The sequence below is a fragment of the Hymenobacter frigidus genome, from assembly GCF_014640435.1.
GTDB lineage: Bacteria > Bacteroidota > Bacteroidia > Cytophagales > Hymenobacteraceae > Hymenobacter > Hymenobacter frigidus.
In genome coordinates this window covers 1-57671 of the sequence record NZ_BMGY01000012.1, presented here as the reverse complement: position 1 = coordinate 57671, position 57671 = coordinate 1, and the positions used below count along the sequence as shown (strand labels likewise).

The window sequence follows — 57671 nt, the reverse complement described above, 5'->3', positions numbered from 1 at the left end:
TCGACCCGGCCGACGCCAAGGACTTCGACGACGCCCTGAGCATCGAGAAGCTGCAAAACGGTCATTGGGAAATCGGGGTGCACATCGCCGACGTGACCCACTACGTGCGCCCCGGCACCGAGCTGGAGCGCGAAGGCAAGCACCGCGCCACCTCGGTGTATTTGGTCGACCGCGTGATTCCGATGCTGCCCGAGCGCCTCAGCAACGGCCTGTGCTCGCTGCGCCCGCACGAGGACAAGCTGACCTTCTCGGCCGTGTTCGAGCTGGACGACGACGGCAAGCTGTACGAGTCGTGGTTCGGCAAAACCATCATTCACTCCGACCGCCGCTTCAGCTACGAAGAGGCCCAGGAGCGCATCGAAAGCAAGGCCGGCGACCACGCCGAGGAGATTAACGTGATGAACGACATGGCGCACAAAATTTGCGCCCAGCGGTTCAAGCAAGGGGCCATCACCTTCGAAACCCAGGAGGTGAAGTTCCGCCTCGATGCGGCCGGCAAGCCGCTCGGCGTGTACGTGAAGGAGCGCAAGGATGCCCACAAGATGATTGAGGAGTTCATGCTGCTGGCCAATCGCAAGGTGGCCGAGTTCGTGTTCAACCTCAAAAAGACCAAGCCGCGCTTCACCATGGTGTACCGCACCCACGATGCGCCCGAGCCCGAACGCCTCCAGACCTTCGCCCTCTTCGCCCAAAAATTCGGCTACAAGCTCAAGCTCGAAAATCCGAAGAAAATCAGCACCGAGCTCAACAACCTCAGCTCCGAGGTGATGGGCAAGCCCGAGCAGAACGTGCTCCAGGGCCTGGCCATTCGCACCATGTCGAAGGCCATCTATACCACCGAGCCGCTGGGCCACTTCGGCCTGGCCTTCGAGCACTATTCGCACTTCACCTCGCCCATCCGCCGCTACCCGGATATGATGGCCCACCGCTTGCTGGAGCACTACCTGCTCGGCGGCAAGAACGTGCCCGTCGACCCCGTGGAAGACGAGTGCAAGCACTCCTCGGCCCGCGAGAAGCTGGCGGCCAACGCCGAGCGCGCCAGCATCAAGTTCAAGCAGGTCGAGTTCATGGCCAACGAAATCGGCAATACCTTCAAGGGCGTGGTTTCGGGCCTCACCGAGCGCGGCATGTACATCGAAATTGAGGAGAACAAGTGCGAGGGCATGGTTCGCATCAGCGACATTCCCGGCGACTTCTACGAGCTTGATAAGGATAACTACCGCATTGTGGGCCGCAACAACAAGCGCATCATTCAGTTCGGCGACGAGATGATGGTGGTCGTGAAATCGGCCAACCTGCTCGACCGCACCATTGACTTCGAGCTAGTGGACGACCGGCCCGATTTTGTGAAAAAGCGCGAAGCCGAGGAGCGCAAGCAGCGCGGCAGCGAGCCCCGCGGCTACCGCGAGCACAGCGGCGGCGGCAAGGGTGGGAGCAAGGGTGGCTTCAAAGGCAATCGGCGGTAAGTCCGGCGAACCCGGCTGTCGGAACCTCACCCCTGGCCCCTCTCCAAAAGAGAGGGGAGCCTGACGTTTACAAAAGCCCTGACTCAATCTGGAGTCGGGGCCTTTTTGTTGATGCCAATAGTCCCCAGTTCATCATTCAAACGCCTCTCGGCTCTCCTCTCTTTTGGAGAGGGGCCGGGGGTGAGGTTACCGGCGCTTGCCGTTCTTTGCACCACCTATGACCCCAGTAGACTTCCCCGCTCAAATCACCACCGCCCTCGCGCAGCTCAGCTACGGCGAGCAGCCCGACACCCTCTACGCCCCCATCCGCTACATCATGGGCCTGGGCGGTAAGCGCATCCGGCCGCTGCTCACGCTGCTCGGTGCCCACCTTTTCACTGATGAGCTAAGCGGCATCATCAAGCCCGCGCTGGCCACCGAAGTCTTTCACAACTTCACCCTGCTCCACGACGACCTGATGGACCAGGCTCCGCTGCGCCGCGGCCAGGCCACGGTGCACGAAAAATGGAACCCCAACGTAGCCATCCTCAGCGGCGACGTGATGCTGGTGCGGGCCTACGAGCTGTTCCTGGACGTGGAGCCGGCGCTGCTCCCCGTCGTGCTGCGTCGCTTCGGCCAAACGGCCGCCGAGGTGTGCGAGGGCCAGCAGTGGGACATGAATTTTGAAACCGAACCCCAGGTCAGCATCGCCCAATACCTGGATATGATTCGCCTGAAAACGGCCGTTCTCCTGGGCTTTTGCTTGGAGCTGGGGGCCCGCCTCGCCGGCGCATCGCAGGAAGATGCCGAGCACCTTCGCCAGTTCGGCACCGACATTGGCCTGGCCTTCCAGCTGCGCGATGACCTGCTCGATGTCTACGGCCATGCCGCCACCTTTGGCAAGCGTGTGGGCGGCGACATCATCTCCGATAAAAAGACCTTCCTCCTGCTCTCCGCCCAGGCCCAGGCCAGCGCCGCTCAGCAGGCCATCCTGGCCCGGCACATCGGCCAACCCGTGGCCAATGCTGATGCCAAAGTGCAAGCCGTGCGCGCCATCTACGACGAGCTTGAAATTCGCTCTCAAACGGAAGTTCTCATCAATACCTACTTCCAGGATGCCCTGCAGCACCTGGAGCGCGTAGCGGCCCCCGCTGCCCGCAAAGAACCCCTTCATCGCCTCGCGCTCCAGCTTATGGACCGCGAAAACTAAACCTCCGTGTTCAATCCCATTCTCATCATCGTCGGCCTCACGGTCCTCGTTTCCGCTTACGCCTGGTCCAATCACGAGCTGATGGAGTCCTGGATACTCCGCCCCTACAAAATGGCCCGCGACAACGGCCAATGGTACCGCTTCCTCACCTCCGGTTTCCTGCACGCCGACTGGGGCCACCTCCTCTTCAACATGATTGCCTTCTATTCCTTTGGAGGCCTCGTGCTGGGCGTGCTGGCCAATGGCACCGGGGCGCCCGGCCTCGATGGCTTTGGCGCGCTGGGGGGCCTCTGGCGCTTCCTGCTGCTCTACCTGGGTGGCATTGTGGTGTCCGACATTCCCACTTATTTTCGGCACCGTGACGACCGCGAATACGGTAGCCTGGGGGCCTCGGGCGGCGTGGCCTCCGTGCTGTTTGCCGGGGTGATTTTTTCCCCGCTCAACAAGATTTACATGATGTTCATCCCGGTCGGGATTCCAGGCTTCATCTTCGGCTTCCTCTACCTGGCCTATTCCTACTACCAGGGCCGCCGCCGGGGCGATAACATCAACCACGACGCCCACTTCTACGGCGCGTTGTATGGCGTAATCCTGGTTTTGGTGCTGATGCCTGCCTCTGGCCTCGAGTTTGTTCGGCAAATACAGTATTTTATCAAGTCAATAATATGATTATCAATAAGTTAAAATATTAAAATTCGACTCATTATATCCATTTGAATAGCGTTGCGTAAGGGTTTTCAGGTTCATCTTTCACTTTCTTCCCCCCTCATGAACACCCTTCGTCACTTTACTTCCCGCCTGCCTTTGACGGCACTCTTGCTGCCCCTGACGCTGCTTTTTTCAGCTTGTAGCGCATACAAGAACAACGGGAGCCTTTCCATATTTGGCGTCCTGTACATAATCCTGGCCATTGCCGCTATCATCAGCCTGCTCAAGCAGGACTGGAGTCTTACCAAAAAACTGATTTGGGGAGTAGTAATTTGGTTCTTCCCCTTTGGGGGCTCCATTATCTACTTCCTTTTCTCTGGTCGGAGATAATTGTTCGACCAATCATAAAAGCAAGAAGTCCCGGCCATACCATGGTCGGGACTTCTTGCTTTTAGAACACAGAGAAGCCTCGGTAGCTACCGTAGCTTAGTTCAACAGTCGCTTCTTTTCCAGCTGCGCTACATCGCGCAGCAAGTCGCCGCTGTTCATAATTTGCGTGAGCTGCCAATGGTCGCCCTGCCGGCGCATTTTCACTTCTATCACCATCGTCGTATCGTATTTAGGTTGCGATACCTCCAGGCCCATGAAGGCATTGTCACCTTCTTCCCGGGTGTACTTCACCCCTTTAAATGCGCTTTCCGGACTCATGATTTTGCTGGCCAGTCCCGTCAGCGAAATATTCATGAGGCGCTTGGGAGCTGCCGCCGCCGCGGCCTCCAACGAGCCGGTTTCTACGTAGCGCTGCACTTCCTGGTGGGCGGCCTTGGCCAAGGCAGGTTTTAGCAGGCGCATGGCCCCGCCCATTACCAAGCCACCGCCGGGCATGAGTGAGCTGAGCATCGCGCCCTGCTGGGCCACGTCATCCACCAAGTGGCTAGTCACGCTGTTCACGTCTACGTATTTCTCAAACGTGGCCATATCGTGCGTTTGCACAGCTGCAGCCGCTGCCATTAGCGCACCGCTAGGGCCTTGCTTCAGGTTTCGGTAGTAATAGTAGCCACCAACGCCGACGGCTATCAGTAGTACGAGTAAGAGCAGTTTTTTCATGAAAGCGAACGCAAAATTGATGAGCTACAAAAATACCCTAATCCACGACATTGGAAGGGCCGCCTACTCAGGGCTTGGCATTTTGAGTTGCTACTGCCGGCCACAGGCTGTGTGCTTTAGCACTCCTCTCTGCACTTTAATCAGACCCAACGCCATGTCTAAAGCCGTTTCTCACGCTGCCCCTACCGAAGTGCACGGCCACCGTGGCTGCCGCGGTCTGCTGCCCGAAAACACGCTCCCAGCCTTTCTTCATGCGCTTGCGCTAGGCGTCGACGTACTGGAGTTGGACGTTGTTATATCCGCCGATAAACAGGTTGTCGTTTCGCACGAGCCCTGGCTTAATCCGGCCATTTGCTTCGGGCCGCTGGGCGAGCGTATTCCAGCTGGCAAACCCGCCCAGTTCAACTTATACCAGATGCCTTACCGCCTCATTCGCGAGTGCGAGTGCGGCCTGCTTCGGCACCCTGATTTCCCCGAACAGCTCTCCCAGCCAGCCCACAAACCATTGCTCGCCGACGTCTTCGCGGCCGTTGAAACCGCCTGTCGGCAACTACGCCGCTCACCAGTCAGGTACTCGATTGAACTGAAAAGCAGCCCTGCTGGCGACGGTCTATACCACCCAATGCCTGCCGAATTCCTCGCATTGGTTTTGGAAGAAATAAAATCTGCCCGCTTAATAGCCCGCACACACTTGTTGTGTTTTGACGCGCGCATTCTTCTTCTGGCTCATCAGCAACACCCGGATTTGGCTACCTGCTTTCTGATAGAAGATAACCTGCCCTGGGTTCAGCACATCAGCCAGCTTGGTTTCATCCCCACCACGCTTGGTCCGGACTTTCGCACTGTAACACCAGCGGCGGTGCAGAAATTGCGTGCAGCGTATCCCAACCTCCGGCTTGTTCCCTGGACTGTGAACTCTGTGCAAGACATGCGCCACCTCCTTGCTCTCGGCGTTGACGGCATAACTACTGACTATCCCAACCGGCTCATAGGCCTATTGACTGAATAATAAAGGCATTTTGTGCTTGCCTGGTCCCGCCTAAGGCAGGGACAAATGGTAAATAATAAAATAGACGAAGTGTAACACGGAGATACAGCTTAACAGTGTAACGTAATCAATGTGTAATACGCGTATGTAATGTTACACCGCTTCATATTGTAATGCGTATAAATGTTGCATTATTTTGTATCCGCATTATCTGTACAAATTTGTTTATTAATTACAAATGTGACATATTTGCATCACCGTTACGTAATACATTCCCTATGCCACATCAAGGCGAAATCCTGCAGGAAGCAATCAAAAACAGCGGTATTTCCATTACGCGTATCGTAGAGGAGATGGGTATTACACGTCCGACTATTTATCGTAAATTCAAAGAAAATACACTTGATTACAACTTTGTAACACGAATTGGCGAAATTATCAACCACGATTTTTCAAACGATATTACACCCGTTCAACAATCCACTTTACCATTTGTAACAGCCCAGCCAAAAAACATTGTTACAAATCATGTTACGCACCGTGTAACATCAGTACAAAGTGTTGATTCCGACCCCGCAAAGCAGCTTTTGGTGCTTCAAACCAAGTACATTGCCCTTCTTGAAGCCTACAATGAACTTCTGCTGAAAGTGTATGGACCTAAGTGACAAAAATGTTCCACGTGAAACATTTTTGTTCAATATGACTGCTTCCGGTCAAGTAGGAGGGCTGCGACAAATAGAGCCGCATTCGCAATGATGGACTCAGAAAAGAGCTAGGAGGAACGGGGCCCGACGGGAATAGAAAGGCCAAACGTCTAGGCTAAGTCCGATAGAAATCGGTGTCGGGTTACAGACAGCTCTCTCTAGGCAACGGCCGAAAATGCCTTGCACGACACAGATGCAATCGCGCTATGCAGGCGACTGAAATATCGTAAAAAGGCAGGAGAAAGGGCGTGCTTGGGAATGGCTAGAGGAAGATGACTTCCTTCACAACCGTTTCGCCAACCTCGGCATTGATGAGTTCGGCTACCCGGGTTTTAGCCATGAGCAATTCATGCTTGAGCGGGGCCGAGCTAAGCCGCACAAACAGGCGGCCTTTGTTCACATACACCTCCTGGGTTTTCAGGGCTACCGCTTTGCCCATTACCCGCTCCCAGCTCGACACCACCGTTACCTCGTTGAGCTTGCCTTGTAACCGGTAAATCCGGACCAACGATTCCAGTCCCTCTTTTAGCGCAATGATATCGCCGGAGCGGGAGGGAGCAGATGGTTTTTTCACGGTGGCAGGAACGTCCGGGCTATGGAAAACCGGACTTATATCGAGGCTGTAAAGGTAGCTCTTGGCCTCTCTTAAACGGGTGCCACCATGCCATTCTCTACCCGGAACCGCAGGATAGGAATGGTAACCCGGGCCAGTGCCTGGTCGGTTCTTTCCAGGTTGGTATCGGTAAGAAAAACCTGGCCGAACGTCTCATCAGCTACCAGCTCCAGCAGGCGCGCAATGCGCTTGTCATCGAGGCGGTCGAAAATGTCATCGAGTAGGAGGAGGGGTTTTTGGTGTTGCTTGGCCGCCAGCATTTCAAACTGCGCCAACTTGAGCGCAATCGCAAATGACTTTTGTTGTCCCTGTGAGGCATGGCTCTTCACCGGCATGTCTTCCATGAGAAAAACAAAATCGTCGCGGTGCGAGCCGGTGGTGCTGCGCTGCAGCGCAAAGTCGCGGCGCTCGTTGGCGCGTAATAATTGGGCGAAGTCTGCGCCGAGTAGTTGGCTCTTGTACGTGAGCATTACGGCTTCGCGGCCATCGGCTAGCTGGCGGTAGTGGCGTTGGAAGATGGGAACGTATTCACTAAGAAAAGCCTCGCGCAACACGGTGAGCTGTTGGCCCAGCGGCGCCAGCTGTTCGTCGAGGGCCAGCAAATAGTCGCGGTCAAAGCCATGCGTAGAGCGGTCGGCTCCTTGTTTTAGCACGGCGTTGCGCTGGCGCAGCAGTGCATTGTAAGAGATGAGCAACTCGAGAAACTGATGGTCGAGCTGGGCCATCAAGCTGTCGAAATATTTCCGGCGGTCCTCGCTGCCTTGCCGAATGAGGTCGGTGTCGTAGGGGGAAATCAGGACGGCCGGGTAGCGGCCGATGTGGTCGGCCATGCGTTCATAGGGCTGCTTGTCGTGGGTGAGGGTCTTTTTTTGTCCCTGGCGCAGGCTGACCTGGATAGTCTCGTGCTCAGAGGCTGAATTTGTAGAAAAAATACCCTTAACTACAAAGAAATCAGCGCCTTGTTTAATAGAAAGGCTGTCTGAAGCACTAATGGCGCTTTTGGTCAGGGATAGATAATGAATGGCATCGAGCAGATTGGTTTTGCCACTGCCATTGTCGCCGATAAAGCAATTGAGGCCGGGCGATAAACGCAGAGCAGCCTCGTCGTAATTCTTAAAAAAAAGAAGCTGAAGGGAGTCAAGGGACATAAGGTTCGGTATTGCCAGCAGTTTTACGTAATTTCGCCCTCCCAACGCGAAATATTCCTTAACGTGCTATGGCGGATACGAAAGTAAAAGCTGCTCCTAAAAAATCGACGGCATCCAATGGCGCAGCAGCCAAAGGCCAAGGCAAAACCGTGACCACGGTCCGCCAGCCGGACCCTGTTATGCCTGGCACCGACAAGCCCACGGCGGCCGCGTCTGGCAAAGCCGCGCCCCAGCCCAAACGAGCAGCCGCTCCCGCGTTTCCCAAAGAGACGTATATGCAGTGGTATGAGCAAATGCAGCTCATGCGCAAGTTTGAGGATAAAGCTGGGCAGCTTTACGGGCAGCAAAAAATCAAAGGCTTCTGCCACCTCTACATCGGCCAGGAGGCTTGTGTGGCCGGGGCAGTATCAGCTCTGGAAATAGGCGATAAATACATCACCGCTTACCGCGACCACGCCCACCCGCTGGCCCTGGGCACGTCGCCCAATGCCGTGATGGCCGAGCTGTATGCCAAAGCCACCGGTTGCTCGAAAGGCAAAGGGGGCTCGATGCACATGTTTGATAAGTCGGTTGGGTTTGTGGGCGGCCACGGTATCGTGGGCGGGCAGATACCCATGGGTGCCGGCCTGGCCTTCGCCGAGAAATACAACAAGACGGGTAAGCTTTGCATCTGCTACATGGGCGACGGGGCCGTGCGCCAGGGTGCTCTGCACGAAGCCTTCAACATGGCCATGCTCTGGAAGCTGCCCGTCATCTTCGTGATTGAGAACAACGGCTACGCCATGGGCACGTCGGTGTCCCGGACGTCGAACGTGACCGAGCTCTACAAGCTGGGCCTGAGCTACGACATGCCCTCGGAGCCGGTGAACGGCATGCGCGTGGAGGACGTGCACGAAGCCGTGGCCCGTGCTGCCGAGCGCGCCCGCAAAGGCGACGGCCCCACGCTGCTCGAATTTAAGACCTACCGTTACAAGGGCCACTCGATGAGCGACCCGGCCAAGTACCGCACCAAAGAGGAGTTGGAGGACTACCGGCACCGCGACGCCATCGAAGGCGTGCGTCATACCATCCTCAGCAATAACATGGCCACCGAGGCCGACCTTGAAGCCATCGACGAGGCCATCAAAGCCAGAGTGGCCGAGTCGGTAGAATTTGCTGAAAATTCGCCTTTCCCTACGCCCGACGAGCTGTACAAGGACGTTTACGTGCAGGCCGACTACCCCTACATTCACGACTAATTAACCCGGCCGCTGGCCCTGCGGCCCGCTTGCGGGTCCTGTTGCTGAAATACCCACTGTAATGTCGAAGATTCCCTACTCTGGCAAAAGCCAGCAGGCCCGCCAGGGGCAAGTACCCCAGAACGTGCCCGCCGACCCGTTGGCCCCCGCCGAAAACCTGCCGGCCGAAAATCCGCTGCTGGAAGACCCGGACGCCCTGGCCGCTCGCCTGGCTGATTCGGAAGACTTCGTGCGCAATAACCGCAACGTGCTGCTGGGCATCTTGGCGGCAGTTGTTTTGGCCGTAGTAGGCGGCTTTGGGTATTACACCTGGCGCACTCAGCAGAACCAGCAAGCGCAGGCCAGCATGTTCCGCGCCGTGAACAACTGGGAAGCCGATTCGCTGAGCAAAGCCGTTAAAGGCGACGGCAAGGCTCCCGGCCTCACCACCGTGGCCAACGAGTATGGCAACACCAAAGCCGGCAACCTGGCCAACTTCTACGCCGGGGTAGCTTCGCTGAAACAAGGCAAATACAAAGAGGCCCTCGATTTTCTCGAGGACTTTAGCTCCGACGACTACCTGGTGCAAAGCCGTGCTTATTCGCTGATGGGCGATGCGCAGCTGGAATTGAACAAGCCCAAGGAAGCCGCCGACCTCTACGCTAAAGCCGCCGACCACAACGCCAACGAATACTTCTCGCCCGGCTACCTGCTGAAAGAAGCCACGGCTCGCGAGCTGGCCAGCGACAGTGAAGGCGCGCTGAAAGCCTACGGCCGCATCATTAGCGAGTATCCCACGGCCCAGGAGGTCGGCGAAGCCCGCCAGTACAAAGCCAAGCTGGAGAAATAAACAAACCCGAAGCTTCATTGTCATCCTGAGCACAGCGAAGGACCTTATCGCACCCGAACGGACTTCGTTCAACCGTGGTAAGGTCCTTCGCTATGCTCAGGATGGCAATTTTTATAACACATGGCAACTTCTCTCCAAAACCTGAGCGACTACGACGCTGCTACCTTCATCGATATCAGCGGTAAGCGTTTCGGGCTGGTAGTATCTGAGTGGAACCGCGAGATAACCGACATCCTTAGCGCCGGGGCTTTTGACACCCTGATAAAGCACGGAGCCAAGGCTGAAAACATCTACCGCAATAGCGTGCCGGGCAGCTTTGAGCTCACTCTTGGGGCGCAGTTTCTGGCGCAGCACGATGAGATGGATGCCGTGATTTGTCTGGGCGTAGTAATTCAGGGCGAAACCAAGCATGATGACTACATCTGCCATGCCGTGGCACAGGGCATCACGCAAGTAGGCCTGAAATTCAATAAGCCGGTCATCTTTGGGCTGGTAACTACCAATACGCTGGAGCAGGCCTGGGACCGGGCCGGTGGTAAGCACGGCAATAAGGGCGTGGAAGCCGCTGTGGCTGCTATCCAAATGCTAGGCTTTTAGCCCACCAAGGAAAAGCGCTTTCGAATCTGTAACTTTGCGTCTGCAAAACCATGCAGGCAACTACCTTAGCTTCGTCGCGCTGGCAGGAGCTTTCTTTGGCTTCCCCGTTATTTAGCAGCTTAGGCATTGCCCACCCGCAAGGCCGCTATTTTCCGCAGTTCTTTTTACTCATTTTATGAACGGAGACAACATTCGCTATTCCCGGGAGGACTTGAACGAGTTCGACCAGATTATCCAGGAAAAACTCACGGCGGCCCGCAAGGAGTTCACCTTCATTAAAGAGACGCTGAATCGGAGCAACGAATCGGGCACCGATACCACGGCCTCCTCGGCCAAGGTGCTGGAAGACGGTGCCGAAACGGCGGAGAAGGAAAGCATGAACCAGCTGGCCTCGCGCCAGATGAAGTTTATTCAGCAGCTCGAAAACGCCCAGGTTCGCATCAAAAACGGTACCTACGGCGTGTGCATCGGCACCGGCAAGCTCATTCCCAAGGAGCGCCTGCGGGCCGTGCCCCACACCCAGCATTCTATTGAAGCCAAAATGGCGCGGCGCGACTAAGCACCGCGGCTTTTTGGTAATCGGTATTGGGTAGTCGGTAGTCAGAATTTTATTGGGGTTGACGGCGTTCAATCTTTCTGACCACCGACTACCTAATACCGATTCTTTTTTTAACCTGTACCGTAGCGATACGGCACGCAATTTTTCTCCCCATGGGCAAGAAACACTTTTCAGAAGATAAAGCGGACCGTCGCGGCGGCCGCAGTGCAGGTGGCCCTGGGGGCTTTGGCGGCGGAGCTGCCGCTGGCCGTGGCGGCGAGCGCAGCAACGACCGGAACGACCGGGGTGGCAACGACCGTGAGCGGGGTGGTAATGACCGGGGCGGCTTCGGCAAAAGCCGGTCCGCTACCAACGGCGCATTTGGTCGTCCGGCTACGGGTGGCGCATTTGGCCGTCCGGCTACCAACGGCGCGTTTGGCGGTGGCGGCAAAAAATTTGGCGATGGCGAGAAGCGTCCCTATGGCAGTAGCTACGGCGGCGGTCAGCGCGAAGGCGGCAGCAGCTTTGGCAACAAAAGCTTTGGTGGCGGCAGCAAGAGCTTTGGCAGCGACCGGCCCTTCGAGCGCCGCGACGACCGTGCCCCCCGCCCGGGCGGCTTCGGTAAGGAGCAGCGCACCGGCACCAGCTACGGCCGCACCGCCGAGGCGCGCCCCGAGCGCGGCAGCTTTGGTGGCGACCGCGACCGCAGCGACCGCAGCGACCGCAGCGACCGCAGCGAGCAGCGTGGCCCTGCCACCGAGGCCCGTCCCATCCGCCCGTACCAGCCCAAGGAGAACTGGGGCGGCCAGCCCTACCGCCGCGATGGCGAAAAGGCCGTGCCCCGTGGCCAGCCTGGTGAGCGCAACCGCAAATTTTTGAAGAGCAACCCCAACGAGGACAGCGACAGCAGCGCGCCTCGTAGCGGCGGCAGCTTCGGCCGCAGCACGCCCCGCGAGCCCGAGAATTTTGAGCGCGGCGAAACCCGTAGCGAAGAGCGTGGCCCGAACCGACCCATCCGTTCGGCCCGTCCGTTTGATGCTAACCCGCCGCAGCAACGCGAGGAGCGCAGCGAGCGCCGTGATTCTAATATTGAGCGCGACAACGCCAGCAACGCTGATTTCCGCGCCGACCAGGCCGCGTTTGGCCGCAAGTTCACGCCCGGCGCTTTTGGTAGTCGTGACGGGGCTTCGGCCCCCGGCCGCAGCACCGGCGAGCGTCCCGGTGGCTACGAGAAACGCAGCACCGAGCGCTGGTCGCCCGCACCCGGCAGCTTTGCTGAGCGCCGGGAGGCCCTGAAAGCGCAGGAGCGCAGCGTACGCCGCTCGGGCACCGGCTACGGTAGCGCCGTAGACAAGCCCCGGCCCGCCCGCCCGGCCGTGCAGGAGAACCGCGCCGACAAGCCCCGCTTCGGCGAGCGTCCCGGCGAGGCTCCCGACTACAAAAACCTGAAGCACTACGAGCAGGACAAAACCCGGGGTAACAAGCGCCGCCGTGAGGAAGAAGAGGACTCCAGTACCGACGAGCTGCGCCTGAACCGCTACATCGCCAACGCGGGCATTTGCTCGCGCCGTGAAGCCGATACGCTGATTGCCGCCGGCGAAATCAAGGTGAACGGTGAAGTGGTGACGGAAATGGGCTACAAAGTGCAGCCCGAGGACACCGTGCAGTACGGCAAGACCAACCTCAGCCGCGAGAAGTCGGTGTACGTGCTGCTGAACAAGCCCAAGGACTTTATCACGACGACGGAGGACCCCGAAGGCCGCCGCACGGTGATGGACCTGGTGGCCAGCGCCTCGAAGGAGCGGATTTTCCCGGTGGGCCGGCTCGACCGCAACACCACGGGCCTGCTGCTATTCACGAATGATGGCGAAGTAGCCCAGAAGCTCTCGCACCCCTCGCACAAGAACAAGAAAATCTACCAGGTTGAGCTGAGCCAGCCGCTGTCCGACGAAGACCTGCGCAAGATTTCGGACGGCCTGGAGCTGGAGGACGGCAAAGCCATCGTGGATGACGTGGCCGTAGTGGCCGGTAACGCGCACTTTGTGGGCATCGAAATTCACATTGGCCGCAACCGCATCGTGCGTCGCATTTTCGAGCACCTCGGCTACGAGGTAGTGGCCCTGGACCGCGTGCAGTACGCGGGCCTCACCAAGAAGGACCTGCCCCGTGGCAAGTGGCGCTTCCTGAGTGAGCAGGAGGTTATTCGGATGAAATACTTCCTGTAAGCATTTCTGGTGACACCCAACAGAACGTCATGCTGAGCAAAGCCGAAGCATCTCGCGTGTGGTAGTAATCCTGATAATTGGGTTCACTTCTGCACGCGAGATGCTTCGGCTTCGCTCAGCATGACGTTCTTTTTTATTCAACTGTAACCCGCCTAATGCGTACCCTCGCCCTCGACATCGGTAACACGGCCGTGAAAGCCGGCTGTTTCGATGGGTCGCTGCTGCGCGAGACGGCGGCCGGCCTGACGGCTTACGAAGTGCGAAGCTTGGTGCGGCGCTGGCGGCCGGAACACGTCATCATCGCCTCCGTGGCCGAGGATGCGGCGTTGCAGGCCGATGAATTGCGGGAGATGGTGCCGGGTGAAATTCTGGTTTTCAAACCCGCTGGCACAGCTATTCCGCTGCGCAATGCCTACGGTACCCCGCAAACCCTGGGGGCCGACCGGCTGGCGGCGGCGGTGGGCGCTGCCAGTCTGCGGCCCGGCCGCGCCACGCTGATAGTAGACGCCGGCACGGCACTGAAATTTGACCTCATCACGGCCGATGGTACCTACCACGGCGGGAGTATCGCGCCGGGGCTGGCCATGCGGCTGCGGGCGTTGCACACGTTTACGGGGCGGCTGCCGTTGCTGGAGTTGCCGCCCGCCGATGCAACGATTCCGCTCGTGGGCGACTCCACTACGGGAAGCCTGCTGAGCGGCGTAGTGAACGGGGCCGTAGCGGAAATTACGGGTCTTATTGCTCAGTATCAGCAGGCTTACCCGGAGTTGGGCGTGCTGCTCAGCGGGGGCGATGCCGCGTTTCTGGCGACCCGGCTCCCGGCTCGTATCTTTGTTGTTCCCGAGCTGGTGCTGCTCGGCCTTAATCGGATTTTAGTTTATCATGTTGACAAATAAAGAGATGGAGCGCCTGCGTACGGCCTTGGTACTGGCGGGCATGGCAGTGCTGACGGCTGGTGGCGCGCAGGCCCAGGGCCTGGGCAACTCGCCGTACTCCCGCGTTGGGCTGGGCGAATACAACGCCAACACCGGCGGCGTGCGCCAGATGGGCATGGGCGGCGTGGGACTGGCTGCTCCCAACGCCGTCAATGTGAATGAGTTGAATCCGGCGCTGTTGTTCTATACCTCGCGCACCACGTTTGAGGCCGGCTACAATGGGCAGTACAAAACCGTGAAGAATGCCAACGGTGCCAACCGTAGCGGCAGCGGGACGCTCGGCTACTTCGCCTTTTCGGTGCCCCTGAACCCCAAGTGGGGCGCGGGCGTGGGGCTGAAGCAGGTGAGCACCGTGGACTACGAATCAAACATTATCGACGAGGTGGCGGGAACGCCGGTGCCGGGCCAAGCGCGGTCGTTGAAGCAGAACAGAGGCTCGGGCGGGATTTCAGAGGCGTATTTGGCGCAGGGCTATCGCATCACCAAGAATTTTACGCTGGGTTTCACGGCCTCCTACGTGTTTGGCGTGATTGACGAAACGACGGGTACGGCCGTGCAGGAGGGCAATAGCACCGCGCGCCTGATTAACTCCGTGGACCGGTTGCATACCCGCTACTCAGATTTTGCTTTCCGCACCGGGGCGCACTATCGCCAGAAATTGGGCAAAGAGTTGAATCTGAACCTCGGCGGCGTATACAGCTTCGCGCACAACCTCAACGGCCAGCGCGAAGAAACGCAGGAACAATCTTACGCCGACAACGGCACCTTGGTCAGCCCCATTTCGACGCTGAGCGACGGCCGCGGCAGCAGCTATGTGCCTGCGCTGGCACAAGTCGGTATCAGCGTCGACAACGACAAGAACTGGAGTGTCAGCCTTGATGCGGCTCAGCAGCAGTGGTCGAAGTTTCGGAATTTTGGTGAGCAGCGCCTGGCGCTCAACAACACGGTGCGTGTTGGTCTTGGGGCCGAGATTTCGCCCGACCCGGGCTCCGTGGAGCACTATTTTCAGCGGGTGAGCTACCGGGCCGGGGTAGCCGTGGCGCAGCTGCCGTACCAGCCCGGTGGCAAAACGCTGTATGACCGGTCGGTGAGCTGGGGCTTTGGCTTCCCGCTGCCCACGGCTACGCCGCTCGAATCCACCTCGTTCAGCCTCGGCTTCACGTATGGTGTGCGCGGCAACTCCGATATTATCAACGCCGCCACGAACAGCAGCAACGTGCAGGAAACCTACATTCGGGGCCAGCTCGGGGTGACGCTGAACAACCGCTGGTTTATCAAGCGGCGCTTGCAGTAAGCCTGCACCACAAACCAACAAGGCAGTGAACGGACTCAGGCAGTGGGGGAGCGGCGGGGCCATCCTGATGGGATTGGCTCTGGGAGGCTGCGATAAAAAAGCGGCCACCGGCCCCAGGCTCGTCTACACCGGCCCGCTGATGGAGACCACCAACGTGCGAACACTGTTCAGCGACTCGGCCAAGCTCAAGCTGCAGCTCACCGCGCCGCTGGAGCAGACGTTCGAGAATGGCGACGTCATCTACCCCAAAGGGATGGTGGTGACATTTTACTCGACAGATGGCAAAAAGACGGTTGTCAATACGCTGGAGGCCAGGTACGGCAAATCGGACAAGGCCAAAAGCCTCTACATCATGCGCGGCGACGTACGGGTGATGAACGTGCCGCAGCAGCAGCGCATGAATACTGAAGAGCTATTCTTCGATAAAACCAAGCAGCTGATTTACACCGATTCGGCGATGTTCGTGAAAATAACCACGCCCACCGAATACCTCACTGGCTATGGCCTGACGGCCAACCAGGACTTCTCGCGCTACCGCATCACCAAGCCCGAGGGCATCTTCGCGGCGCCGCAGGCCGCGCCAGTGCAGTAGGGTGGGCCGGTGGCGCGAAACGGCGTTTGCCGAAGCACTACGATAATTAGACGATTTTTAATCCCGCAATATGACATTCGATAAATCCCTGTTGCGCACCGTGCTATTCGCCGTGGGCGTAGCAGCGCTGGTTATTGGCATTTACCAGACGATTCTGTTCAACGACCTGAGCCGTAACTACTGGATTTTCATGGTGTCGATGACGTGCTGGATGCCGCTGCTCTACTGGCGCCAGCAGGAGCGGCTGGAGGCCAAAATTGCCGAGCAAAAGGCCAAGCTGGCCGAGCAGGCCCGCGCCAAAACTCCGGCCAAATCGACCAAAAAACGTCGTTAGAACGGAATTGCGCCGGTTGGTTGGTTTTGAGCGGCGGCGCATTGAAACGCAGGAGAGCTGGCCGCGTCCCGGCCGCCGCGGGCCAACTGGCGACTTAAAATCTGGCAAAACTTTGATTGCCGGTCAAATTCTGGTTATTTTGCGCCTCTTTTGACTAACACAGACTTCGATTCTTTTGACAAGTAAATGGCTTTAATTAACACGATTCGGGAAAAATCAGGCGTGGCGGTCGGCCTCGTGGCCGTTGGCATGCTGCTCTTTATTGTGGGCGGCGACCTGGTGGGCGGCAACAACAAGCTTTTTGGGGGCAACAACCAGACGGTGGGCGAAGTGGCCGGCCAGAAAGTGGAATTGGCCGACTACAACAATGCCCTGGAGCAAGCCAAGCAGGCCTTTGTGGCCCAGCAGCAGCGCCAGCCCGACGAGCAGGCCCTCGGCTACCTCCGCGACCAGGCCTGGAACCAGACCATCTACCGCTTGGCTTTCCAGCCGGAGTGGGAAAAGCTGGGCCTGACCGTATCGGACGATGAATTGGTGGATATGGTGCAGGGCGACAACGTCAGCCCCGGCATCAAGCAGGCTTTCACCGACCCGAAAACCGGCCAGTTTGACAAAGCCCGTCTCATCGAGTACCTCAAAAACCTCGACAAGCTGCCTCCCGAAAACCAAGCCGCCTGGCGCAATTTCGAAGCCAACCTGCCCGCCGAGCGCCTCGCCAATAAGTACAACGCCCTGCTGAAAAACTCGGTGTACGTGACTTCGGCCGAAGCCAAGCGCTTCGACTCGTTTCAGAATACCAAGGAGACGGTGAAATACTTGTTTGTGCCTTACAGCAGCATCTCCGACTCGGCCGTGAAAGTGACCGATGCCCAGCTGCAGGCTTACCTCGACAAAAACCAGGGCAAGTACAAGGTGGAAGACGGCCGCTCGGTGGAGTACATCAGCATTCCGGTGGTGGCCTCGAAAGAGGACAGCAGCACCGTGAAAACGTCGATGGCGGAGCTGGCTACCACGTTTGCCTCGGCCCCGGTCGATTCGCTGTTCGTGTCGGCTAACTCGGAGCAGCCTTATAACAAAGCCCTGCGCAGCCCCGCCGACCTGCCCGAGCAGCTCCGCAATCAGCTGCCCCTGGCCGCTGGCAAAATCTACGGCCCTTACGCTGAAAACGGCACCTACTCGCTGTATAAAGTGACGAGTACCGGTGTTGGCAAGCAGGCGGCGGCCCGCGCCAGCCACATTCTCATCAAGGCCGAAGGCACCACGCCCGAAGCCAAAGCCGTGGCGAAAGCCAAGGCGCAGGACATCCTGAACAAAATCAAAGCCGGGGCTGATTTCGGCGCGATGGCCCGCCAGTTTGGCACCGATGGCACCAAGGACCAGGGCGGCGACCTTGGTTGGTTTGGCCAGGGCCGCATGGTACCCGAGTTTGAGAAAGCCATTTTCGGCGCTACGGCCACGGGCTTGCTGCCTAATTTGGTAGAAACCTCGTTCGGCTACCATGTTATCAAGGTAACGGCCGTGCCCACCAAGCAAACCTATCAGGTGGCGGAAGTGAAAAAGACCATTACCCCCAGCGATGCGACCCGTGAAGTGGCTTACGCCAAGGCGCAGGAGCTGAAAGGCGAAGCCACCGACCTGGAGAGCTTCCGCAAGCTGACGACCAAAGACAAGACGCTGGTGAAGCAGGAGGCCAAAAACCTGGACCGCAGTGCCCGCACCGTGAACAACCTGCAGAACGCCCGCGAGCTGGTGCGTTGGGCCTTTGGCTTCAGCCAAACCGGTACCGATACCAAAGTAGGCGACGTTTCGGAGGTGTACGAAATGGGCGACCAGTACGTGATTGCCGCCCTCACCGACGAGCGCGCCAAAGGCACGGCCACCGTGGCCAACCTCCGCCCCGAGCTGTCGGCGCTGGTGCGCAACGAGGAGAAGGCCAAGCAGATTATGGCCAAGCTGCCCAAAACCGGCACGCTGGAAGAAATGGCCGCCAAATACGGCCCCACCGCTCAGGTAGCCACAGCCGAAGGCGTGGTGCTGGGCCAGGGCAGCATTCCGAACGTGGGCTTCGAGCCCGTAGCCGTCGGCAGAGCCTTCGCGCTGAAGCCCGGCCAGAAGTCGGCCGCCATCCAGGGTGAGCAGGGCGTGCTGGTGGTGGAGCCTGTGAGCACTACCCCTGCTCCCGCCGCCGCCGACCTGAAGGCCGTTCGCCAGCAGCTGGCCCAGCAACGTGCCCAGCAGCAGGATGGCAAAATTTACGAAGCCATCAAGGCCCACGCCAACGTGAAAGACAACCGCACGAAGTTCTTCTAAGCCGCCAGCAGGCAGCTTGAAAAGGGCCGTACCTTCGGGGGCGGCCCTTTTTCTATTTTGGGGTCTGTTGGATTGGGTATACAAAAGCAGCGGCCGACCGGGGCGTTGCGTTGAACGAACCGTCTGAATCCCGGCGTTGATGCCCTGGGCGGAATCTTGGTTATTGACTATTAAGTATTGTTTATGCGTCCGCATTCTCTGTTTGTCGCCGCCGCGCTTTTGCTGGCTACTCCGGCGCTCGCCCAGCAGCCGGGCAAATGGGCTCCCGTAAACTCGACCACGCTGGCGCAGGACTACGCCCGCCGCGGCGAGCACGAAAAAGTGGTGTTTCTGTTTGAGCGGCTGCCGGCCGCCGAGCAGGCCAGCACAGCGGTTTTTTCGGTCTATATCGCCTCATTGCAGGCCCTGAAACGCTACAAGGAGGCCGAGAAAGTAGCCAAGCGGGCCGCCAAGCTGCGTCCGGAGGAAGCTACCATTGGGGTGGCGCTGGGGGGCGTGTACGCGGAAGCCGGCGACCTGCCCGCCGCCGAGAAGCAGTGGCAGAAAGTATTGAGCCTGCTCACGTCCGCCCAGGTGCTGCCGGTAGCCGCCGAATTCAGCCGGCGCGAGCTGCTGCCGTGGGCCGAGCGCACCTACCTACGTGGCCGGGCCCTGGCCAAAAACGACACCGAGTACGCCCCGCAGCTCATTCAGCTGTATACTCAAACTCAGAACCAGCTCCAGGTATTAGCCGAAACCCTGCGCCTCGTGGCCCAGGATGAGCAGCAGCTGCCCTACGTGCGCAACATGCTGCAAAATGCGTTGCGCGAAGAAAAGGATTTCGATGCGCTGGAAAAGCAAGTGCTCATCGCCACGCAGCAGCACCCCGAGCAGGCCGCATTTAGCGAGCTGTTGCTGTGGCTGCAGGTGCAGCGCCGTGACTTTGCCGGGGCTCTGATACAGGCCCGGGCGCTGGACCGCCGCGGCCGGGGCGAAGGCCGCCGGGTGATGGAGCTGGCCGCGATTGCGCAATTCAACAAAGACTACGAAAGTGCCATCGACGGCTTTGCCTACGTGGCCAAAGAGTACCGCAACGGCCCTTACGGCAACGCCGCCCGCCAACGCCTGCTGCAGGCCCGCGAAGCCCAGGTGCGCGAAACTTACCCCGTGGACCTGACCAAAGTGCGGGCCCTGGTGACCGAATACGGCCAGCTGCTGGCCGAGCTGGGTCGCACGCCCGACACCGCCCCGGTGCTGCGCAACTTGGCCAACCTGCACGCTTTCCAGCTCAATGACCGCGCCAAGGCCATGACCCTGCTGCAGGAAGTAATCGACATGCCCCGTGCCAACGAGGAAGTGGTGGACGAAGCCAAGGTGACCCTGGGCGACTTGTACTTGCTGAAAGCTGAGCCTTGGGAGGCTACGCTGCTTTATTCGCAGGTTGAGAAATCGCACAAAGACTCGCCTCTGGGCTACGAAGCCAAGCTGCGCAATGCCCGCCTGAGCTATTACGCCGGCGACTTTAAGCTGGCCCAAAGCCACCTCGATATCCTGAAGGAAGCCACCACCCGCGAAATTGCCAACGACGCCATGCAGCTTTCGCTGCTCATCCAGGACAACACGGTGGAGGACACCCTGGGCCTCGGCCTGAAGGCCTACGCCGCCGTGGAGCAGCTGGTGTTCCAGAATAAGCTCACGGAGGCCATCACGGGCCTGGATGGGCTGCTGGAGAAATTTCCCGGCCACCCGCTGGCTGATGACACGTACTATCTCAAGGCGCAGCTGCAGCGCCGCACCGGCAATTTTGCCGGAGCCGCTGCCACGCTCGAGCGCATCACCAACGACCCCAAGGCCGACGTGCTGAGCGACGACGCGCTGTTTCTGCTGGCCCGAATTCAGGAAGAAGACGTGAAAGACAAGCTAAAAGCGCAGGAGCTTTACAACCAGGTAATCGTGAAATACCCCGGCAGCATCTACGTGGCCGAGGCCCGCAAGCGTTTTCGCAAGCTGCGCGGCGACGGGGTGCAGTAGCCGCCTGTCATCCTGAGCGGCGCGAAGGACCTTATCACGCCTATGTACAAGACGGCGCGAGCAGGATTAATCGTGACGTAAACGCAGTATTCTCGCATCGGGCTGGTTGACTTGGTACAGCGCGGGCATGGTAAGGTCCTTCGCTACGCTCAGGATGACAAAGCGGCGTGTTATCCCGCACAGCTACCCGAAGAACACAAACATTAGGGCCAGTACCACGATGAACACGCCGTACATGAGTGCATCAGTGCCAATGTACTGGCGGTATTTACGATAAAATTCCTGGAATTTATTCATGGCGGGGAAGGGCAGGGGAGCTGGCTCTAAAGGTAAGCCGGCCGGGGTGGGGCGGGGTTTGGTCGTACTTTTGACGTCATTTCTACGACGTATCAGATGCCCATATCCGCTAGTAAGCGCTGGAATTATATCCCCGAACCCGACTCTGCCCGGGTCGATAGTCTGGCCCAAGCCCTCTTCATTGCCCCCGAAATAGCGGCCCTGCTGGTGCAGCGCGGTATTGCCACGCCCGAAGCCGCCGCCGCCTTCTTCCACCCCGACCTGCGCCAGCTGCCCGCTCCGCTGCTGATGCGCGACATGGCCCGCGCCGTGGCCCGCCTCGCCCACGCCCTGGAAGCCGGTGAAAAGGTGATGGTACTGGGCGACTACGACGTGGACGGCATCACGTCGGTAGCCACGGTGATGAGCTACCTCACCCCGCTGTTTGGGGCCGAGCGGCTGCGCGACTACATCCCCGACCGCTACACCGAAGGCTACGGCATTTCACAGAAAGCCATTGACTTCGCGGCCGATAATAGCTTCTCGCTCATCATCGCGCTCGACTGCGGCATCAAAGCCGTGGAGCAAATAGCGTATGCCAGCAGCCGGGGCGTCGACTTTATTATCTGCGACCACCACCTGCCCGGCGACGAGCTACCGGCCGCCGTGGCCGTGCTCGACCCCAAGCGGGCCGATTGTGAGTACCCCTACAAAGAGCTATCGGGCTGCGGCGTGGGCTTCAAGCTGATGCAGGCTCTGGGCGAACACCTCGGCCTGGACGCGGCTCCGCTCCACGATTTGCTCGATTTGGTGACCGTCAGCATTGCCGCCGATATCGTGCCCATCACCGGCGAAAACCGCATTCTGGCTTCCTATGGCCTGCGCCGCTTCAACGAAGACGCCGAGTTGCTGCGCCCCGGCCTGGCCGCCCTGCGCGAGCTGGCTACTCTGCGCGAAGGCGCTCTGGGTATCAGCAGCCTGATATTTGGCTTTGCGCCGCGCATCAATGCGGCTGGCCGCATGGGCGATGCCCGCCGTGCCGTGGCCATGCTCCTGGCCCCCGACCAGCAGGAGGCCCGCTACACCGCCGAGGTGGTGGACCAGATGAACCAGCAGCGCCGCGGCTCCGACCAGCACACCACCCAGGAGGCGCTCGACATGATTGCCGGCAGCCCTACTTTGCAAAATGCCCGCGCCACCGTGCTCTACAAGGCCGACTGGCACCAGGGCGTGCTCGGTATCGTGGCCTCGCGCTGCCTCGACCAATACTACCGGCCCACCGTCATCCTCACGCAGCGCGACGGCAAGGCCACCGGTTCGGCCCGCTCCGTGGCCGGGTTCGACGTGCACGGGGCGCTGGAGGCCTGTTCTGCGCTGCTCGACCAGTTTGGGGGCCACCGCGCCGCCGCCGGCCTCACCCTGAAGGTGGAAAACGTGCCCGCCTTCCAGCGCCTTTTTGAGGAAGTGGTGGCCGATACCTTAACTACCGAGCACCTGGTGCGGCCCGTGGAAGTGGCGGCTGTGTTGCCCCTGTCCCGCATCAATGAGGACTTTTTCGGTGAGCTGCGCCGCATGGAGCCCTTCGGCCCCGGCAACCCTAACCCGGTATTTGCTTCGCGCCGGCTGGTGGCCGTGCCCCACAGCGCCCGCGTGGTGGGCACGGGCCACCTCAAGCTACGCCTCGCCTCCGCCGATGCCCAGGGCCCGGCCGTGGACGCCATCGGCTTCGGCCTGGCCGACTACCTGCCCGAGATTGAGCAGGGCCAGCCCTTCAGCGCCTGCTACACCGTAGAGCTGAACGAGTACCGCGGTCAGCGCAGCGTGCAGCTGCGCCTGTTGGACGTGCGCTGGGAATAAGTGAAGGGTTGATTTTTAAGGGTTTATTTTTTTGGTGAAGATGAGAATTGCTTTGTTCTTTTCTACTAAAAAACAACCCTTAAAAATCAGCCCTTCATTGCTTTCCACACCCACCACATCAGCGGAAGTTGCAGGGGTAGCCGGCCCCAGGCTATCCAGCCTGGAATGCCTAACTGCTCATGAATGAGGGCCATGTATAAATTAGCCGGAAACACCGCGACCAGTAGCGCCAGTAGGCCCCAGCCAGCAATGCGCCGGGTGCGAGCCGGCAACAGGCCCAGCCCGCCCAGAATTTCAAAAATGCCGCTCACGTATATCAGTGCCAGCGGCTGCGGCAACCATGGTGGCATGATGGCCAGGTAGGTAGCCGGGTGCACAAAGTGCCAGATACCAGCCAGCACGAACAGCAAGGCCAGCGCGTAGCGGCTGAGTAGGGTCATAATATGGGGAATAAACGGGGCAGTGGGTTGCCAGTGGGTAAGCCAGCCTGCCGGCTCTGCTGCTGGTCGCGCAAAGAAAAGCCCCAGCCAATTCATGGCCGAGGCTCTTCATCAACGCAAAACGGAGTACGCCTTATTTGAGCACCTTCAACTGCTGGATACCGCTGGCACTGTTCAGGCGCAGCACGTACACGCCAGCAGGCAGGTTCTCGGTATCAAACTCAATTTGCTGAGCGCTGGAACGTAGCGTGAGCGGCAGGCGGCGTACCTCGCGGCCCAGGGCATCGAGCAGTTGCAACGTAGCAGCACCGGCCGGCGCGGCGGCCACGGCTACCCGCAGCTGCCCGGCGAATGGCACAGGGGCCGCCGTGAAGGCATCGACCTGACGGCCCGCCGTGGCGGCCGATACCACCCGCTCGGCTACGCCCACGTTGGTCAGGTATAGGTTGTTGCCGTAGTCGTTCAGGTTCACGAAGCGCAACAATACCGATTGTACCTGGCCCGTAGGCGCGCCCGCCGTGCGGAAGGAGCGCAAGTCCACGGTTTCCTGTCGCCACTGGGTGGCGCTGGTGGGCACAAATGCGCTGGTATTGGGGGTGGCCACCGTGGCCAGAGCGGCCCCGCGCTTCAGGTAGCCGGTGGGTACGAACGTAGTGCCGCAGTCGGTGGAAATATCCACCCGCAGGCCGTCGTTACTGGCCGGGCCGTAGGGTTGGTAGGCGATGGCGAAGGTCAGCTCGGGGCTAGTGGTGCCGGCCAGGTTCAGGGGCGGGGTGAGAAGGTAGTCTTCCGCTCCGCGCAGGCGGTCGTTGTAGTTGTTGACCATCGGCAGGCGGCGGTTCCCGTTATCGGGGCCCACGGCCAGGGCCGTGCTCAGCGCCCAGGTATAGTTCGAGCTTGGGTTAATGACGCGCCAGCCAGCCGGCGGGAAAGCTGCTGGTACGGTCTGGAAGGTTTCAGTGAAGGCAACCGGCAAGCCGTTGGTCACGGTAATCAGGTTGGTGCGGGTAGCCGTGGTGCCGGGGCCGTAGCTGTTGGTGGCCGTGAGGGCCACCGTGTAGGTGCCGGGGTTGGCAAACTGCACCCGGGGATTTTGCGACGTGGCCGAGGTACCATTCACAAACGTCACCCCCGCGCTCGGGCTGATAACCCAGGCCCAGCTGGTGGGGACCGATTGACTACTGTCGCTCAGCAGTACCGTGCTGCTGGGACACACCAGCGCCGCACTGGGCTCGAACAACGTGAGCGGCGGGCCGGGGCAGTCGCGCGAGCCGGCGGGCTGGTAAATGGCGCGGGTGCGGCGCGAGAGCAGGCCGTTGGCCCCCCGGGCCCGCACCGCAAACCAATAATCGGAGCCCGACCCCAGTGGCAGCATGGCGAACGGCGTGGTCACCGTCGTGAGCGAGTCCATGTACTGCGCGCCCAGCTTGTAGACCGTGTAGGCCGTGGCCCCGGTCGAGGCCGTCCAGCTCAGCCGGCTTTCGGTGGCGCACCGATACTCTGAGCGCAGGGCGGTGGGCAGGGGGGCGACGGTGAAGAACGCCGGCGACTGGCTCGTCACGGTGCCGCGCGTCACGCGCACCCGCACGCGGCCGGCAGCCAGGCCAGCGGGCACCACCCAGTCGGTATGGCGCACCGTGCCGGCCAGGTTGGTGGCAATGGGCAGGTACGTCGCGCCGTTGTCGGTGGTGTATTCCACGGTGTAGGGCAGCGAGCTGTCGGCGGCATCCCAACGGATGGTTTCGGTTTCGCCGGGCACCAAGCCTTCGCCGCCCAGCGGGTAAGTCAGTTCCACGCCTTCGTCGATGTAGCTATATATTACCCAAAAGCCTTGGCGGCCCTGGGGCACGGCCCGGCCGGTCACGGTGAAGCTGTAGCCACCCGTGGCGGTGGGGTTGTCGATGGTGATTTGCTCCACGTTGTTAATGGAATCGCGCCCGCGTCCGGCGGCCGTGTTGAGCTGGGCAGCGGTGGGGCGGTGGTCGAGTATCCAGGGCAGCAGCGTGGGCTGGGGTGGGGTAGCAGGGCCGGCGATAGCGCCCGTCAGGTCGAGGTTGTTCACCAGGGCGGGGCGGGCGTTCGCCGCGCCTTCGTAGTCCGTCCAGTGCAGCATCACGCGCAGCTGTTTCTTGCCCACGGCCGCTGGCACCGTGAAAGTGCGGCTTTGGCCCTGGGTGAGGCTGTCGCGGAAATACGTGCGGCCTTCCAGCACGCGCACGGCCCGCAGCCCGTTGATGCGGCCGTAGCCGTAACGGAAGTCGGGGCCGGGGTTGCCCAGGTCCTCGGCCGTGTTCATGAGCAACGCTTTGAGCAAAGCGGCGGGCGCTTCTGCCCCGGCATTGAGGCTGCGGTAGGCTCCCACCAGCTGCGCCGACACCCCCGACACGCCGGGGCAGGCCATGCTGGTCCCCGAAATGGTGGCGTAGAGGTTGCCGCCGTAGGTCGAGGTCACGTTGGTGCCCACGGCGCACACCTCGGGCTTGATGCGGCCGTCGTTGGCCGGGCCGCGGCTGCTGCTGCCGGCCAGCGCATCTTGGTACGTGACGTTGCCCACGGTCAGCACGTTCTTGGCCATTTTCTGGCCCCCGGTGATGTTGCCCCAGCCCGCGCCCGCGCCATAGCCAAAGTCGGAGGTGCCGGAGTTGCCCGCCGAAAATACGTGCATCAGGAACGGCAGCTGGCGCATCTGCTGGTCGAGGGCGCGAGCCAGGCTGGTGTAGCCGGCGTTGTTGCCGTCGCCGTAGCTCGAGCTGGTGATGCGTACCCGACGGGTGGCACTATTGTAGTTGGCCGGGGCCTGAGTGATGTTGTTGGGGTAATTCTGATAGAAATTGAACGCCCCCACGGCCTGGCCGCGGTGGCGCGGTTCCAGGTTGCCGGCCCCCATGATGGTGCCGGCCACGTGGTCGCCGTGGTCGCCCAGGCTGGCCCCGGCCGTGCTCACGTCCACTCGTCCCTGAAAGTCGATGTGCGGGCCGATGGCCCCGTCGTCGCCGTGGCCCACGGTCACGCCGCGGCCGTCGTAATGGCGGCCCGCGCCGTAATCGGCGGCCAGGGCATTGGCGCGGTGGTCGGTACGCGCCCGAAAGTTTTCGGGCACGCCGGGAGCCGGCGCGGCTTCCACGGTGCTCACCCAGGGCAGCCCGGTCAGGCTCGGTACGGCCGCCTCAGCCAGCACCACGTGCAGTTGATGCGCAAAATCGTCCTGCCCCACCACCCGAAACTCGGCGCTGGATAATGCCGCTACGGCTTGAGCCGGCGTGAGGGCCGGGTAGTAAGTCAGCACCACTTCCAGCCGGGCGTCGCCGCGGCGGGCGTGGGTTGGCACCGTGCCCTGGGCCAGGGCCCCGGCTAGTTTCCAGCGGCCGGGCATGGGCGCAACGCTGCGCAGGCCCAGGCCGGCCAGCTGGCTATGCGCCAGGGTGGCGGGCAAGCTGGCCGTGTAGGCATTCAGCGGCAGGTAATCGAACAAAACGACCCCGGCGCGGCGCAGCGCGGCTTTTTGGGCGTCGGTGGGCAAGTGGGTGAATTGCAGCAATCGGTAGACGCGGCCTTGCCAGGCGTCGGCGGGTGTGGTGGCGGGGGCGGCCAGCCACGCGGTGGCGTTGGCGGACGGCACCACGTCGCCCACCGCGAGGCGCAGGGCAAATGCTTCGGTGGCCGGGGCAATGGGCTGGGCCAGCGCGCCGAGTGCGGGCAAGCTCAGCGCCGCCGCCAGGGCAGTACGGTAAAGATATTTCATGCAGGCAGTGGAAAAAAGATTGAAAATCAGGCCTAAAAGATACGGCGGCGAAGTATAGTGTGCGTTATAAGGGCATGGTCTCCGGCTTGCAGCTACTCACGGCGCAGCTTGGCTCGGTGCCATTCCGGGCGTACTTTTGTTATCCTAAAAATAAAGTCCTGCTGCCTCACTCCAATCCCACCCCAGTTCATGCAAACCGCCACTTCCACTAATATTTACGACCTCACCGAAGAGCAGCTGGCCGTGCGCGACGCGGCCCGCGAGTTTGCCCAGGAGCTTTGGGCCGGCGTCATCGAGCGCGACGAGCACCAGAAATTCCCGACCGAGCAAATCAAGAAGATGGGCGAGCTGGGTTTCATGGGCATGATGGTGAGCCCCGAGTACGGCGGCAGCGGCCTCGACACCGTGAGCTACGTGCTGGCGATGGAGGAAATCAGCAAGGTCGACGCTTCGTGCTCGGTCATCATGAGCGTAAACAACTCGCTGGTGTGCTGGGGCCTGGAGCAGTACGGCACCGAAGAGCAGAAGCAGAAGTACCTGCCCCGGCTATGCTCCGGCGAAATCATCGGGGCCTTCGCCCTGAGCGAGCCCGAAGCCGGCTCCGATGCCACCAGCCAGCGCACCACCGCCGAGGACATGGGCGACTACTACCTGCTGAACGGCACCAAGAACTGGATTACCAACGGTACCACCGCCTCGGTCTACCTCGTCATTGCCCAAACCAACCCTGAGCTGAAGTCGCGCGGCATCAACGTGCTGATTGTGGACAAGGACATGCCCGGCTTCATCCAGGGCCCCAAGGAGAACAAGCTCGGTATCCGTGGCTCCGACACCTGCTCGCTGATGTTCACCGACGTGAAGGTGCCCAAGGAAAACCGCATCGGGGCCGATGGCTTCGGCTTCAAGTTCGCTATGCAGGTGCTGGCTGGTGGCCGCATCGGCATCGCGGCGCAGGCTTTGGGTATTGCCTCGGGCTCACTCGAGCTTAGCTTGAAGTACGCCAAGGAGCGCAAGGCCTTCGGCGTCGAGATTGCCAAGCACCAGGCCATTCAGTTTAAACTCGCCGACATGGCCACCAACGTGGATGCCGCTCGTTTGCTCTGCCTGCAAGCCGCCACCGACAAGGACAACCACGCCGACTACGCCAAGTCGGGGGCCATGGCCAAGCTATTCGCTTCGAAGGTGGCCATGGACTCGGCCGTAGAGGCTGTGCAGATTCACGGGGGCTATGGTTTTGTGAAAGAATACCACGTGGAGCGCTTCATGCGCGACGCCAAGATTACGCAGATTTACGAAGGCACATCGGAAATTCAGAAAATTGTGATTTCTCGGGAAATCCTCAAGTAAACTGCGAATTGCCTAAAATTCAGATTCATTGCACAAAACCCAGCCACTATTTGGCTGGGTTTTTAGTTTTTGTGAATTTCAAGGCGTTATATTGCACTGCGTTAGCCTCCCGGTTACTTTACACGCAGCCCCCAACGGCCCTTTAGGCCCCCTGAATTATGGAAGATTACAATAAAGTCATCGAGTCGCTCGGTGTGCGCTACATCAAGGCGAAAAACCTGGTGTTGCACCAGCCCTTTACCGTTCGCAATTCCTACGACGTTGGTAATAATCTCATTCTGCTGCACAAGGGCCACCTCACTTTCGGCGAGGAGGAAATGCTGGTGGAAGAAGGCGAAATGCTGTTCATCCCCGGCGGTCGGCCCACCCGCGTGAGCTACGGCGAGGACCAGAAAAACCGGGTTATCACCAACGACGACCTGATTACGAACAAAGACAAGTTTTTCCACTCCAACGATAACCTCGACCTTATCGGCGATGCCGAAGAAAGCCACAGCTTCGTGAGCTTCGAAGCCAAGGTGTTCGATTCGGTAAACTTCTTCGCCTCGCTCGACGTGCCGGCGTTTCTCATCAGCGGGCAGCCCAAGCTGGCCAACCTGGTAATTAAGGTGGTGGAAGAAAGCATTCAGGACCTGCCAGGTCGGGAGCGCCTCATCAGCATCTACACCGAGAACATTGTGGTGGAAATAGTGCGCTACGTGCTGCGAAACAACATGTTTGTGGAGCAGCTGGCCACCAACAGCACCTACTTCAAAGACCCGCGCCTGATTGACCTGTTCAACTACATCAAGGAGAACCTGGGCGGCGACCTCAGCAACAAGGTGCTGAGCGGCGTGGCCAACGTGAGCGAGGACTACGTGGGCCAGTATTTCAAGATGCTGACCAACATCAACCCGCAGGACTACATCGAATACCAGCGCATGGAGCGCGCCGTATTCCTGCTGCGCACCACCAAAAAGAGCATCCGCGACATCGGCAAAGAGGTGGGCTACAAAGACACCGCTTATTTCTGCCGTCGCTTCAAGATGATGTTCGGCATTCCGGCCGGCAAGATGCGCCGCCGCGAGTCGGCCATGAACATCTAAGTATGAATCGATTATCAGGTAGCTGATAACAACAAAAAAGCCTCCGCCTCAATTTGAAGCGGGGGCTTTCTGTTGCGATTTGCGCGGCTATTCTATGCTGCGCAAGTCGTCGTGCCTGGAACTCTGCTGGCCGTGGTCGGCATGAGCAGATTCGCCAAAGCCCGAGCCGCTGTCGGTTTTTTCGGTGCTGCCGTAGCGGTTGCCACTACCGTAGGGCGAGCCGCTGTCGGAGCTACGGGCGGTAGCTGAATGGCTGGTGGAGGCATCAGGAGCTTGGTAGCCGGCGGGGCGGCGGCCGTAGTTGCCGTTGTTGCCGCGGGGGTTGCCGTAGTTGTAAGCGCTGTCGCTGCTGCCCGACGACTTGCCTTTGCGCGTAGCCAGCCAGCCGAGGCCCACCGCCAGCAGCGTACCGCCTACGACTTTCTGGGTGGTGGTGAGGTCGCTTACTTTGGCTACGGCCCGGTTGCCGAAGTCTTTCAGGCCCTGGGGCAACTGGTTCACATTGTTGAGCAAGCCGGAATTTTCAATCCATTTTTTGCCGCTTTGCACAGCGGCATCGAGGACGGTGCCTTCCGAAGCGTTGGCTTGCTGGCCTTCGCCCTGGCGCTCGGTGCCGGTGTTGGCCGTGTTTTGGTGTTGCGAGGTGGGGTTTGCCGAAGGCGAAGAAGCCTGGGCATTGGGAATCGTCGATTTGCGGGGGTTACCGGTGGCGTTTGGCGTGGTAGCCGGATTCTGGGTGGTGCGGCCGGCGTTGGTCGAATTAGGCGTTCCGGACTGGTCTTGTTGGTTATCCATAGTGAGGGTGGCGAAAAGAAAGTGAAAGAAAAAGACAAGCGCCCGTGCGGCGGGCAGCCGGAGTTTTATTCGTGATTGGCCAGCAGGAAGTTGCCAATTCGCGCCTTTATTTTCGTTCGGCCAGTTGCTTGGCCTCGGCACCCACGGTCCGCAGGCGCTGCTGTAGCATCTCCTTACGCACTGGGCGGCTGTGCGTGGCGGGGCAGGGGGCGCAGCACGTGGTTGGGGTCAGCGAGGACCACGCGGCGGGCTTCTTCCCGGGCCTCTACCTCATACCTATTCTGGTAATAGCCCACGCGCGCCGACTCCAGCAGGTATTTCCAGAGGAAGGGCAGAAGGCCGTGCTCCTTGTACTGGCGCAGGTGCACCAGCTCGTGGGCCACCCATTCGGCATCGGCCAGAAACTGCTCGCGGGTGGCCCCGCTCAGGTGCACGGTTTGGCCCACCACCATGGCTACGCGCTGGCTGCCCAGCACCAGCCGGGCAATGCGGGCCAGGGGGGAACGGGTCCAGGTTTGGGGATTTTGCATAAGGGTAAGATACGGCGGTTTTTCAAACGCGTAAGTACGAATGAAGTACCAACACGGTTTTGATTTTTAAGTTGATAATTAGCGCATTAAATTGTCTTAAATAAAGAATATTTGCCCTTTTTTTAGTGAAAGTACCGGACTTACCAAAAGTTTGCCCTAGATTTACCCAGCGACCCATTCTAAAACCAATAGGAATTACCGGGTACAGTCTGCTTTTATTACCTCCTCACTCGGCTCGAATCAGCCTTGCCTATCGCCTAAGAAATCTACTGCCCGGCGCTTCCTGCCCACCCCCAGGAATCCGGTTTTTGCCCCCACCCTTACGACGGACAATGAAACACAGCCTCCTGTATTGCCTCGCCGCTGCTTCGCTAGCTCTCTCCTTCTTCTTTGAACGCCCCGCCGATGCTTCGGCTACGGTTCGTGCTGCTGCAGCACCGGCCGTGGCCGAAGCATCGTTGTTTCCGGCGATGACGATGAGCGAGCCCTTAGCTACGCCGCCCACCAAAACCACTACCGGCGAGCCCACCGCTGCTGAGCTGACCGCCTCGCGCGACTCGCTCACCTACCACTATTACGCGCAAACCCTGGGTCTGCGTCTGGCCTTCAACGAAAACAAGGACTTGCTGCGCACCGTGACCGATTGGATTGGGGCTCCCTATTCCTACGGCAACAACTCGCGCAAGGGCACCGACTGCTCGGGTTTCGTGACCCGCGTGTTCCGTGAGGTGTACGGCATCACGCTGCAGCGCTCGTCGCGTTCCATGTTCACCACCACCAAGCACATTGCCAAGGCCGAAATGCAAACCGGCGACCTGGTGTTCTTCCGGCGCGGCCGGGGCCCGATTTACCACGTCGGCATTTACCTGAAGGACGGCAAGTTTGCCCACTCGGCCTGCAACGGCGGCGTCATGGTGAGCTCGCTCAACCAGCCCTATTACCACCGCAATTTCTACGCTGCCGGCCGCGTGCGCGCCGCTGCGGCTGCCGACGCTACTGAAGAAACCGTAGCCGTAGCCGAATGAGCGAGCCTGCTGATGGCGCGAATTCAAGGCTAGGCGCCCGACCCCAACCGGTCGGGCGCTTTTTTTATTGCCTGCTCGGCCCGTGCTTCATTAGGTATTCACCGAATAAAATGGATACTTGCATTAAACTTGAGGAAGGCCCGGTAGTCTAGGTTAAACAGCTGGCTGCTAGCAAACAGCTGAGCTGATTTTTTGGGCGCTTAGCATTGTTAGGTTTCGTTTTTCGTGCTACTTGTGCTTGCTTATGAACCGTAGACTTTTCCTCCAGCGAAACGCCGCTGTGCTGAGCGGCCCCACTGCCGTCGTGGCCGAAGAACCCGTGGCCGCTACTGCCCAGCAGGACCCGCCCGAAACCGTAAGCCGCTACGCCAACAAGGTGCTGCCCACCGGCCTCTCGCGGGCCACGAGTACGCTTGCGCCCTACACCGGCCCGTGGGGCTATGCCCAGGCAGCCCACTTGCTGCGCCGCTCCTTGTTTGGCCCCACGCGCCCCGAGATTATGGCGGCGGCCGGCTCCAACCTCACGGCGGTGCTCAATGGGCTGCTGGCGGCCCCAGCCGTGCCCGCGCCGCCCGTGAATGTGTCGGCTACTGACACCAGCGTGGCCATTGGCCAGACCTGGGCGGGGCAGGTGTTCGACCAGAACTTCGAGGGCGTGCGCCGGACGTCATTGCGCAGCTGGTGGATGGGGCAGCTGCTGGGCCAGGGCACCTCGCTGGCCGAGAAAATGACGTTGTTCTGGCACAACCATTTTGTGGTGGAGCTGGGCGACATCAACGATGCCCGGATGGGCTACGAGTACTGCCGCCTGTTGCGCCAGCACGCCCTTGGCAACGTGAGGCAGATGGCCAAAGACGTGACCGTGACGCCCGCCATGCTGCGCTACCTCAACGGCAACCAGAGCACCGCCGGCGCCCCCAACGAGAACTACGGCCGCGAGCTGCTAGAGCTGTTCACGGTGGGCAAGGGCCCGCTCATTGGCCCGGGCAACTACACCAACTACACCGAGGCCGACGTGCAGGCCGCCGCCCGCGTGCTCAGCGGCTGGCGCGACCTGGGTACGCCGCCGGTGAGCAGCTACTTCACCGCCAGCCGGCACGACAACACGGCCAAGGTTTTTTCGTCGGCTTTTGGTAGTGTCAGCCTTGCGGGCAACGGGGCTACTGAGTACCAGGACCTGGTAAACCTGGTTTTTCAGCAGGCCGAGACGGCGCGCTTTTTGGTGCGCAAGCTCTACCGCTGGTTTGTATACTATGTAATTGATGCGCAGGTAGAAACCGACATCATCCGGCCCCTGGCCACCCTGCTGGTGCAAAATGGTTTCGAGGTGGCCCCGGTGTTGCGGGCACTGCTCAGCTCCGAGCATTTCTTCGATGTGCTGAACATGGGCTGCCTCATCAAAAGCCCACTCGACTTCACGGTGGGCCTGTGCCGGCAGATGCAGGTGGTGTTTCCGCCGGCCAGCACCGTAACGGTGCAGTACCAGATGTGGGAATACCTCAACACGCTGGCCTTTGTGCAGCAGCAAACGCTGGGCGACCCGCCCAACGTAGCTGGCTGGGCCGCTTACTACCAGACCCCGCAGTTTCACGAGCTCTGGATAAATGCCGTGACGCTGCCGCGCCGCAACCAGGCTACCGACCTGTTTATCAGCACGGGCTACACGCGGAGCGGGGTAAAAATCGTGATTGACGTGCTGGCGCTGGCGCAGTCGTTTCCGGCCGCTACGGCCTCGGACTGCAACCTGCTCATTGATGAGTTTGTGCGGCTGATGGTGCCCATTGCTCTCACCACCAATCAGCTGACATTCTTGAAAACAGCCCTGCTGCCCGGCCTGCCCGATTTTGAGTGGACCGTGGAGTGGCAGCAGTACTTAGCCACGCCCACCAACACCGCTAAGAAAGCGGCCGTGACCACCAAGCTGCAAGCCATGCTGCGCGCCCTGATGGGGCTGGCCGAGTACCACTTGAGTTGAGTGGGAAATGAATGTTTGTCATTGCGAGCCGAGCGAAGCAAACGCAGTTCAGCGTAGCTAATCCGTTCTGTTCTCAGCGGCCAGCCTTTTGGAGTGACAAGCCTTTTTCATAGAGGCAGGAGGGTTTCAATTCATTACATCTTAAAAGTGTCTGAGAATTAGAGGACGGATTACTTCGCCCTTCGTCCTCGCAATGACAGTTCCAGCCTAATCATGAAACGTCGCGAATTTCTACAAACTACGGCTGCGGCCACGGCCGGCACTGCGCTGCTAAGCGGCTTACCCATTGGGGCCTACGGGTACTCGCCCGCGCTGGCAGCTCTCACCAACGCCACCACGCAGTCGGATAAGGTGCTGGTCATCATTCAGCTGCAGGGCGGCAACGATGGCCTGAACATGATTATCCCGCTGGACCAATACCCGGCCCTGATGGCGGCGCGGCCCACCCTGGCGCTGGCTCAGAACCAAGTACTGCCGCTCACCACGGCCACGGGTATTCACCCGGCCATGGCGTCGCTACGCAACATGTACCAGAACGGCAAGCTCGGCGTGGTGCAAAGCGTGGGCTACCCCAGCCCCAACTTCTCGCACTTCCGGGCCACCGATATCTGGACTTCGGGCTCCGACTCCAACGTGACCCTGACTACGGGCTGGGCCGGCCGCTACCTCAACGGCGAATTTCCGGGTTTCCCAACCGGATTTCCCAACGCGCAGAATCCCGACCCACTGGCCATCAGTATCGGCTCGGTGGTGAGCAACTGCGTGCAGGGCCCCAGCGTGAACATGGGCATGGCCATTGCCAGCACGTCGTCGTTCTACCAGCTGCTCAGCGGTGGCGTAGATGCGGCCCCCAACACGCCGGCCGGCCACGAGCTCACGTTTATCCGGCAGGTGGTGAGCCAGACGCAGGTATACACCACTGCTATTCAGGCGGCGGCCGGCCGGGCCCAAAACCGCTCGCCGCTGTACCCCGCCGCGGGTCAAAATTCGCTGGCCGACCAACTCAAAATAGTAGCCCAGCTGGTGGCTGGTGGCCTCAGCACCCGCGTGTACGTGTGTACGCTGGGCGGCTTCGACACCCACACGCTGCAGGTTCCCACCACGGGCAGCACCACCACCGGCACCCACGCCACGCTGCTGGGCAAGATTGCCGAGGCCGTGAACGCCTTTCAGGATGACCTGCAGCGGCACGCCATTCAGGACCGGGTGGTGGGCATGACGTTCTCGGAGTTTGGGCGGCGCATCAAGGCCAATGCGGGCTTCGGCACCGACCACGGCGCGGCGGCTCCGCTGCTGGTGTTTGGCTCCAAAGTGAACCCCATCGTGCACGGCCCCAACCCCACGCTGCCCGCTAATGCCGGTGTGAACGACAACGTGGCCATGCAGGTCGACTTTCGGAGCGTGTACACCAGCATTTTGCAGGACTGGTTCCAAGTGACGCCCGCTACGCTCACGCAGCTCTTCGGGCGCAGCTTTCCCTACGTGCCGGTACTGCGGCCCGGCGCGTTGCTGGCCGCCGCCAATGCCGCCGAAGTGGCCGAATTTACGGTGTACCCCAACCCGGCCCCGCGCGAAAGCCGCACCACCGTAGCCTACGACAGCGCCGGGGGCCACGTTCAAATCGTGCTGCTCGACACCCTGGGCCGCGAAGTGCGCCGCGCCGTTGACCGTGTGCTGCCCCGTGGCCCCCAGCAGCTGCCCGTGGACCTGAGTGGCCTGGCTGCCGGCGCTTACTACTGCCAGGTGCGGGAAGCCCAGCGCAGTGGCTCGCGCATTGTAGTAATTGAATAAATGGCTTGATTATCAATTAATAATGGGTAATATACCCGGCTGGCTACGGCTGAGCTAATGGGGGCGCCTGCTGGTTATTTTGTTGGAGAAATAGAAAAGATGCAGCCTGGCAGCCTGCTTTTGCGTACAGGACTTCCGAGGCTCCGCCTTGCATTTTTACACCTTCCCCCTTCAATTCCGCCTTTTTTATGGAAGCGCAAATCGAAAAAATCGAACAAATCCTTCCCGAAGACCTTGCCCGTGCTTTTGAAAGTGCCTACCATGTGTTTCAGGGTAAAACCGAGCACGTGGATGACTTGCTGAAACACGGCAGCGTATTGCTGCGCAAAGCCGCTCACAAGTTCACGCCGACGCAAATGATTATCGGGATTGCGGCAGTGGCAGCAGTTGCTGTAGTGCTCATCAACCGCGCCACCGACGACAACTAAAGAGTCTGCCAAGGGCTTGGTCGCTTCGCCACACTTCTTTCAATACCATATAAAAAAGCACGGCCTCTCGCTGAGAGAAGCCGTGCTTTTTTTACGTGCTCATCCCAAAGGGTTTTCAGCGAATAATGATTACTGCTGGCACGGCCGCCGCCACGGCCACGGGCTGGCCGTGGTGGCGGCCCGGTCCGAAGCACGCTAGGCGCGTGGTCATGGTCAGCACCGCTTTATCCACGGTGCTACCGATGGAACGGAGCACAACCGGGCACGTCACGCGCCCAGCGGGCTCTACTACGAAGCTGACCAGGCCTTCGCCATTAGTCGGCTCGCTTGGGGTTGGTAATGAGCTCTTGGAGTGCGGCCTGTACGGCGGTGGGGCCTTCGCGGCCGGGCAGTGTCGGCATCTGCTCCACGTAACTGAACACTTGAGCGGTACCGAGGGCGTATTGAACGTAGCGCTGGGCGTTGGCGAAATAGGCCGTGAGGAGCAACAGCAGCAACAGCATGGGCACCAGCCGCTGGCGGTACGGGCAGCGGCGGCTGGGGTGCCGGGGCAGAATGGGGCGGGGGGGCATCCCGCAAATTTATAGCTGGGCGCAATCGCGCCAAACGGGCGTCTGCCCGATAAAATCATCAGACCGATGATGTTGCTCTGACCAATAGTTGAGCTACCCCTTACGGAAAGGGCGGATTGATGGTCCCTCCTTCGCGGAGCTGTTCGGTGTTCTCTTCGGTAGAAGACGGCTTCCGCACGGTGGGCGCGTTCCTTCTTTGGGGCTCAGCTTTATTTTCTTCTTCATCCTCGGGCTCCTCTTGGTCTTCATCCTCGGGGTCAGGTGCTTGCGCGAGAAACCAGCGCTTGGAGTAGCTGCCCGAAGCACTGGTTGCCCAGCGTAGGGCTTTACTTCCATACTGAGCTGCCGTGCTGCCAGAGGAGAAGAGCTTTACCATACCCAAACCGTTGAATTGGGTCGCTACCCAGAGGGCAATGTGGTTGTTGATGCCGGCCGGAGGGAATCCGCAACAGCCGGGCATCTTTTCCTTCTTGGCCAGAATGGAACGATGCCTTTCCGCAGTGGCTGAAGCGGCCGCCAGGCCAACATAAGTGAGCAGAGGGTTAGGGCGTGGGTCCATAGATTTCCAAGGCTGTAAGTGGTCGACGGGCCCGCCGGTGGTCCCTCAATGGTTAACCACCGTCTCGTACCGACAATTTGCTTTCTACCGTGCTGGTGAGGTACAAACCCCGCGAGGCATAGAAGCTGTTTAGAAAGTCAATTTTTTTGAGCGTTTGTCATCCTGAGCGCAGCGAAGGACCTTATCCCGGCTACAACACGCTTGAACGAGACCCTTCAGTTGTGATAAGGTCCTTCGCTGCGCTCAGGATGACAGACTTCTTGACTTTCTAAACAGCTTCATAGAATAAATATACAAAATATAATATTATAAATATAATTTAGCTTTCGTTTTAATCGTTGAGGATGTGTGACCTGTGGTGAATATTGCCCCAGCCTGGAGTTGCTTTAAGCAGCCAAATAGAACCGGTACGGTTAAGCGCAAGTAACGGAAGGTTGATAGTAAATAAATAGAGCATTTCCCAAGTCGGTGCACATGTAGTGCGAAGCGGTGCTTCGCGTCGCCACGCCGTTAGAGCCATCCGAACGGCGCGATGACGCGAAGCACCGCTTCGCACTATTACTCACTGCCAGTACGCTAACCTAGAAACCGCTCTGGGTATAACGTCTGGAAATTCAGGAAAACGCGGCTACTTGCCTTGCAGCGTCCAAGCCGTGGCCACCCGCGCATTATTCTCATCGGCTGAGCGCAGGAACACCAACTCATCGAGCTGGCCCACGCGCCAGGTTTCCAGCAGGTTGTTGTAGTAGGGCGAGCCAGGGTTGCCGCTTTGGCCGCCGGGGTACACACCGTAGGCCCGCACCCGGGGGCCCAGCGCCACCACCATGCGCCAGGAGGGGCCGTTGCGTTCAGAAGTGGCGTTCACAATGCCCGCGCCGCCGCCGCAGTCCACGTCCAGCTGGCCGAAGCCGGGAAGCTGGAGCAAATGCAGGATGTCGGTGCTTTTCTGGTCGGCCCAGCGCCACTTGGGCGAGAGCGGCCCGAACTTGCGGGTGAGCGAGTCGGTGGCGAAGCGCAGGCTTTGCAGGGCCAGTTGCGGCAGGGTTTCCTTGGTCAGCGTGCGGCGGTCGTCAATCCACGGCGAAGCAGTTTCGTTCAGAATCAGGTTGTTAGTGCGGTCGCGGCCGGGGTAGCGCAGGGCCGGGCCTGTCGGGTTGGTGGGGAAGTCGTCGTCCCAGAGGCGCTTCACCAAGTTGTTGTACCAGAGGTTGAACACGCTGGGTCCGATGGCGTCGGCGGTGTATTGGTAGAGCCAGCGGCGCAGCTCGGCCAGCACCTGGCCTTCGGGCGAGGTGGCGGGTGGCGGCGTGGCCCCGGTGGCCGGGTCCGTTACCAAAGCCAGCAGGCGCGGCAGCATGAGCTGGGCGTTGAGGTCGAGTACGTCGTTTTGCAGTTGGCGGAGGCTGTCGGGCGTGGCCTGGCGCATGGCCGCGAGGCGCTGGTTGATGCGGTGGCCGCGCTCGTAGTTGGCGTAGTTCCAGTTGAGGTAATATGGGTAGTCGGGGCCGGTCGAAAACTGGTTGGCCGAACTCACGAAGCCCCGCGCCGGGTTCTTCACGTGGGGGTTGTGCGTGGCCGGAATCCAGCCCTGCCAGTCGTAGGCCGGGTCGGTGCCGTCGAGGATGAACTTGCCCTGGTCGCGCCATTTCAGTGGGAAGCGGCCGTTGGGCCAGATGGCCACGTCCTGCTCATTATCAGCAAAGATGAAGTTCTGAGCCGGCGAGCCGTAGGTGGCCAGCGCAGCCGTGTAGTCGGGGTAGGAGCGGGCTCGGTTGAGCTGGTAAAACGTTTGGATTTCGTTCGCGCCGTCGTGGGCGGTCCAGCGCAGGGCGTGGGCGATGGGCGTCTGGGCCAGGAAGGGCTTTTCGGGCTTGTCGTACACCACCGGGCCATGGTGGGAGTAGAGCACGGTATCGAGCCGGTCGGGCTGGCCCCGCACCTTAATGCGCTCCACCACGCGCCGTACGGGTTTCCAGCGGCCGGCGTGCCAGTACTCGCGCCGGGTATTATCCTTGAATTTCAACTGGTAGAAGTCCAGCACGTCGGCCGCCACGTTGGTCACGCCCCAGGCCACGTTCTCATTAAAACCGATGATGACGGCTGGCGCGCCGGGAATGGTGACGCCGTACACGTTCACGCCCGGCGCGTTCAATTGAATCTGGTACCAGATGCTGGGCAGGTTGAGGGTCAGGTGCGGGTCGTTGGCCAGCAGCGGGTAGCCCGAGGCCGACTTCATGCCGCTCACCGCGAAGTTGTTGGAGCCTAACTCGGCATCGGGCTCAGTGCGCAGCTGCTGGGTGGCGTAGGCCGCCTCAAACGACTGCGGCGCGGCCGGAATGGCCAGGGGCTTGAAATCCAGCGGTGTGCCCACGGGCACAATGGGGTCTTCGCGCGTGGGGTAGTCCGGAAACAGGTCCTTGGTCGCGACTGGGCCGTACTGACGCAGGATGTTGCTCATGCGCAAATCGTCGGTGCGGCCGCTCAGGTCCCAGGCCATAAACTTGAGGAGCAGGGCGCACTTCAGCGGCTGCCAGGGTTCGGGGCGGTAGTCCAGCAGCTTGTATTCGAAGGGCAGGGTGGCGGGCGTGAGCTGGCCGATGTAGGCGTTCACCCCGGCAGAATACGACTCCAGCACGGTGCGCGTGGTGGGGTTGGCCATCATCACCTTCAGCGAATTGACCGCGCCGAACGGCAGGCCCATGCGCCGGAAAAACCGGTCGGTTTCGAGGCGCGCCGGGCCCAAGATTTCGGCCAGCCGCCCGGCCGCTACGTGGGTCTGGAATTCCATTTGCCAGAGCCGGTCGCGGGCCGTGAGGTAGCCCTGGGCGAAGTAGAGGTCATGGTCGTTCTGGGCAAATACGTGCGGCACCCGGCGGTCGTCGTAGCGCACGGTCACGGGCTGTTGCAGGCCAGCCAGCGCCAGCGTCTGCCGGGTCGGGAAGTCGCCCGGGGCCTCGCCATTCTGCCAGAAGCCTCGGTACGGGCTCAGCAAGGACCCAATCGGTGGAATCTCGCCGTGCTTGGTGTTCAGCATCCAAATCAAGGTGACGCTGGCGGCTAAGGCCAATAAGGCTTTGAGCATGGGAATAGTGAGTAGAAAATATCGAGCAGGAAGCGCCAAAAAGCAGAGAACCCGCTCCGGGGAGCAAGTAACGACAATGCCGTCAATTGCTCCCCGGAGCGGGTTCTTGGTGCTGTACTATATGTAGTAGTTGGTACTCGTTGCTTTATCAGCGCAGGGCTACTTCGCGCACCAGTCCGCCAATGCCCCACATCAGCAACTGTTGGCGCACGGCTTCGGCTTCGGGGCGCTCATTGAAGTTGCCAACCAGCACGCGGCTGCGCTGGCGGCCGTCGAGCAGGTCCTGCGCAACCTGCACGTTCACATCGGGCAGCAGGGACTTAATGCGGGCCTGCACGCTGCGGGCATTGGCCTCGTCCACGAAGGAACCGGCCTGAATGAGGAAGCCGGCTGGGCAGTTGGCCGTTTCGGTGGCCGTCATCACCTGCGCTTTGCTGGCGGGCGACGCAGCTATTAGGGTTGCCTTTTCGGTGGTCGTTTCCGGCGCAGCGGTGGGCTCAATGGCCGCGGGCACCTTGTAAGTGGCAAAAGCAGCGTTGGGGTTGGGGTCGGCGGCGAAGAGCGCGGCCAGATTTTTGGGGGTAGTGGCCGGGCCCAGGGGCGTGTTGGCGGCTACTACTTCGGCAACTATCGTGGCGGCACCGCATTCTACCACGCCCAGGGGCCGGGCGGCGATTTCCGATAAATCGATGATGCGTTGATGCCGGAAAGGGCCGCGGTCGGAAACCCGCACCACAACGGACTTGCCGTTCTTCACGTTGGTTACCCGCAGGCGGGTGCCGAAGGGCAGCGTTTTGTGGGCGCAGGTATACGCAAAACGGTTGTAACGCTCACCGCTGGTGGTGCGTCGGCCTTGGAAGTAACTGCCGTACCAGGAGGCCCGGCCCCGCAACACAGTGGTGGCGGTGCTAGAGGCGGGAGCTGTTGTGGTGGTGCCAGGGGTGGTGGCGTGCGCGGGAGCGCCCAGCAAAGTCAGCAGAAAAAACAAGCAACTGGAGAGGACGGGTACTGTAAGGCGACGAAATGAAATCATGCGGTTTGTCGATGGTGAGCATGACAAACATAGCCCTGCCTTTTAGCGAGAGACTAAAAAACAGCACCCTTCTACTAATCAAATGAGGTCAAAAATTGTTCTTTTACCAGAAAACTTGTATTTAATTAATCTTTCTGTTTGCCAAAAAAGTAGCCGTGAGGCGACGTCAAACTATATTTTGCGGAATGAGGCCCGAAGTATTGCGCAGACACATAAATTAGATTATGCGACGGGTATAAAATTTCGGCATCAGCCCGCCAATCCTCTTCGAAACCCGGTTGCATAAGTCCAGCTTTTTTCGTAAGAGTAGTACCCGGCCGCGGAGCACGAACCCTACCTTTGTTGCATGGATTTTGGCCGCCTGCCCGACCTGCGCTACGTTGATTTCGGGCTGCCGCCCGACCACCCCGAAACCGCCCGTGTGCTGGCCCGGGCCCGCCCCACGCAGCCCGCCCCGGTCGGCCTGCACGTGGGCTGCCCCATCTGGACCAATAAGGAATGGCTGGGCACGTACTTCCCGGCTGGCATCAAGGAGCCTGATTACCTGCATTACTACGCGCAGCAGTTCAATAGTATTGAACTGAATACCACCCACTACCGTATTCCGGACGCTACCACGGTGCGGCGCTGGCGCGAAGCCGTGGGGCCTGATTCAGGCTTTAAGTTCTGCCCCAAGCTGCCGCGCAGTATCAGCCACGAGCGCGAATTATACCAGGCCGACGACTTGGTGGTGCCCACCGCCCGGGCCTTCGAGGCGCTGGGCAGCAACCTGGGCTGGGCCTTTTTGCAGCTGCCGCCGCACTTCGGCCCCGAGCACCTGCCGCGCCTCGAGCGCTTCCTACTCGACTTCCCCGAGGCCGTGCCGCTGGCCGTGGAACTGCGCCACCCGCGCTGGTTCGCCGACCGCGCGCTGGCCGATGCGGTGTACGCCACTTTCGAGGCCCTCAACAAAACATTGGTGATAACCGACGTGGCCGGCCGGCGCGACGTGCTGCCCATGCGCCTGACCACGCCCGTGGCCTTCATCCGCTTCAACGGCCACGGCCTGCACAGCTCCGACTACCAGCGCGCCGATGCCTGGGCCGAGCGCCTGGCCGCCTGGGTGGCCCAGGGCGTGCATGAGGTGTACTTTTTCATTCACCAAAAAGACGTGCGCCATGCCCCGGTATTTGCCAAATACCTGCTGGAAAAACTGAGGGCGCTGACAGGCATTGAGGTGCCTGTGCCGTTCATTATTCCGCAACCGGTGCAGGGGAATCTGTTCGGGTTTTAACTGATGTTACGCACGGAGTTGACCGAGTTGCTGGTACATGGCTTTGAGCCCGACGGTGTAGAGCTGGGCTTTGAGGCGAAAATGGCCGATGCCGCATTTGAGCTTGAGCACTTCCCGTTTGGTGTAGGCCAGCACGGCGGCAAAGAAATGGGTGGCCTGCGTGGCCAGGGTCTTGGTGGGTGATTTTGCCATGAACGCATTTTGTTTGAGCGACTTGTGGTATTCTTCCACTTTTCACCGTCTCTGGTAAATCGTGGTCAGTTGGGCCTGGTCCAGGTCGGTGTCGCTGCTGACCAAATACAGCATGCCCTGACTACCGTCCTGGTTTGTAAAGACTTGTCTGGTTACGAGCACCGCCTGCTGGACGGCCCGCAAATAGACGCGCAAGGGTTGCGTATCGGGAAACACCAGCGACTGCACGGCCTGGAACCGGCCCTGCGCGCGGTCGGCGTCGCTCAAGGCCACGGTGCGGCTGCTTTCGAGGGCAAAAACAACGTGATGGCCCAGGGCCCGCACCAGGGCCATGTTCCCGGCCGAGGCATACCAAGAGTCGGCCAGCAGGTAGCGGTAAGCCACCTGCTGTTGGGGCCACCCCGGTAGGGCCACGCGCAGCATTTGCTGCAAATACTCGTTCTTGGTGAACGGACTCCGGTAGCTGGTTTTCTGCGTCTTGGGCTGGTAAACAGGCACCGTTTTGCGCACCAACTCGACCGCGATGGGCAAGGCTAGCTCGCCGGCCTGGTAGAGCAGGCTGACAAAGTTGAGGCCCTTGACGTAGCGCTGCTGGCGGTGGTTCCAATGGGTGCAAATCAGCTCGTTGGCGGCGGTGTGCGCCGTTTCCAGCACCGAATCGTTGACGATGAGCACGGCGAACTCGCCGGTCGGCCGCCGGGCCTCGGCCTGGCGAATCAGGGGCTTGGCCTGCCGCCAGATGTCGGTCGGGCCGTAGGTGGTCTGGCTCAGCCAGCGCGTGACCCGACGAATGCGTAACATCAGCTCATAAGCTGCTAAACGGGCTAAGATGACTAACGACTGCGTAACATCAGGTTTTAACATTGCCCGTCATGCCGAGCATGTGGCGCATCAAGCCAGGGACCGAGGCATCTCGCGTGCAGCAGTAACCCATGCGATATCATTTACTGCCCCACGCGAGATGCCTCGGCTACGCTCGGCATGACGTTTTAACAATTCCAGAAACTAAGAGCTAACCGGTTGCTGCAACAGCGGTCCCAGCACCTGCCACACGTTCTCGGCCAGGATTTTTTGGCCCGCGGCATTCGGGTGCACGCCATCGGCCAGGTTCAGCTCGCGGTGGCCCAGCACTCCTTGTAGTAGAAAGGGAATGAAGGGCAGGCTGTTTTTATCGGCCAGGGTACGGAAGAGAGTTTTGAACTCGGCGGCGTAGTGCGCCAGCCGGTGGCCACCAAGCGGGCCCAAGTCGAAGGGAAATTCCAGGCCAGCCAGCACAAGGGGGGCTGCGGGGTATTGCCGCCGCACGGCGTCGATGATGAACTGCAGGTTGTGGGTGGTTTCGCGCACGGCAATGCCCCGGATGCCGTCGTTGGCCCCGAGGGCCAGCACAAACACCTCGATGGGGTGGCGGGCCAGCACGGTGGGCAGGCGTTGGCGGCCGCCGGCGCTGGTTTCGCCGCTCACGCCGTAGTTGTAGGCTTTGTAAGGCAGCTGCTGCTCATCGAGGCGCAACTGGAGCAGGGCCGGAAAGCTGGCGGCGGCGGGCAGGCCGTGGCCCGCCGTGAGGCTGTCGCCAAAGAAGATAATATTTTTCATAGAGTGCCGCTTCAACAGCATTGAGGGCATTTTTGTGCCCGAATTTTGGCAGAGCAGTGGCTAATCAAAATGGTCATGCCGAGCGCCGCCGAGGCATCTCGCGGGTGGTAGTAACTCAATCAAATGGATTGCTACTGCCCGCGAGATGCCTCGGCGGCGCTCGGCATGACGTTCTTTTTCCGGCTGTCTACTTCTGCCTACTCCACCACTTCGAGAATGGTGCGGAATGACACGTACTTGCCCGCAAAATGCTTTTCCATATCAGCGCGCAGTGCGGGGGCGCAGAGGGTCTGGTATTCATCCAGCTGCTCCGGGCTGAGGCAGTAGTACTGGGCGGCGTAGGTGATGCCGTCGTCTTCCTCGTTGAGCAAGCGGCAAAGCTGGCTTTTGATGAAAAAGCCTGTTTCCATCACTTCGGGCATGTGGGTGGTGCGCATGTAGTCCAGCCACTCTTCGGCGGCGGTGGGCTCAATGCTGCTGGTAACGTTGTAGAGAATCATGGTATGAGGTGACTGGGTGGCAAGTGACCGAGCGCGGGAGTAGGAGAGTAACTGAGCGCTGTTTAACCGTTGAACAGCGCTCAGGCACTACCCCTACTCAGCCGCTATTTTCAGACGCGCATGAAGTCAAACTGAAAGTCAGTAATACGAGCCTGAATGTCTTTGGGTGACAATTTTTCTTGGGCGGCGGCCTGGGCCAAGGCGGGCAACTCGGCATCGCCGGCTAGGCGCAGGCTGAGGATTTGGGCCAGGCTGAGGTGTTTTTCGAGCGCGGCGAAGCGCTGGCCGCTCACCTCAAAGTAGCGTTGGCGCACTTCGAGGCGGCAAATACGGTCCTGCAGCTGCAGGGCGTAGTGCTGGCGCAGCATCACCAGCACGCCCAAGCCAATCAGGGCCAGCGCAGCCACGCTGAACCAGAGCCGAGCTTCCTGGGTGTCATCGCCCGCCACTTTGGTGTAGCGCAGCACGGTGTAGCCGGCCATGAGCAGGGCCAGCGGTGTGAGCACAAAATGGTGCAAGGGGTAAAATTTCAGGGTGTTTTTGGTGGGCGTAGCCATGGGGCAAAAGGATTAGCGAAGCAGAAAGGTAAGACCAGCCGAGGCAGACGGGCCACAAAAAAACTCCGGCCGGAGCCGGAGTTTTAGTAGAAAAAAAGGCCGAAGCCTTTACTTCATTTCTTTGGCGCGCTGCTTTTCGGCTTTGGCGGTGGCACGGGCGGCGCGCTCCTGTTTCTTGGCCTCCTTGGCGGCATTGCGCTGCTCGCGGAGCTGAGCTTTTTGAGCCTTTTCCTGGCTGCGCTGCTCGCGCAGCTGCTTCTTCAGGTCGCTTTGCTGGTTGGCGGTTTCCTTCAGCTGGCTTTTGCTGTTGCGCACGGCCTGTTCGCTGCTATTGGCTTGCTGCTTTTGGGCTTCGTAGGTGGCTTTGGCATCGTTGGCACGTTGCTGCTGCTGCTCCGGCGTAAGCACGTCCGTGGTGGTGGGGGTAGCCGGCATAGCGGGGGAAACCGGCGTGGTTTGGGCCTGGGCCGAAAAAGCCGATGCCGCGATAATAGACAAGAGGCCAATAAGTTTTTTCATGGGGGCGGGCGATGAAACCCGGGTAAGTGCGGTCCGTGTACGCCGCGCCGGAGGCAAGGTTCTTACGTGTCTATTTTCTGAGATAATTAAGGGTCGGCTTGGCCGTTATTCTTCCACGTAGTTCAGGTCCTTGCCGTAGCTCTCGGGCAGGGTGCGCACGGCCCAGAAAGCCACCACCAGCGTCAGCGCCCCCAGCACCGCCGCGCCCGGAATGATGCCGCCCAGTGCCCCGCTCAGGTACTTGAAGGCCGGCACCAGCCCCACTACGGCCCCCCGGGCAAAGTTGGGGGCGGTGGTGGCCACCGTGGCCCGCAGGTTGGTGCCAAACTGCTCGGCGGCCACCGTCACAAACAGCGCCCAGAAGCCCACCGACATGCCCAGCACGAAACACACGCCGTAGAACGTGGCCGGCGAAGCGCCCTGCACCCCAAACAGATACACGCCCACCAGCACCGCGCAAAATACCAGAAACACTTGCAGCGCCTTGTTGCGGGAGTGCCAGTACTGGCTGAGCGCCCCGCTGAAAAAATCGCCAAACACCAGCCCGAAGTAGCACCAGAACACCGCCAGGCCGGCCGTGACCTCGCCCGTAAGCCCCAGCGCCCGCCCAAACTCCGGGGCCAGCGTCACCAGAATGCCCACCACAAACCACAGCGGCACCCCAATCAGCAGCACGCGCAGGTACTTGCCCAAGCGCACCGGGTTGGTGAATAGGCTGAGGAAATTGCCGCGCACCACGTCGGTCTGCGCCTGCACCTGCTGAAACATGCCCGACTCGAACACGCTTACGCGCAGCACCAGCAGCGCCAGGCCCAGCCCGCCGCCCACAAAGTAGGCATTGCGCCAGCCCAGTTTTTGCCCCACCCAGTAGCCCAGCATGGCCCCGCTCACGCCCACGGTGGCCACCACCATGGTGCCGTAGCCGCGCTTTTCTTTGGGCAGGCTCTCGCTCACCAGCGTGATGCCCGCGCCCAGCTCGCCGGCCAGCCCAATGCCGGCGATGAGCCGTAGCCACGCGTATTGCTCCACGCTGGTCACGAAGCCGTTGGCAATATTAGCCAGGGAGTACAGCAGAATGGAGCCGAACAGTACCGAGAGCCGCCCCTTTTTATCGCCGAGAATGCCCCACAGGATGCCGCCCACCAGCATGCCGCCCATCTGCATGTTAATCAGAAACAGCCCTTTATCGGTAAGCTCCGCCGCCGCCGTCACGCCCAGGTCCTTCAGGCTTTCAACCCGGACAATGCTGAACAGAATAAGGTCGTAAATATCGACGAAGTAGCCCAGAGCAGCCACAATGACGGCGGCGGTGAAAACAGTGTACTTGGGTGGCGAAACGGCTTGCACAGGCATGAGGCGGGGATTGAAGCCGAAAGATGGGCACTTCCGCCCAAACTGCCACGGCATCCGGCACGCCGCCTACTTAAAGTCCACCGGCACCACCAGCCGCACGCTCACGTTTCGGCCCTGGTTGAATACGCCGGTGCGGCCGTTCGCTGCGTTGTAGTCCGCGTATTTCAAGCGGCTCAGGTGGCTTTGGTAGCCCACGTCGAACAGATTATTCGCGGTCAGGAACAGCGAGAACAGCGTGCGGCCTTGGGCATTGGCTACATCGGTGCCCAGGCCGGCGTTTATTAGCGTGTAGCCGGGCGTAGCGGTTTCGGTGTCGAAGGCCGAAAAGAAGCGGTTCTGGGCGAAGGTGTGCTCCAGCTGCACGCGGGCGTAGGGATTGGTGATGCGCTTGCCCTGGCGGCGGAAATTGGCCCGCAGCTCCGATTGCAGCCGGTCGGCGGGAATAAAGGGCAGGTAGCGTTGGGCACTCTCCACGTCCAGCTGCTGGGCGCGCACCAGTGAGAAGGAGTTTTCGAAGTGCAGCCAGTCCAGCGGGTGGGGGTGAAAGTCGAGGCTGACTTCGCCGCCGTAGAGCCGCGCCTGACCCTGCTCGTAGCGAAACACCCCATCGCCCTCGGCACTCACCGAATCGGCGCCGCTAGGGGTGAGCAGCCGGCGCGTGAAAATGTAGTTATCGATGTTGTTGGTGAAGGCATCGACGCTGAAACGCACGTGGTCTGTGACGTAGCTAACGCCCGCATCGAGCTGTAGGCTGGTTTCGGCCGCCAGGTTCGCTTGGCCAATTTCGTAGCGAATGGTGCCTTCGTGAATGCCGTTCGAGCCCAGTTCGGCAATGTTGGGGGCCCGGAAGCCCCGCGAGAGGTTGCCTTTCACAGTCAGCTTTTCATTGAGATTATAGGCCGCCCCCAGACTGCCGCTGTAGTTGCGGAAGGTGCTGCGGAAACCCGGAAACTTGGGGTCGGCCGTGGGGTCGGTGCTGGGGCGCTCATTGCCGTCGAGCAGCAGGCGGTCGGCCGCAATCCGGCGCACGTCGTAGCGCAGCCCCCCGCTGATGTCGAGCGAGCCGATGGTCTTTTTGACTACCCCAAACACGCCGCCCTCGTTCACTTTGTACGCCGGAATCAGGAACTCGACGCCCAGGTTGCGGTTTTGCTGGTGCAGGCCGCTGGTACCCAGGGTCAGGTTCCAGCCGTTGCGCTCGGGCAGGAAGTAGCGCAGCGAGTAATCCACGGTGCGCAGCTGAAAGTAGAGCGAGGTTTCGGCCGGGTCGAGCACGTTGCCGTACTCGCGCCGCAGGTTTTGCTGGTAGCTGGCCTGCAGCGTGATGCGGGCCCCATTTTCGCCCAGCACAAAGTTGTTGTCGACTCCCAACCGCAAGTGGTTGATTTGCTGTTGGGGCACGGCCAGGCCGTAGCCGCGCAGGTCGGTCGCGCTCACGGGCATGGCCAGGGCCGAGTCGCCGCTGGGTACTTCCTTGAGGAAGCGTCCGGTGAGCCCATCGCGGGTGCCTTCTGTGAGGCCCACACGCTGGTTGAACGTGCTGAAGGTGAGGTGCGAATAGCCCCAGCCCTTGTTTACGCCCACGTAACCGTTGGCATCCCACTCATTGAAGCCCGAGTTGTACACCCGGCCGTCGTAGCGGTTCTGGTAGTTGCCGGCCACCTTGCGGGTGCCCCGGGCCAGCCAGTTCACGCCGTTCAGGTTGCCGGCGTTCTGCACCGAGTAGCCTTGCTGGTTGTTGTTGGGCTGGTAGCTGGCCGTGCCCAGGCCGGTGATGTGGCCTTCGGCCACCGGGTCGGGGGCCACGAAGTTGATGACGCCCGCCATGGCATCGGAGCCGTACAGCAGCGAGCCCGGCCCTTTAATAATCTCAGCCCGGTCCACGCTAAACTCGTCAATCTCAATGCCGTGCTCGTCGCCCCACTGCTGGCCTTCCTGCCTGGCCCCGTTGTTCAGGGTGATGACGCGGTTGTAGCCCAGCCCGCGCACCACCGGCTTGCTGATGGCCGCGCCGGTCGTAATCTGGCTCACGCCCGGCGTGTGGGCAATGGCATCCACCAGGTTCGAAGCAGAAGTCTGGTTGAGCCGGGTGCGGTCGACCACCGAGGTGGGCACCGGCGAGCGCCGCAGCTGCGTGGCCTGCGACACGCCCGTTACCACCACCTGCCCAATCTCGGTAGCTGCCACGGTCAGCTTAATATCCAGCGGCTGGCCGTTGCCGGTGTCCACGGTCTGGGTCACGGTGTTGTAGCCCAGCGAGCGCACCTGCACCGTGAAGCGCCCCCGCGGCAGGCTGTTGAAGCGGAAGCCGCCATCGGCCCCGGTCGCGGCCCCCTGTTTCAGGTCGTCGAATAGCACGGTGGAACCGGGTAGGCCCTCGCCGGTGGCAGCATCGGTTACGCGTCCGGTGAGGGGCGGTGCGGCGGCTGGCCGCACCCGCGGCGCCGCCGGAAGCTGCTGGGCAAAAGAGCCGGAACAAAATAGAGTTAGCCCTGCTGCCAGTGGCAGCCGAAAGAAAGATGCGTGCATGAAGAAAATGCCAAAACGGCCCGGCCCGCAGGCCGGCGCAAGGGCACGGCCGCGAACAGAGCGGGTTATTACCAGGAAAAAAAGAATGCGCCGGGAATCAGGCGCGGCGCGGCGGCCCGCGCAGGGAGCGGGCAAACAGCAGTTCGCCAGCCACCGCCCGCACGGGCGGCAACGCCACTGCCGACAGGTAGCGCGGGGCCACGCGGGGCGCGGGCAGCAGCACCGGCGCCCCGGCCTGGTACACCACATTATAGAACTGCTCAATCTCGCAGTGCTGGTGCCGGGCGCTGAGCAGCACCTTGCCCATGCGCTTGAAAGCGGGCACGTGGGCCGGTTCTTCCTTGGTATGGGCGTGGGTGTGCAAGGCTAATATCCACGCCTCGGGCAGCAGCGTCCGCGTGAGGCAGAGCAGCAGGAGTAAGGCGAGGTGGGAGCGGAGGGCTTGCACTGTGCAAAGATGGTGGTAACCACGCAAAGCTGTGCGAAAAAAGTTTCTGTTCAACACCGAGGCTAAATCCGTGCCGACGAGATTTCTCATAATCAGTGCAGTATCTTTCCTGCTGTGTGACCTGCTTAGCACTAACTTTTTGTGATAATTACGAGTATTTCTGACTTTTCCTTGCAATTCGACGAGGAACTGAGTTTGTTGCGCATCGAATGGGCCTCAGGCAATGACATGCGAACCTTCCGCGCCAGTGCCGAGCAGTTGCTGGTGCTTAGCCAACGGCTGCAAGTGCGCCGTCTGCTGCTCAACATGAACACCTTGCCCGATATTTCGGTGTACGACCAAGTGTGGCTGGGGGCACACTGGATACCCACCTTGGCAAAGTCAACTTTGGAGCGCGTGGTGCTCATCAATCACCGTCGGCGGGTGCATAACCAGCTGGCCATCGAGTCGCTGCTGGCTCAAATGTTGCCCATTATCCGGTTCGATATTCAGTATTTTCCGCAGTCCGGCCCGGGTTTGCACTGGCTCAGTGATTATTCTGACCGTTTGCCCGCGCTACTGGCCGAGTGGGACGCGGTGCACGGCCCCGCATCGCCGGGGTCCGGGGCCAATAGGTCCTACCCACTTTACCAGAGCCGGCCCTGAGCCATTGCGTGGGCTGGCTAGGTCCGCGCCCGCCGCTGTCAATCTGACAGCGCCCCGCCCCTTGGAACGTCCTTTGAAAGCTGCGCAAACCGTGGCCGGCTACTCCATGCCCGGCCATTCCGTCTGACTTTCAATTTCTCCGATACCCTACACCATTACCATGCAAGAAACCGGCTCCATCTCCATCCATACCGAGAACATCTTCCCCATTATCAAGAAGTTCTTGTATTCCGACCACGAGATTTTCCTGCGGGAATTGGTCAGTAATGCCGTCGATGCCACTCAAAAGCTGAAGAGCCTGGCCCAGCTGGGCGAGTTCAAAGGCGAATTGGGCGAGCTGAAAGTGCGCGTGACCGTGGACAAAGAAGCCCGCAAAATCACGATTTCCGACCACGGCCTGGGCATGAGTGGCGAGGAAATCAAGAAGTATATCAACCAGATTGCCTTCTCCGGCGCCACCGAGTTTGTGGAGCAGTACAAGGAGAAGGACGCGGCCACCAAAGACCAGATTATCGGTCAGTTCGGTCTGGGTTTCTACTCCGCCTTCATGGTGGCCGAGAACGTGGAAATCTTCTCGCAGAGCCATCAGGAAGGCACTGAAGCCGCCCACTGGATTTGTGATGGCAGCACGTCCTTCACCCTCGAAAGCACTGAGAAGGCCGAGCGCGGCACCGACGTGGTACTGCACGTAGCCGAAGATTCGGACGAGTTTTTGGAGGAGGCCCGGCTGCGCACCATCCTCACCAAGTACTGCAAGTTCCTGCCCATTCCGATTGAGTTCGAAGGCCAGCTCATCAACGACACCAGCCCAATCTGGACCAAGCAGCCCAGCGAGCTGACCGATGAGGACTACAAGAAATTTTACCAGGAGCTCTACCCCATGAGCATGGACGAGCCCCTGTTCTGGATACACCTGAATGTGGACTATCCGTTCAACCTGACTGGTATTCTGTACTTCCCGAAGGTGAAGGACGAGCTGCAGTTCTCGCGCAACAAGATTCAGCTCTACTCGCGCCAGGTGTTCATCACCGACGAGGTGAAGGACGTGGTGCCCGAGTTCCTGATGCTGCTGCACGGCGTGATTGATTCGCCGGACATCCCGCTCAACGTGTCGCGCAGCTTCCTGCAGGCCGACGCGGCGGTGCGCAAAATCAATACCTACATCACCAAAAAAGTAGCCGACAAGCTCAACGACCTGTTCAAAAAGGACCGGGCCGGCTACGAGGAGAAATGGTCCGACATCGGCATGTTCGTGAAGTACGGCATGCTGTCGGATGAAAAGTTCTACGACAAGGGTAAGGACTTCGTGCTGCTGAAGAACGTGGATGCTAAGCTGTTCACCATCAACGAGTACACCGAGCACATTCAGGCCAACCAGCAGGACAAGGACGGCACCACGGTGGTGCTCTACACCAACGATGCCGAGCAGCAGCACGGCTTCGTGGCTGCCGCCCAGGAACGCGGCTACGACGTGCTGAACTTCGACCAGGTGCTCGACCCGCACTTTGTGGGCCAGCTGGAGCAAAAGCTGGAAAAAACCAGCTTCAAGCGCGTGGACGCCGACACCGTGAGCAAGCTTATCGAGAAGGAAGGCACCACCGAAAGCGTGCTGACCGAAGACGACCAGACCAAGCTGGCCGAGGTGTTCAAAACCGCCATTGCCAACGAGGCCATGCACGTGAAGGTGGCCGCCCTCAGCCCGCAGGATGCCCCGGTGGTCATCACCCAGAACGAATTCATGCGCCGCATGAAGGACATGCAGCGCACCGGCGGCGGTGGCGGCATGCAGATGTTCGGGGCCTTCCCCGACTCCTACGACGTGACCGTGAACGCCAACCACCCGCTCACCCAGAAGGTGCTGGCCGACGGCGGCGACAAGCTGGCCAAGCAAGCATTTGATTTGGCGCTGCTGGCCCAGGGCATGCTGAAAGGCGAGGCCCTGACGGCCTTCGTGAAGCGCAGCACGGAGCTGCTGTAAGCCGCGTCAGCGCCTGGCCCCTGCCAAACACGGCCCTCTTCAACAAGAAGGGACGCCGGATGGACAGGACCGGGGCATTGATGAAATCGAAAAAGCCTGCTGAGAAGCAGGCTTTTTTTGTGTCTTTTTGCTTCGCGCAAAACCGGTACTCGCTTTCTTGGGGAGGGGCCGTGCCCGGAAGGGTCAGTGAGTGGATTTGGCCGCCAGGCCAGTCGTGCCCAATTGCGCCTGCACAAACCGACTAAATTCCTTGCTTGTCAATACCGTAACGCCGTCGGTGCTTGCCAACCACAGGCGCTGCTGCTTGTCTAGCTGCAGCAAAATCGGGTTGCCGGTACCGGGCAATTGCGGCAGCGGCACCAGCAGCCGCTTGGGCTCCACTTTATCGGTAGCAGGGGCGAAGCTGGCAAGGCGAGTGGCGGGCTCGTTGGGCAGCAGCAGCAGGCCCATGGCCGTGGCAAACAAGCGGCCCGCGCCGGCCACGTAGGCCACGCTAAAAACTTCGTTGCCAGGCCGGCCCAGAAACTTCACGGTGGGCAGCTCGGCTTCGGCCCCGCCGCGCTGGCCGCCGCCTTCGAACACGCAGATGGCGTCTGACATGACCACCCAGAGGTTGCCGGCGTTGTCAGGCAGCAGCTTTTCCACAATGTTGTCGGGGATTTCGTGGTTGGCCACGCCTTCCTCGTTGTAGCGCGTCCACTCCGGGCCCTGCTTGCGGCTCAGGCCGATGCTGGTGGCAATCCAGACGGAACTGTCGGCGGTGGCCACGCCGCCGTTGATGGCCGGTGTCTTCAGCTCCTGCACGAAGGCTCCGTTGGCCCAGCGAAACACGCCGTATCCGTTGGCTCCTACCCACATATCCCCCCGCACGTCCCGAAACAGCGCCGTAATGGCAGGGGCCGTGGCGGCGGCACCGGGCAGGGCCAACGGGCGCGGCCGGAAAGTGCCGGTGTGCAGGCGCAGCACGCCCGTGCCGGTGCCCAGCCAGAGGGCGGTATCGGCCAGCGCCGCACAGTAGATAGGGCTGTTTGTCTGGTGTTTGCGCACGAACTGCGCGCCCTCGAGCCGGAACACGCTGTGCTCGGTGATGAGGTAGGTGGCTTTGCCGGCGTGCAGCATAGCCACGGGCTTTTCGTGGCCGGCCACGGCGTAGTGCGGCCGGGGGCGGGCCAGGGCCGCCGCCCCGCCCAGGCTCAGCACCAACAAGGCCAGCAGCATCGGGCGTAAGCAATTAAACAATCGGTTTCGACTAGAGACGGACATGGCTACAACGCTGCGCAAGTGGTGTCGCAAAGGTAAAATTCAAGCTTTAAAATACTGGTTATGTAATTGTTAATAAGCAGGTTTGCTTCGTATCGATTCATAATGATTGTGTGATGAATGCATAATTTCTGCCTCATGGTACACGCCCAATTTTGCGGCCGGTTAGCACTCCATTCACCCATTCTTACCGGTCGTTTATGAAAGCGAAAATTTTACTTACCAGCGGCTTGCTGCTCTCGGCCCTGGCTGCCCGGCAGGAAGCCCGCGCGCAGGCCAGCTCCAACAACAACGTCATCATCTACATCGGCGACGGCTTCGGGCTGGCCCCCAAAACGGCCGCGCGCATGGCCATGGGCCAGGGCACCACCGGCAAGCGCTTCACCTCCGATGCTGGTTTTCAGGTGCTGGCGCTGGATAAGCTGAAGTACAACGCCACCGTCACCACGCACTCGCTCAACTCCTGGATTACGGATTCTGCCCCCGGGGCCTCGGTGTATGCCTGCGGCAAAAACGGCAAGCAGGACAACGAAGTCATCTCGCTGAATCCCGCCACCGGCGCGTCCATCGAAACCATTCTGGAAGCCGCCAAGAAGCAGGGCTACGCTGTGGGCCTGGTGAGCACGGCCCGCATCACGCACGCTACTCCGGCCGCTTTCGCCAGTCACATTTGGTACCGCGACCTGGAAGACTACATTGCGGCTCAGTACATTGCCTCGACGCAGCCCGAGTACGAAGCCATTTTCAACGCCAGCCCCACGGCCGCGTTCCGCTACACGGCTGCCCGCGATTGGGTGCTGCCCGACAAAAAAGTGGGCGTGGAGCTCGACGTGATGCTGGGCGGCGGCGGCCGGCATTTTCTGCCCCGCACGGCCACCGGTGGCACGGCCAGCCCCAACGAAGCCATTGTGGACGCCGCAGGCAGCGCTATTCTGACCGGTGCCGGCGCGCCCGCCACCATCCGGGGCAATCGCGCCGATGGTGTGGACCTGGTGAACTACGCCGTGACCCAGCGCAACTATAAGTACGTGAACAGCCGCGACGCCCTGCTCAACGTGAGCGCCAACCTGGCGCAGTACGGCCCCGGTGGCAAGAAACTGCTCGGGCTGTTCCACGCCTCGCACGTCAACTTCGAGCAGGACCGCCAAACCAGCGCCCCCTGGGAGCCCTCGCTGGCCGAAATGACCCGCGTGGCCATCGAAGTGCTCAAGGCCAAAAGCAATGGCAAAGGCTTCTTCCTGATGGTGGAAGCGGGCCGGATTGACCACCTCGAACACGCCAACACCGGTGGCATCACGGTGGTAGCCGGCACCGGGGCCGCCGGCCAGTACACCGTCGATTCGGACAAGCCCGTGTACGCGGGTGGGGGCGACGCCAACTATGTCGCCACGCCTGCCACGGCCCGCACCACCAACGTGTACGCTTCCGATTACATGATTAAGGAAGTGCTGGCGTTCGACTACGCCGTGGCCGAGGGCCGGAGCCTGATGGCCGTGCCCGCCAATGGCAAAACGCTGCTGTTCAGTACTTCTGACCACGAGTGCGGCGGCTTTGCCGTAACGGGCCTGCACGACGAGGCCGACGCCCAGCAGAACGGCACCAAAATCCGCACCTACTCCGGCCAGATTACCAAGTCGGTAGCCGCCGAGGCGGGCTATGCTACGCCCACCAACCTGGTGCGCGGCGACGGCGGTACCGGCGGCTGGTTCCCGGACTATGTGATGACCACGTTTCAGGGCAAAGTCTACCCGCAGCCGGCCTCGGCCACGGCCAAGCGCATTGTGGTGGCCTACGGCTCAAACCCCCTCACCAACGGCAACGGCACACGGGCCAGCACCGGCGTGGGCAGCAACCAAGGGGGCACGCCCGGCAACCACACCCCGCAGGACATTTGGGTGGGCGCAGAAGACAACACCAACAACCCGCTGCACGCGGCGGCCATCAGCGGCCAGGGCCTGCTCGACAACACCGCCATTACGCCCATAATGGCTAGGTTTATGAACCTAACGGACTTCGGCATTGCGCTCGGCGTGCGCGGCGCTGGCACCACCAAAATCGAGGCGCAGCTGCAGCTCAGCCCTGTGCCTTTCGACGGCCAGTTTAAGGTGGGCTTCACGTTGCCAACGGCCGGCCTCGTCACAGTCGAGCTGTTCGACCAGGTGGGCCGCCGCGTCCAAACAGTGGTTGCCGATAAGAACTTCCCCAGCGGTACGCAGACCGTGTCCGTGGACGGTAGCCAGTTGGCCGCCGGGTTCTACGTGGCCTCTGTGACGATAAATGGCCAGGTGATTTCGAAGAAAACGATTAAGCTGTAATCGGTATCTCACGAGGCTCTCCTAGGTGAGCCCTCCTCTAAAATAGGGATAGCGCCAAAAGACAATGGCCCGCTGCTAATGCAGCGGGCCATTGTCTTTTTCTCTGTGCGTCGGCGCTACGCCTTCACGTTCCGCGCCACCACAAACATGCGGTCGCCAAACCGGCCCGTCAGCTTGTTCAAATAATAGGTGGGGTACTGGCCGGCCAGCTTGCTCGCCTTTTCCAATATGCTGCCGCCGAGGCGAATATTTTTCGGCGGCTTCACCGGGTTCAGCAGCTCGATTACTTCAAAGCCTTGCTTGTTCAGCATTTTGGTGATGGTGTCCGGCGTAAATTCAAAGAGGTGATAGGGCGGGATGTCCATCTTGCGTTCTTTGCCGAGCGCGCCGTAAGCCGCGAAGCCCAGGCGCACCGTGGGCAGGTTCAGCGTGGCGGGCAGGGCCAGCACCAGCAGCCCGCCCGGCTCCAGAATGCGGTGAAACTTGGCCAGCGTGGCGCTGGGTGAGAGCAAATGCTCCAGCACGTCGCCCATGTAGGCGAGGTCGAACTGGTTTTCGTGGAAGTCCTCGGTGGTTTCGATGTTGCCCGTCACCACCGGCAGGTGCAGCTCACGGCGGGCAAACTCAGCGGCGTGGGCCGATATTTCGAGGCCGTGCGCCCCCCAGCCCAGGTTTTCCAGGCTTTTGAGGGTGTAACCGGGGCCGCAGCCCACGTCGAGGTACCGGAACTGGCGGCCGGGGTACTTGGCCAGCATGTAATTGGTGAACTTGTCGGGCCGAACCTGGTTTAGGGCACGCTGCTTCTGGCCTTCTTCAATAAAAACAATATCCTGCTGGGTGCGGTCGTAGTTGGGGCGCTCGGTGAAATAGTCCTTACCGTAGAGCCGTTCCAGCTGCGCGGGCGTGGGTTGAGGGTTGAGAAACATCAGGTCGCAGCTGCGGCACTGGGTGCCTTGCAGCCTTTGGCCTTCGAATTCATAATAAAAAGGCAGCTTCTTAAAATCGGGGCTGCCGCACAGGTCGCAGGTACGCATGGCGCAAAGGTAGGGGCGCATATTTGCGTCTCCGCGGCTGAGTCAGTTGGTTTCAGGATGAAACGCACCAATTTACTGTTCAACGATTATACGCAAATACGCGTCTCTACATGAACTGTGTTAAAAATTAAGGGGTGAGGGTGAGTTTTGAGCTAAAATCAGCTTGATAG

General features: G+C 60.4%; 49 protein-coding genes and 1 pseudogene (1 of these 50 running past the window's edge). 28 read left to right on the top strand and 22 right to left on the bottom strand.

Features of this window, described 5'->3' with window-relative positions; translation table 11 throughout:
• The 4 genes from rnr to IEW17_RS08470 all read left to right on the top strand — a co-directional run.
• Window positions 1-1466, top strand: partial view of a ribonuclease R gene (gene rnr, locus IEW17_RS08485; RefSeq protein ID WP_188561608.1) — the 3' portion only. 1015 nt of this gene lie to the left of the window's left edge; only the last 1466 of its 2481 coding nucleotides appear in the window; the start codon falls outside the window, past its left edge; the stop codon is at window positions 1464-1466.
• Window positions 1467-1683: 217 nt separating this feature from the next.
• Complete coding sequence (locus IEW17_RS08480; RefSeq protein ID WP_188561607.1) at window positions 1684-2655, top strand: polyprenyl synthetase family protein; 972 nt, start codon at window positions 1684-1686, stop codon at window positions 2653-2655.
• A 6-nt stretch (window positions 2656-2661) separates the two neighbouring features.
• On the top strand, window positions 2662-3324 hold the full coding sequence (locus IEW17_RS08475) for a rhomboid family intramembrane serine protease (protein ID WP_229748886.1): 663 nt from the start codon (window positions 2662-2664) through the stop codon (window positions 3322-3324).
• Window positions 3325-3423: 99 nt separating this feature from the next.
• Complete coding sequence (locus IEW17_RS08470) at window positions 3424-3693, top strand: PLD nuclease N-terminal domain-containing protein (protein ID WP_188561606.1); 270 nt, start codon at window positions 3424-3426, stop codon at window positions 3691-3693.
• 96 nt (window positions 3694-3789) lie between these two features.
• On the opposite strand, the gene IEW17_RS08465 is transcribed toward IEW17_RS08470, so the two are convergent.
• Entirely contained in the window at window positions 3790-4410 is a 621-nt protein-coding gene (locus tag IEW17_RS08465) for a hypothetical protein (protein ID WP_188561605.1), read from the bottom strand.
• 154 nt (window positions 4411-4564) lie between these two features.
• On the opposite strand from IEW17_RS08465, the gene IEW17_RS08460 reads away from it, so the two are divergent.
• Both IEW17_RS08460 and IEW17_RS08455 read left to right on the top strand, forming a co-directional pair.
• Window positions 4565-5419, top strand: a complete 855-nt coding sequence (locus IEW17_RS08460) for a glycerophosphodiester phosphodiesterase family protein (protein WP_188561604.1) — start codon at window positions 4565-4567, stop codon at window positions 5417-5419.
• A gap of 257 nt (window positions 5420-5676) precedes the next feature.
• A complete protein-coding gene (locus IEW17_RS08455; protein WP_229748885.1) occupies window positions 5677-6063 on the top strand; it encodes a helix-turn-helix domain-containing protein in 387 nt (128 codons plus the stop codon).
• A 301-nt stretch (window positions 6064-6364) separates the two neighbouring features.
• Here IEW17_RS08455 and IEW17_RS08450 read toward each other — a convergent pair whose 3' ends face one another.
• Window positions 6365-6676 carry a DciA family protein gene (locus IEW17_RS08450; protein ID WP_188561602.1) on the bottom strand — a complete coding sequence of 104 codons (312 nt, stop codon included), beginning with the start codon at window positions 6674-6676 and terminating at the stop codon, window positions 6365-6367.
• A gap of 71 nt (window positions 6677-6747) precedes the next feature.
• Window positions 6748-7863, bottom strand: a complete 1116-nt coding sequence (gene recF, locus IEW17_RS08445) for a DNA replication/repair protein RecF (protein WP_188561601.1) — start codon at window positions 7861-7863, stop codon at window positions 6748-6750.
• Between the two features lie 179 nt (window positions 7864-8042).
• Between recF and pdhA the strand changes: the two genes are divergently transcribed.
• The 12 genes from pdhA (at window position 8043) to recJ (ending at window position 22898) form a co-directional block, all read left to right on the top strand.
• Window positions 8043-9101 (top strand): pyruvate dehydrogenase (acetyl-transferring) E1 component subunit alpha, encoded by a 1059-nt coding sequence (pdhA, locus tag IEW17_RS08440; protein WP_188561644.1) that lies wholly within the window; start codon window positions 8043-8045, stop codon window positions 9099-9101.
• A 61-nt stretch (window positions 9102-9162) separates the two neighbouring features.
• Window positions 9163-9930 carry a tetratricopeptide repeat protein gene (locus tag IEW17_RS08435; RefSeq protein ID WP_229748884.1) on the top strand — a complete coding sequence of 256 codons (768 nt, stop codon included), beginning with the start codon at window positions 9163-9165 and terminating at the stop codon, window positions 9928-9930.
• Window positions 9931-10050: 120 nt separating this feature from the next.
• The gene (gene ribH / locus IEW17_RS08430) at window positions 10051-10527 is read left to right on the top strand and encodes a 6,7-dimethyl-8-ribityllumazine synthase (protein ID WP_188561600.1); all 477 of its coding nucleotides are present in this window, start codon (window positions 10051-10053) and stop codon (window positions 10525-10527) included.
• 175 nt (window positions 10528-10702) lie between these two features.
• A complete protein-coding gene (locus IEW17_RS08425; protein WP_188561599.1) occupies window positions 10703-11086 on the top strand; it encodes a TraR/DksA family transcriptional regulator in 384 nt (127 codons plus the stop codon).
• Between the two features lie 152 nt (window positions 11087-11238).
• The gene (locus IEW17_RS08420) at window positions 11239-13290 is read left to right on the top strand and encodes a pseudouridine synthase (protein WP_229748883.1); all 2052 of its coding nucleotides are present in this window, start codon (window positions 11239-11241) and stop codon (window positions 13288-13290) included.
• 155 nt (window positions 13291-13445) lie between these two features.
• A complete protein-coding gene (locus IEW17_RS08415; RefSeq protein ID WP_188561598.1) occupies window positions 13446-14186 on the top strand; it encodes a type III pantothenate kinase in 741 nt (246 codons plus the stop codon).
• Window positions 14173-15519 (top strand): BamG family beta-barrel-assembly machinery protein, encoded by a 1347-nt coding sequence (bamG, locus tag IEW17_RS08410; RefSeq protein WP_188561597.1) that lies wholly within the window; start codon window positions 14173-14175, stop codon window positions 15517-15519. Before IEW17_RS08415 ends, bamG begins: the two co-directional genes overlap by 14 nt.
• 25 nt (window positions 15520-15544) lie before the next feature.
• Window positions 15545-16111 carry an LPS export ABC transporter periplasmic protein LptC gene (gene lptC, locus IEW17_RS08405; RefSeq protein ID WP_229748882.1) on the top strand — a complete coding sequence of 189 codons (567 nt, stop codon included), beginning with the start codon at window positions 15545-15547 and terminating at the stop codon, window positions 16109-16111.
• Window positions 16112-16181: 70 nt separating this feature from the next.
• Window positions 16182-16445, top strand: coding sequence for a hypothetical protein (locus IEW17_RS08400; protein ID WP_188561596.1), 264 nt, complete (start codon window positions 16182-16184; stop codon window positions 16443-16445).
• A gap of 186 nt (window positions 16446-16631) precedes the next feature.
• Window positions 16632-18755 carry a peptidylprolyl isomerase gene (locus IEW17_RS08395; RefSeq protein ID WP_188561595.1) on the top strand — a complete coding sequence of 708 codons (2124 nt, stop codon included), beginning with the start codon at window positions 16632-16634 and terminating at the stop codon, window positions 18753-18755.
• A gap of 183 nt (window positions 18756-18938) precedes the next feature.
• Entirely contained in the window at window positions 18939-20765 is a 1827-nt protein-coding gene (locus IEW17_RS08390; RefSeq protein WP_188561594.1) for a tetratricopeptide repeat protein, read from the top strand.
• A gap of 393 nt (window positions 20766-21158) precedes the next feature.
• Window positions 21159-22898 (top strand): single-stranded-DNA-specific exonuclease RecJ, encoded by a 1740-nt coding sequence (gene recJ, locus IEW17_RS08385; RefSeq protein ID WP_188561593.1) that lies wholly within the window; start codon window positions 21159-21161, stop codon window positions 22896-22898.
• Between the two features lie 86 nt (window positions 22899-22984).
• On the opposite strand, the gene IEW17_RS08380 is transcribed toward recJ, so the two are convergent.
• Window positions 22985-23338 carry a DoxX family protein gene (locus IEW17_RS08380; RefSeq protein ID WP_188561592.1) on the bottom strand — a complete coding sequence of 118 codons (354 nt, stop codon included), beginning with the start codon at window positions 23336-23338 and terminating at the stop codon, window positions 22985-22987.
• Between the two features lie 133 nt (window positions 23339-23471).
• A complete protein-coding gene (locus IEW17_RS08375; protein ID WP_188561591.1) occupies window positions 23472-27080 on the bottom strand; it encodes a S8 family serine peptidase in 3609 nt (1202 codons plus the stop codon).
• Window positions 27081-27269: 189 nt separating this feature from the next.
• Here IEW17_RS08375 and IEW17_RS08370 point away from each other — a divergent pair, with 189 nt between their 5' ends.
• Together IEW17_RS08370 and IEW17_RS08365 are read left to right on the top strand one after the other, a co-directional pair.
• Window positions 27270-28427, top strand: a complete 1158-nt coding sequence (locus tag IEW17_RS08370) for an acyl-CoA dehydrogenase family protein (protein ID WP_188561590.1) — start codon at window positions 27270-27272, stop codon at window positions 28425-28427.
• 158 nt (window positions 28428-28585) lie between these two features.
• On the top strand, window positions 28586-29512 hold the full coding sequence (locus IEW17_RS08365; RefSeq protein ID WP_188561589.1) for a helix-turn-helix domain-containing protein: 927 nt from the start codon (window positions 28586-28588) through the stop codon (window positions 29510-29512).
• Between the two features lie 87 nt (window positions 29513-29599).
• On the opposite strand, the gene IEW17_RS08360 is transcribed toward IEW17_RS08365, so the two are convergent.
• Entirely contained in the window at window positions 29600-30307 is a 708-nt protein-coding gene (locus IEW17_RS08360; RefSeq protein ID WP_188561588.1) for a hypothetical protein, read from the bottom strand.
• Between the two features lie 173 nt (window positions 30308-30480).
• Window positions 30481-30837: an eCIS core domain-containing protein gene (locus IEW17_RS08355; protein ID WP_188561587.1), complete on the bottom strand. Its 357-nt coding sequence runs from the start codon at window positions 30835-30837 to the stop codon at window positions 30481-30483.
• A gap of 332 nt (window positions 30838-31169) precedes the next feature.
• On the opposite strand from IEW17_RS08355, the gene IEW17_RS08350 reads away from it, so the two are divergent.
• From IEW17_RS08350 to IEW17_RS08335, 4 genes are all read left to right on the top strand, one after another.
• Window positions 31170-31862: a C40 family peptidase gene (locus IEW17_RS08350; RefSeq protein WP_188561586.1), complete on the top strand. Its 693-nt coding sequence runs from the start codon at window positions 31170-31172 to the stop codon at window positions 31860-31862.
• A 244-nt stretch (window positions 31863-32106) separates the two neighbouring features.
• Window positions 32107-33837 (top strand): DUF1800 domain-containing protein, encoded by a 1731-nt coding sequence (locus IEW17_RS08345; RefSeq protein ID WP_188561585.1) that lies wholly within the window; start codon window positions 32107-32109, stop codon window positions 33835-33837.
• 213 nt (window positions 33838-34050) lie between these two features.
• A complete protein-coding gene (locus IEW17_RS08340) occupies window positions 34051-35628 on the top strand; it encodes a DUF1501 domain-containing protein (RefSeq protein WP_188561584.1) in 1578 nt (525 codons plus the stop codon).
• Between the two features lie 188 nt (window positions 35629-35816).
• Window positions 35817-36056, top strand: a complete 240-nt coding sequence (locus IEW17_RS08335; protein WP_188561583.1) for a hypothetical protein — start codon at window positions 35817-35819, stop codon at window positions 36054-36056.
• 115 nt (window positions 36057-36171) lie between these two features.
• Here IEW17_RS08335 and IEW17_RS08330 read toward each other — a convergent pair whose 3' ends face one another.
• The 5 genes from IEW17_RS08330 to IEW17_RS08310 form a co-directional block, all read right to left on the bottom strand.
• A complete protein-coding gene (locus tag IEW17_RS08330; protein ID WP_188561582.1) occupies window positions 36172-36312 on the bottom strand; it encodes a hypothetical protein in 141 nt (46 codons plus the stop codon).
• A gap of 58 nt (window positions 36313-36370) precedes the next feature.
• Window positions 36371-36628, bottom strand: coding sequence for a hypothetical protein (locus IEW17_RS08325; RefSeq protein ID WP_188561581.1), 258 nt, complete (start codon window positions 36626-36628; stop codon window positions 36371-36373).
• Between the two features lie 100 nt (window positions 36629-36728).
• Complete coding sequence (locus tag IEW17_RS08320) at window positions 36729-37187, bottom strand: hypothetical protein (RefSeq protein WP_188561580.1); 459 nt, start codon at window positions 37185-37187, stop codon at window positions 36729-36731.
• 628 nt (window positions 37188-37815) lie between these two features.
• Window positions 37816-40269: a penicillin acylase family protein gene (locus IEW17_RS08315; protein WP_188561579.1), complete on the bottom strand. Its 2454-nt coding sequence runs from the start codon at window positions 40267-40269 to the stop codon at window positions 37816-37818.
• Between the two features lie 148 nt (window positions 40270-40417).
• Window positions 40418-41302 carry a septal ring lytic transglycosylase RlpA family protein gene (locus tag IEW17_RS08310; protein WP_188561578.1) on the bottom strand — a complete coding sequence of 295 codons (885 nt, stop codon included), beginning with the start codon at window positions 41300-41302 and terminating at the stop codon, window positions 40418-40420.
• Between the two features lie 346 nt (window positions 41303-41648).
• Here IEW17_RS08310 and IEW17_RS08305 point away from each other — a divergent pair, with 346 nt between their 5' ends.
• Window positions 41649-42575: a DUF72 domain-containing protein gene (locus IEW17_RS08305; protein WP_188561577.1), complete on the top strand. Its 927-nt coding sequence runs from the start codon at window positions 41649-41651 to the stop codon at window positions 42573-42575.
• 6 nt (window positions 42576-42581) lie between these two features.
• Here IEW17_RS08305 and IEW17_RS08295 read toward each other — a convergent pair.
• The 8 genes and pseudogenes from IEW17_RS08295 to IEW17_RS08260 form a co-directional block, all read right to left on the bottom strand.
• Window positions 42582-43550 (bottom strand): annotated as a pseudogene (locus IEW17_RS08295) (transposase); the annotation flags it as partial.
• 222 nt (window positions 43551-43772) lie between these two features.
• A complete protein-coding gene (locus IEW17_RS08290; protein ID WP_188561574.1) occupies window positions 43773-44363 on the bottom strand; it encodes an arylesterase in 591 nt (196 codons plus the stop codon).
• Between the two features lie 197 nt (window positions 44364-44560).
• Window positions 44561-44863, bottom strand: coding sequence for a DUF4286 family protein (locus tag IEW17_RS08285; protein ID WP_188561573.1), 303 nt, complete (start codon window positions 44861-44863; stop codon window positions 44561-44563).
• 110 nt (window positions 44864-44973) lie between these two features.
• Window positions 44974-45420 carry a DUF6526 family protein gene (locus IEW17_RS08280; protein ID WP_188561572.1) on the bottom strand — a complete coding sequence of 149 codons (447 nt, stop codon included), beginning with the start codon at window positions 45418-45420 and terminating at the stop codon, window positions 44974-44976.
• A gap of 108 nt (window positions 45421-45528) precedes the next feature.
• Window positions 45529-45939, bottom strand: coding sequence for a hypothetical protein (locus IEW17_RS08275; protein WP_188561571.1), 411 nt, complete (start codon window positions 45937-45939; stop codon window positions 45529-45531).
• Between the two features lie 105 nt (window positions 45940-46044).
• Window positions 46045-47292: an MFS transporter gene (locus tag IEW17_RS08270; RefSeq protein WP_188561570.1), complete on the bottom strand. Its 1248-nt coding sequence runs from the start codon at window positions 47290-47292 to the stop codon at window positions 46045-46047.
• A 66-nt stretch (window positions 47293-47358) separates the two neighbouring features.
• The gene (locus IEW17_RS08265) at window positions 47359-49821 is read right to left on the bottom strand and encodes a TonB-dependent receptor (RefSeq protein WP_188561569.1); all 2463 of its coding nucleotides are present in this window, start codon (window positions 49819-49821) and stop codon (window positions 47359-47361) included.
• Window positions 49822-49918: 97 nt separating this feature from the next.
• A complete protein-coding gene (locus IEW17_RS08260; RefSeq protein ID WP_188561568.1) occupies window positions 49919-50269 on the bottom strand; it encodes a hypothetical protein in 351 nt (116 codons plus the stop codon).
• 171 nt (window positions 50270-50440) lie between these two features.
• Here IEW17_RS08260 and IEW17_RS08255 point away from each other — a divergent pair, with 171 nt between their 5' ends.
• Entirely contained in the window at window positions 50441-50914 is a 474-nt protein-coding gene (locus IEW17_RS08255; protein ID WP_229748881.1) for a hypothetical protein, read from the top strand.
• A gap of 160 nt (window positions 50915-51074) precedes the next feature.
• Complete coding sequence (gene htpG / locus IEW17_RS08250) at window positions 51075-52892, top strand: molecular chaperone HtpG (RefSeq protein WP_188561566.1); 1818 nt, start codon at window positions 51075-51077, stop codon at window positions 52890-52892.
• Window positions 52893-53075: 183 nt separating this feature from the next.
• Here htpG and IEW17_RS08245 read toward each other — a convergent pair whose 3' ends face one another.
• Complete coding sequence (locus IEW17_RS08245; RefSeq protein ID WP_188561565.1) at window positions 53076-54110, bottom strand: ligand-binding sensor domain-containing protein; 1035 nt, start codon at window positions 54108-54110, stop codon at window positions 53076-53078.
• 242 nt (window positions 54111-54352) lie between these two features.
• On the opposite strand from IEW17_RS08245, the gene IEW17_RS21335 reads away from it, so the two are divergent.
• Window positions 54353-56467, top strand: coding sequence for an alkaline phosphatase (locus tag IEW17_RS21335; protein WP_188561564.1), 2115 nt, complete (start codon window positions 54353-54355; stop codon window positions 56465-56467).
• 116 nt (window positions 56468-56583) lie between these two features.
• Here the strand turns inward: IEW17_RS21335 and IEW17_RS08235 are convergent, their stop codons facing one another.
• Entirely contained in the window at window positions 56584-57501 is a 918-nt protein-coding gene (locus IEW17_RS08235; RefSeq protein ID WP_188561563.1) for a class I SAM-dependent methyltransferase, read from the bottom strand.
• Between the last annotated feature and the right edge of the window lie 170 nt (window positions 57502-57671).

Excerpts from the sequence above, each read along its gene's own strand:
- IEW17_RS08480 (WP_188561607.1), top strand. The coding sequence starts at position 1,684 with ATGACCCCAGTAGACTTCCCCGCTCAAATCACCACCGCCCTCGCGCAG.
- IEW17_RS08470 (WP_188561606.1), top strand. The coding sequence starts at position 3,424 with ATGAACACCCTTCGTCACTTTACTTCCCGCCTGCCTTTGACGGCACTC.
- IEW17_RS08465 (WP_188561605.1), bottom strand. The coding sequence starts at position 4,410 with ATGAAAAAACTGCTCTTACTCGTACTACTGATAGCCGTCGGCGTTGGT.
- IEW17_RS08460 (WP_188561604.1), top strand. The coding sequence starts at position 4,565 with ATGTCTAAAGCCGTTTCTCACGCTGCCCCTACCGAAGTGCACGGCCAC.
- IEW17_RS08455 (WP_229748885.1), top strand. The coding sequence starts at position 5,677 with ATGCCACATCAAGGCGAAATCCTGCAGGAAGCAATCAAAAACAGCGGT.
- recF (WP_188561601.1), bottom strand. The coding sequence starts at position 7,863 with ATGTCCCTTGACTCCCTTCAGCTTCTTTTTTTTAAGAATTACGACGAG.
- pdhA (WP_188561644.1), top strand. The coding sequence starts at position 8,043 with ATGCCTGGCACCGACAAGCCCACGGCGGCCGCGTCTGGCAAAGCCGCG.
- IEW17_RS08435 (WP_229748884.1), top strand. The coding sequence starts at position 9,163 with ATGTCGAAGATTCCCTACTCTGGCAAAAGCCAGCAGGCCCGCCAGGGG.
- ribH (WP_188561600.1), top strand. The coding sequence starts at position 10,051 with ATGGCAACTTCTCTCCAAAACCTGAGCGACTACGACGCTGCTACCTTC.
- IEW17_RS08425 (WP_188561599.1), top strand. The coding sequence starts at position 10,703 with ATGAACGGAGACAACATTCGCTATTCCCGGGAGGACTTGAACGAGTTC.
- IEW17_RS08420 (WP_229748883.1), top strand. The coding sequence starts at position 11,239 with ATGGGCAAGAAACACTTTTCAGAAGATAAAGCGGACCGTCGCGGCGGC.
- IEW17_RS08415 (WP_188561598.1), top strand. The coding sequence starts at position 13,446 with ATGCGTACCCTCGCCCTCGACATCGGTAACACGGCCGTGAAAGCCGGC.
- bamG (WP_188561597.1), top strand. The coding sequence starts at position 14,173 with ATGTTGACAAATAAAGAGATGGAGCGCCTGCGTACGGCCTTGGTACTG.
- IEW17_RS08400 (WP_188561596.1), top strand. The coding sequence starts at position 16,182 with ATGACATTCGATAAATCCCTGTTGCGCACCGTGCTATTCGCCGTGGGC.
- IEW17_RS08395 (WP_188561595.1), top strand. The coding sequence starts at position 16,632 with ATGGCTTTAATTAACACGATTCGGGAAAAATCAGGCGTGGCGGTCGGC.
- IEW17_RS08390 (WP_188561594.1), top strand. The coding sequence starts at position 18,939 with ATGCGTCCGCATTCTCTGTTTGTCGCCGCCGCGCTTTTGCTGGCTACT.
- recJ (WP_188561593.1), top strand. The coding sequence starts at position 21,159 with ATGCCCATATCCGCTAGTAAGCGCTGGAATTATATCCCCGAACCCGAC.
- IEW17_RS08380 (WP_188561592.1), bottom strand. The coding sequence starts at position 23,338 with ATGACCCTACTCAGCCGCTACGCGCTGGCCTTGCTGTTCGTGCTGGCT.
- IEW17_RS08375 (WP_188561591.1), bottom strand. The coding sequence starts at position 27,080 with ATGAAATATCTTTACCGTACTGCCCTGGCGGCGGCGCTGAGCTTGCCC.
- IEW17_RS08370 (WP_188561590.1), top strand. The coding sequence starts at position 27,270 with ATGCAAACCGCCACTTCCACTAATATTTACGACCTCACCGAAGAGCAG.
- IEW17_RS08365 (WP_188561589.1), top strand. The coding sequence starts at position 28,586 with ATGGAAGATTACAATAAAGTCATCGAGTCGCTCGGTGTGCGCTACATC.
- IEW17_RS08360 (WP_188561588.1), bottom strand. The coding sequence starts at position 30,307 with ATGGATAACCAACAAGACCAGTCCGGAACGCCTAATTCGACCAACGCC.
- IEW17_RS08355 (WP_188561587.1), bottom strand. The coding sequence starts at position 30,837 with ATGCAAAATCCCCAAACCTGGACCCGTTCCCCCCTGGCCCGCATTGCC.
- IEW17_RS08350 (WP_188561586.1), top strand. The coding sequence starts at position 31,170 with ATGAAACACAGCCTCCTGTATTGCCTCGCCGCTGCTTCGCTAGCTCTC.
- IEW17_RS08345 (WP_188561585.1), top strand. The coding sequence starts at position 32,107 with ATGAACCGTAGACTTTTCCTCCAGCGAAACGCCGCTGTGCTGAGCGGC.
- IEW17_RS08340 (WP_188561584.1), top strand. The coding sequence starts at position 34,051 with ATGAAACGTCGCGAATTTCTACAAACTACGGCTGCGGCCACGGCCGGC.
- IEW17_RS08335 (WP_188561583.1), top strand. The coding sequence starts at position 35,817 with ATGGAAGCGCAAATCGAAAAAATCGAACAAATCCTTCCCGAAGACCTT.
- IEW17_RS08325 (WP_188561581.1), bottom strand. The coding sequence starts at position 36,628 with ATGCCCCCCCGCCCCATTCTGCCCCGGCACCCCAGCCGCCGCTGCCCG.
- IEW17_RS08320 (WP_188561580.1), bottom strand. The coding sequence starts at position 37,187 with ATGGACCCACGCCCTAACCCTCTGCTCACTTATGTTGGCCTGGCGGCC.
- IEW17_RS08315 (WP_188561579.1), bottom strand. The coding sequence starts at position 40,269 with ATGCTCAAAGCCTTATTGGCCTTAGCCGCCAGCGTCACCTTGATTTGG.
- IEW17_RS08310 (WP_188561578.1), bottom strand. The coding sequence starts at position 41,302 with ATGATTTCATTTCGTCGCCTTACAGTACCCGTCCTCTCCAGTTGCTTG.
- IEW17_RS08305 (WP_188561577.1), top strand. The coding sequence starts at position 41,649 with ATGGATTTTGGCCGCCTGCCCGACCTGCGCTACGTTGATTTCGGGCTG.
- IEW17_RS08290 (WP_188561574.1), bottom strand. The coding sequence starts at position 44,363 with ATGAAAAATATTATCTTCTTTGGCGACAGCCTCACGGCGGGCCACGGC.
- IEW17_RS08285 (WP_188561573.1), bottom strand. The coding sequence starts at position 44,863 with ATGATTCTCTACAACGTTACCAGCAGCATTGAGCCCACCGCCGCCGAA.
- IEW17_RS08280 (WP_188561572.1), bottom strand. The coding sequence starts at position 45,420 with ATGGCTACGCCCACCAAAAACACCCTGAAATTTTACCCCTTGCACCAT.
- IEW17_RS08275 (WP_188561571.1), bottom strand. The coding sequence starts at position 45,939 with ATGAAAAAACTTATTGGCCTCTTGTCTATTATCGCGGCATCGGCTTTT.
- IEW17_RS08270 (WP_188561570.1), bottom strand. The coding sequence starts at position 47,292 with ATGCCTGTGCAAGCCGTTTCGCCACCCAAGTACACTGTTTTCACCGCC.
- IEW17_RS08265 (WP_188561569.1), bottom strand. The coding sequence starts at position 49,821 with ATGCACGCATCTTTCTTTCGGCTGCCACTGGCAGCAGGGCTAACTCTA.
- htpG (WP_188561566.1), top strand. The coding sequence starts at position 51,075 with ATGCAAGAAACCGGCTCCATCTCCATCCATACCGAGAACATCTTCCCC.
- IEW17_RS08245 (WP_188561565.1), bottom strand. The coding sequence starts at position 54,110 with ATGCTGCTGGCCTTGTTGGTGCTGAGCCTGGGCGGGGCGGCGGCCCTG.
- IEW17_RS21335 (WP_188561564.1), top strand. The coding sequence starts at position 54,353 with ATGAAAGCGAAAATTTTACTTACCAGCGGCTTGCTGCTCTCGGCCCTG.
- IEW17_RS08235 (WP_188561563.1), bottom strand. The coding sequence starts at position 57,501 with ATGCGTACCTGCGACCTGTGCGGCAGCCCCGATTTTAAGAAGCTGCCT.